Source organism: Streptomyces sp. NPDC002564 (assembly GCF_042889645.1).
Classification (GTDB): domain Bacteria; phylum Actinomycetota; class Actinomycetes; order Streptomycetales; family Streptomycetaceae; genus Streptomyces.
In genome coordinates, this window is the sequence record NZ_JBIARE010000007.1 from 508,569 (window position 1) to 565,374 (window position 56,806).

The window sequence follows — 56,806 nt, forward strand, 5'->3', positions numbered from 1 at the left end:
CTGGGTAGCCGCGAGGGGGCCGCCCGGCTCGGGTACGGCGAGGGCGCCGCGCCGCTCCTGGGACGCGGGAGTGTCCGCCGGCTCGGGCGGGTCGAGGTGGAGCCGATAGGTGACGGCACGCCCGTCGCCGACCGGGAAGCCGTCCTCGTCCTCCCCCTCCGCCCCGCCTTCCGCACCCTCGACCCGCTGCGCCCCGGGATCGCCTTCCGGGACCGTCTCCCCCACCGGCACCGGCCGGATGACCTGCTCGTACGCGAACTCGCCGATCATCTTGGCCAGCAGGCGACGCCCCGCCTCCCGCCATCTTTCCCGGTTCAGCTCGGGCGGGTCGTACAGCTCGGTCGAGGGGCGGGGAAGCTGGCCGGCGGACGGATTCGGCACGGGGACTCCTCGGGGAGGGAACCGGATCGGGTCGAGCGGTGTACTAGAAGTGATCGGGTCAGAGGACGGCGCGCAGGGCCCGGTCACGGACCATGAGGGCCGCGCGTTTGTCGGGCAGCTCCAGTTCGGCGGAGAACCGGAAGCCGGCGCTCAGGAAGGCGGAGACGGAGGGGGTGTTGCGCAGGTCGGGTTCCGCCACGACACGTGCGCAGGAGGGGCGGTGGTGGAGCACCAGGTCGGCGACATCTCTCAGCAACGACGTGCCGAGGCCGCGCCCGCGGTCGACCACGCCGCCGATCAGGAGGTGAATGCCGGTGTCGTGCGGGCGCGAGGGGTAGTGGCGGGCCAGGGGGTCCAGGTCCGCCCGGTAGATCTCCCAGTAGCTCATCGGCATGCCGTCCAGCACGCCCAGGCAGGGGACGCTGCGCCCGTCTCCGTCGAGCTGGGTGCGCAGGTGGGCCGCGGTGACGTCCTCGGGCCCCGCCAGTTCCCAGAAGGCGGCCACGGCCGGGTCGTTCATCCATCGACTGATCATCGGGAGGTCCCGTGCGAGGCGTACGGGTACGAGCTGGAAGACACCGGCGGAGGTGGTGACGGGGCCCCAGCCTCCGACGCCGTCCAGGAGGTCGTCGTCCGCCGTGTCCGCCCGCCCGTCGCTGTCGGCCAGCAGAGCGATGAGCTCGTCGGGCAGGCGCAGGTCGAGGGTGTCCGCACAGTCGGCGCCGGATGCGGCGGATTCGGTTCCGGCGTCGGTGCTCGCATCGGTGGGAGGCACGGCGTCGCTCCTGTCAGAAGAGGTGGGGCTGTTCCTCAGGAATGAAGGGGGTTGGTGATGGTGACGTAGACGGACTGGGTGTCGACCGGGCCGACGAGCTCGTCGAGGCCGTGCAGCCGGGTCAGCAGGTTGGCCTTGCACCGCAGTACCGGTGAGTCGAGCAGGGAGGAAGGCAGCGAGGTGCGCAACCGATCGGGTCCCGCCGCAACATCAGCGAGGAAACGGCGGAATGCGGCGAGCAACAGCCGCTCGTCCGCGAGCCGTTCGGCGCCGAGCGCACCGATGAGGCCGAGGACGTTGTTGATGCCGAGGTAGTAGGCGAACCGCTCGTCCGTGACCTCGTCGGAGACGAACGTGTCGCTTTCCCGGCCGATTCCGGGGAGTCGGCGCTCCAGTTCCGCGCGACGTGACTCGCGGAAGTAGTAGCCCTGGTTGTCGCGGTAGCGGCCGCCGACGGGCCAGCCGTCGGGGTCGAGCAGGAGGAGCGTGTTCTGCTGGTGCGCCTCCAGAGCGACGCCCGCCTCGCTGTCCAGCCAGAGCACGGGGCGGACGACGGACTCGAGGTAGCGCAGGAACCACTCGGTGGCCACGGCGCCTCGCGGGCGTCCCGTCCGTCCGGCGAGCCGTGTGATGGTCTCGCCGAGCCGGGACCGCATCACCGGTCTGTCCTGACAGGCGGGAAGGGGCGACGGGCGTGGTGAGACGAGGCCGGCGAGGCAGGTGGCGTCGTCGCCGGGGACGAAGGGGTTGTGCCGGATCATCACGTCGAGGCCGGCGACGGGCGTGCCGTCCGATCCGGTGACGGCGAGCCAGGCGGGGTCGCGGACCACGTCGAAGCAGGGGTGGGCGGCCTGCCACTGCTCGCCGAGTCCGCTGCGCAGCAGCCGGTGGACCTCGACGCCGCGGTGGAGTTCCTTGCGCAGGTTCTCCCGGCGGGAGTTGGTGATGCGCAGGCCGAGCGACAGCTTCAGCATGGCGGCGGCACCCGAGCGGTAGAGGGTGCGGACGGAGGAGGTGGGAGACCAGGAGGTGCCGTGCGGGCCGAGGTCCTGGAGCAGTCCGGCGTCGAGCAGTTCGGCGGCGGCGGGCCGGTGCCGGAGCTCGCGGATCTGCCAGGGGTGCACGGGCAGGGCGACGCAGTTGTCCGGGAGCGGCAGGTCGGGGCCGGCGAGGCGGGCGGTGAGCCGGTCGGCGGCGACCGTGCGGCCCCGCTCGGTCCAGGCGGAGTCGGCGGCGAGCACGGAGCGGTCGACGGCGAGCCAGTGCAGCGGGAAGGCGCCGCGCAACTCCGGTGAATAGAGGCGGGATTCGGTGTCGGACAGGCCCTCGCGGCTCTTGGGGGTCGGGTGAAGGGGGTGCCCGAGGAGCAGCGACTGCTCGGCAGCGAGGAAGAGGTCCGACGCGTCGTCGGGTCGGTTGCGCCGGTCGGCGATGAACTCGGCCGTGCGCCGGACGGAGTCGGCGACCCGGCCGACCAGGTCGGCGCCGTCCACGGTGTCGCCTGCGGCGCCCCGGGCGGGGGCGGTGCTCGGGGCGGGGGCGGCAGCTGGGGCGGGTGCGGCACCTGGGGCGGGTGCGGCACTCTCGGCGGGCCCGGCGCTCTGGGCCGCTGCCTCGCCCTTGGCCGGACTGGCCTGGCCGACCGGACTGACCGGACTGGCCGGACCGACCGGACTGGCCTGGTCGACCGCACCGCCTTGGCCGACCGCACCGGCCTGACCGACCACACCGGCCTGACCGACCGCACCGGCCTGGCCGATCGCACCGGCGGGGGCGGCGGGTCCGGCCGTCGCGGGTTCCGTGGTGCGGCGGGCGGTCTCGCGGCCGAGCAGGGCGGCGACGGTGACGGCGTCCACGGGCGGCGCGCTGGCCGGTCCGTCCTCCAGGTAGGGGAGGCTGAAGCGGTGCCAGCCGGTGGCGGACCAGTAGTGCACGGGGACGAGCAGTGCCGTGGCGCTGGCCTGGAGGGGGATGCGCAGGACGCCCCGGTCCGGGGCCGGCAGGTTGTTCTCCCTGACCCAGCAACGCAGGAGGTTCTCGACGGCCGCGGCCTGGGCCGCGGTGTGCGCGTCGGGGTGCTCCAGCAGGTCGGTGGACGCGCCGCGCAGGCGCTCGGCCTCTTGGCCGCCACCGTTCTGCCGAGGGACCGTACCGGACTCCGCCACCAGTGAGGTGTGTGCTCCGCACGCGTCTGGGGCGTGGGGCTGGGGGCGGCCTTCGGATGCGGGGGTGGCGTTCAAGAGGGCTTCCTTGTGACGTTGTTCGGGGCTCCGTGTGGCGACGGAGCCGGTGCGCGCCCGGCGTGGTGTGCCCGCCGGAAGCGGCTCGGGTCCGTCTTGGCTATCCGTGGTGGGTGCGCGCCGCGGTGGCCAGCGCGTCGGCGAGACGGTCGAGGACCGCCGCGGCCTGTTCGTCGGTGATGGTCAGCGGAGGGAGGAGCCGTACGACGCTGGAATAGCGGCCTCCCAGTTCGACGATGAGACCACGGCTCAGGCACTCGCGCTGCACGGACGCGGCAAGTTCGGGTGCCGGGGGCCGGGGGCGGGCGGGAGCCGGGAGGTGTTCCAGAGATGCGCCGAGCGGGACCGACACGGTGTCCGTGGGGCTGATGGCCGCCGGGTCCTGCGGGTGCTCGCCCCGCCCGGTGACGGCGGCCGTGGCGGGGGACATGACCGAGCCCGGGGCGGAGCCGGTGCCCGACCGGCCCCCGTCCCGCGTCCGCCCCGGCGCCCCGGCCGCTTCCACGCCACTCGACTCCCCCTCCGGATTGACCAGTTCTACCCCGATCATCAGTCCCCTACCGCGGACTTCGCCGATGCACGGGTGGTCCGCGGCCAGGGAGCGGAGCTCGTCGAGCATCCAGGCGCCGAGGGTGGCGGCACGTTCGGCGAGGCCGTTCTCGCGGACGAAGGAGAGGGTCGCCGCGCCTGCGGCCATGGCGAGTTGGTTGCCGCGGAAGGTGCCGGCGTGGGCACCGGGCGGCCAGACGTCGAGGTCGTCGCGGTAGACGACGACGGCCAGCGGAAGGCTGCCGCCGATCGCCTTGGAGAGCACCAGCACGTCCGGGACGATGCCGCTGTGTTCGACGGCCCAGAAGGCGCCGGTACGCCCCACTCCCGTCTGCACCTCGTCCGCGATGAGCGGGATCCCGCGCGTGGCGGTGATCTCGCGCATCCGGCGCAGCCAGTCGTCGGGCGCCGGGAAGACCCCGCCCTCGCCCTGGACGGGTTCGAGGATCATGCCGGCCGGTGTCCGCACGCCCGACTTGGCGTCGTCGAGGAGGTTCTCCGTCCACCGTGCGGACAGCTCGGCACCGCGGGCGCCGCCGATGCCGAACGGGCAGCGGTAGTCCTGCGGGTAGGGCAGGCGCGCGACCCGTACGTCCAGCGCCCCGCCGGAGACCGCGAGCGCTCCGGCCGTCATCCCGTGATAGGCGCCCGTGAAGGCGAGCATGCCGTCGCGGCCGGTGGCCGCGCGGACCAGTTTCAGGGCCGCCTCCACCGCGTCCGTCCCCGCGGGGCCGCAGAACTGGATGCGGGCGCGGTCCGCCAGGGCGCGCGGCAGGGTCTGGAACAGCTCGGTGGTGAAGGCGTCCTTGACGGGGGTGGCCAGGTCGAGGACGTGCAGCGGTGCCCCGGAGTCGAGGACGTTCCTGATCGCTTCGAGCACCACGGGGTGGTTGTGGCCGAGGGCCAGGGTCCCTGCACCCGAGAGACAGTCGAGGTAGCGGCGGCCGTCGGCGCCCTCGATGGTCATGCCGCGCGCCCGGACCGGCACGATCGGCAGGGCCCGCGCATAGGTGCGTGCCGCCGATTCGCGGGCCGACTGGCGCCGCAGGATGCCTTCCTGGGCCGTGGCGGGAGGCGCGGGGTGCGTCCCGGTGTCCGCCGCGGGGTGCGCGGCCGCGTGCGTCGCGGTCTCCGCCGTGGGCGCCGGCGCACCCTGCGGAGCGGACCGGGTGGGCTGGGGGGCGATCTGCGATGCGGACTGCGTCACGGAATCATCTGCGGACACCGCCGCGGGCGCAGGGTCTGTCACGGCCACGACTGCTGGTCCTCCGGCTGGACGAGCGCGCCGTCCGAGGCGGCTCCGGAGAGCTCCATGTGGGCGTACGCGCGGGCGAGTTGGCAGGGAGGATGAACGCAGGGCGCGACTCCCCCGTACGTACCAACGACGCGAGCCCCGCGGGATCACGGGTCGCCGGAAGATCCTTGCCGTGACGGAACCGTTGCCCTTCCGTCGGCCGTCCCCAACGGCACCGGCATAGTGTGGGGGCCGTTCATCGGCGACCGGTGCACCGCTTCCCCGAGCAAACCCGAGCAAATCCAGCGAAGGGGGCGCCGCACGGGTGGCGACGGGTGTTCCACACCCCGATGTCCAGCACTTTGGAACGATTTCGAGGCCCAGGGGGATTTTCACGATGCGACTCATACGTCCGCTCTTCACCGTTCGCAGTGGGAGGAGCGTGCGCGGCAGGACATCCCCCGTCGCTGCCGTGGCGCTCGGTGCGGCGCTCGTCCTGACCGCCACGGCCTGCGGTCCCAGCGAGGACAACGCCGGCGGCGACTCGTCCTCTTCGCAGCCCGGCGGCAGCGACGGCGACGACAAGATCAGGATCCCGGACGCCTGGAAGAACAAGCTCAAGGAGAACGGGATCGATCTGGACGAGTGGAAGAACGGCGCCTGGAAGAACTGGAACAAGGACGACTGGCTGCGCGAGGCCAACGACTTCGTCAACCCGATCATCAAGGACCTGTGGGACCCGGAGCGGATGCGGGACGCCGACAAGAACCCGGACCGGGGCGTCGACGACAGCGACATCTCCGGTGACCAGGGTGTCACCGACCCGACCCCCAAGCCCGTGGCGGCGGCAGCCGTGAAGACGCCGTACCACGACCAGGTCGCCGAGTCCGGCAAGCTCTTCTTCGACAGCCCCGAGGGCTCGATGGTCTGCTCCGCGACCGTCGTGAAGGACCCGGCCCACCCGGGCAAGTCGAACATGGTGTGGACCGCGGGCCACTGCGTGCACGCGGGCGCCAAGGGCGGCTGGTACCGCAACATGATCTTCGTCCCGTCCTACAACGACAGCGGCAAGTCGGCCCAGGAACTGCAGAACGCCCCCAAGGAAGAGGTCGCCCCCTACGGCGTCTGGTGGGGCGACTGGGCGCAGACGTCCGACCAGTGGATCGAGCAGGGCGGGCCGACCGGCGGCAAGGGCGCGCCGTACGACTTCGCCGTGATCCACGTGAAGCCCGAGAAGGGCAGCGACGGCAAGTCCCTCGAGGAGACGGTCGGCTCCGCGCTTCCGGTGGACTTCAACGCCCCGGCGGTGCCCAGCATCGGCACGATGACGGCGACCGGTTACCCGGCGGCGCCGCCGTTCGACGGCCAGAAGCTGTTCCAGTGCGCCGACAAGCCGGGTCGGCTGTCTCTGACCAGGACCGACCCGACGATGTACCGCGTCGGCTGCACCATGACCGGTGGTTCGTCCGGCGGCGGCTGGGTCGCCGAGGGCCAGGACGGCAAGCCCGCCCTGGTGTCGAACACCTCCATCGGGCCGGTGACCGCGGGCTGGCTCGCCGGTCCGCGCCTCGGCAAGGAGGCCAAGGGCATCTACAGCGCGGTCAGCAAGAAGTTCGCCGACCGCTAGCCCGATGGCCCGGTAGCCGGATGGCCCGGAAGTCCGGTAGCCCAACGGACCAGCAGACCGGCGGACCGGCGGACCGGCGGACCGGCGGACCGGCGGACCGGCCGACGGAGGGCCAGTAGCGCGGGGCAACACACCCGGCGGGCAACCGCAGGGCGGCGGCGGGGCGGCGGAAACCTTCACGACCCCGCCGCCGTTCGTCCTCCACCTCACCGGCATAGTGGGGTGTCGTGTCAACAGGCCCACGCGGCCTGCCGCTTCGGCTCATGACACGTACATGGCAAGCAAGCGTTTCTTCTACACGTTCCAACGGGGGTAACAGCAGCATGCGTTCCACTCGTACGCCGTTCGCGCGCAGCCGCGGACGACGGGCCGCTCTCGCGGCCACCGGGCTCGCGGCGACCCTGGCGCTCACCGCCACGGCCTGTGGCCCGAGCGACGACAAGGCGAGCGACAAGCCCGAAAGCACCACGTCCCAGGGAGCCGACGGCTCCGCATCGGGTTCCGAGTCCAAGCTGCCCGGCGGTCTCGCCGACAAGCTCAAGGAGCGGGGCATCGACCTGGACGACTGGAAGCACGGCGCCTGGAAGGACTGGGACAAGGACGACTGGCTGCGCGAGGCCAAGGACTTCGCCAACCCGGTCATCGCGGGGCTCTGGAAGCCCGAGCGGATGCAGAAGGCGAAGGACCCGAAGAAGACGATCGCCGCGAAGGACGCGACCGCCGAGCAGGGCGCGACCGATCCCGAGCCGACGCCCGTCCGGGCCAAGCCCGAGAAGACGCCGTACCACGAGAACGCGGCGCCCGTCGGCAAGATCTTCTTCGACTCCCCCGAGGGCTCGATGGTCTGCTCCGGCACCGTCGTGAAGGACCCGCGCAACCCGGGCAGGTCCAACCTCGTGTGGACCGCAGGCCACTGCGTGCACGCCGGCAAGAACGGCGGCTGGTACCGCAACATCACGTTCGTGCCCTCGTACAACGACCTGGGCAAGTCCGAGGCCGACCTGCGCAACGCGGCCCCGCAGGAGATCGCCCCCTACGGCCAGTACTGGGCCGACTGGATCTCGACGTCCAACGAGTGGATCAACGGCGGCGGCCCGACGGGCGGCGACGGCGCGACGTACGACTACGCGGTTCTGCACGTGAAGCCGGAGCAGGGCGGCAAGTCCCTGGAGGAGACCGTCGGCAACGCGCTCGACGTCGACTTCTCCGCGCCCGCCGCGCAGAGCGTGAGCTCGATGGGAGCCTGGGGCTACCCGGCCGCGCCGCCGTACAACGGCCTGCTCATGCACAAGTGCGTCGACAAGCCCGGCCGCCTCTCGCTGTCCCCGGCGCTGCCGACGATGTACCGGATCGGCTGCACGATGACCGGCGGCTCGTCCGGCGGCGGCTGGTTCCGCGTCGAGGGCGGCAAGACGAAGCTCGTGTCGAACACCTCGATCGGCCCCGCCGAGAGCACCTGGCTCGCCGGACCGCAGCTGGGCCGCGGCGCCCAGCAGATCTACGACATGATGAGCAAGAAGTACGGCTCGCAGTAGCCCGTACCGCGCACAGCCCGTCGGGGGACGGACGCGCGGGTCCACGGATACGACGAAGGCCCGCCCCGGTGAAAAGGGGCGGGCCTTCGCCTCGTGCGGGTGCCGGCGGTCAGTGCGCGGCCGGCACGTACGGGATCAGTGCGCGGCCGGCACGTACGGAGCGAGCTCCGCGGCGAGCTCCTCGTGCACCTGCGCCTTGAGCAGGGTGCCGTCGGCGGTGTGCTCCTCGGAGAGCACCTCGCCCTCGGCGTGCGCACGCGAGACGAGCTGGCCGTGGGTGTACGGCACGAGCGCCTCGATCTCGACCTCGGGGCGCGGCAGTTCGGAGTCGATGAGCCCGAGGAGCTCCTCGATGCCCGCACCGGTCCGCGCGGAGACCGCGATCGCGTGCTTCTCGTTGCGCAGCATGCGCTGGAGGACCAGCGGGTCCGCCGCGTCCGCCTTGTTGATCACCACGATCTCGGGCACGTCGGTGGCGCCCACGTCCCGGATGACCTCGCGCACGGCGGCGAGCTGCTCCTCCGGCACCGGGTGCGAACCGTCCACCACGTGCAGGATCAGGTCGGAGTCGCCGACCTCCTCCATCGTGGAGCGGAACGCCTCGACGAGGTGGTGCGGCAGGTGCCGCACGAACCCGACGGTGTCGGCCAGGGTGTAGACCCGGCCGCTCGGTGTCTCGGCCCTGCGGACGGTGGGGTCCAGGGTGGCGAACAGTGCGTTCTCCACCAGGACGCCCGCGCCCGTGAGGCGGTTGAGCAGGGAGGACTTGCCCGCGTTCGTATAGCCGGCGATCGCGACCGAGGGCACCTTGTTGCGCCGGCGTTCCTGGCGCTTGATGTCGCGGCCCGTCTTCATCTCCGCGATCTCACGGCGCATCTTCGCCATCTTCTCGCGGATCCGTCGCCGGTCCGTCTCGATCTTGGTCTCACCGGGACCACGGGTGGCCATGCCGCCACCGCCGCCGCCACCCATCTGACGGGAGAGCGACTGGCCCCAGCCGCGGAGCCTCGGCAGCATGTACTGCATCTGCGCGAGGGCGACCTGCGCCTTGCCCTCTCGGGACTTGGCGTGCTGGGCGAAGATGTCGAGGATCAGGGCGGTCCGGTCGACCACCTTGACCTTGACGACGTCTTCGAGGTGGATCAGCTGGCCGGGGCTCAGCTCACCGTCGCAGACGACGGTGTCGGCGCCGGTCTCGAGGACGATGTCCCGCAGCTCCAGGGCCTTGCCGGAGCCGATGTACGTCGCCGGGTCGGGCTTGTCGCGGCGCTGGACGACGCCGTCGAGCACCATCGCGCCCGCCGTCTCGGCGAGGGCGGCCAGCTCGGCGAGGGAGTTCTCCGCATCCTGGACCGTCCCCGAGGTCCAGACACCGACGAGCACCACACGCTCCAGGCGGAGCTGCCGGTACTCGACCTCGGTGACGTCCTCGAGCTCGGTGGAGAGGCCCGCGACACGGCGCAGCGCCGCCCGCTCGGAGCGGTCGAGCTGATCGCCGTCCCGCGCTCCGTCGATCTCGTGGCTCCAGGCGACGTCCTCTTCCATCAGGGCATCGGCCCGAAGACCTTCGGGGTAGTTCTGCGCGAAGCTCTGTGCGTCCTGGGAAGGGGAAGAAGAGGAGGTCATTGGATCCTTACGTCGATACGTCGGTGGGAAGGCGACGGATGCGGGATCCGTCACAGTCGACAACGCCCGGAGTGGTCCGGAGATTCCCGGAACGACCGGATCGGGCCCCGAGATCTCCCCGAGGGGACATCCCGGACGGGCCGCGCCGTCGACCTGACGATGGTTGCACGGCACGCCCCGTCTCGTCACCCGGGTTATTTCCCGGAATTCCAGTCCGGATGCCCCGGCATCGGCGGCGTCTTCTCCCCGTACAGCCAGCCCTCGAAGAATCCGCCCAGGTCACGCCCCGCGGCCTCGGAGGCGGCCCGCACGAAGTCGGCGGTCTCCGCGTTGCCGTCGTGGTGGGTGCGGACCCAGTCCCGCTCCAGGCGTTCGAAGGCCGGCCGGCCGATCTCCTGGCGCAGGGCGTAGAGCACCAGGGCGCTGCCGTCGTACACCACGGGCCGGAAGATGCTGATCTTCTGCCCGGGGGCCGGCGGCTTCGGCCTGGCCGGGGGGCCGCCGGCCGCGCGCCAGTCGTCGGACTGCTGGTAGGCGTTGCGCATGCGCTGCGTGAGGGAGTGCTGGGAGCGCTCGTCGGCGAAGAGGGCCTCGTACCAGGTGGCGTGCCCTTCGTTGAGCCAGAGGTCGGACCAGGAGCGCGGGCTGACGCTGTCGCCGAACCACTGGTGCGCCAGCTCGTGCACCATGATCGAGTCGACGTACCACTCCGGGTACTCGGGGCGCGTGAAGAGCTCTCTCTCGAAGAGAGAGAGCGTCTGGGTCTCCAGCTCGAAGCCGGTCTGCGCGTGGGCGATGAGGACCCCGTAGACCTCGAAGGGGTAGCGGCCGACCTTCCGCTCCATCCACGTGATCTGGCCGGGCGTCTTCTTCAGCCAGCGCTCCAGGACCTTGCGGTCCTTGGTGGGCACCACGTCACGGACGGGCAGGCCGTGCGGTCCCTTGCGGTGCAGCACGCTGGAGCGGCCGATCGAGACCTGGGCCAGCTCGGTGGCCATGGGGTGGTGGGTGCGGTACGCCCACGTGGTGGTGGCGCCGTGCCGGGTGGTGCCGACGGGAAGCCCGTTGGCGACCGCGGTGAGCCCCTTGGGGGCGGTGATCCGGAAGGTGAACTCCGCCTTGTCCGCGGGGTGGTCGTTGCACGGGAAGACGCGGTGGGCGGCGTCGGCCTGGTTGGCCATGGCGAGTCCGTCGCCGGTGCGCAGCCAGCCGCCCTCGGCGCCCTTGGGCGCCACGGGATCGCTGGTGTGCCGGACGGTGATCTCCAGCCGTTCGCCCGGCCCGACCGGCGTGGCCGGGGTGAGGACCAGGTCCTCGCCGCTGCTCTCGAAGTCGGCGGGCGCGCCGTTCACCTCGGCGGAGCGCACCGTGCCGTGCGTGAAGTCGAGGTTCACGCGGTCCAGGGCCTCGGTCGCGTGGGCGTCGATCCTGGTGACGGCGTCCAGCGGCTTGCGGTTGTCGCCGCGGTAGGTGAAGGCGATGTCGTACGACGCCACGTCGTACCCGGGGTTGCCCAGGTGCGGGAAGAGGGGGTCGCCGATGCCGAGCGAGGTGGCCGGTGCGGGGGCGCTCGCCGCGACGAGGGCGGCGGACGCGGTCGCCGCGAGCAGGGCGGCGGCGATGCGGGGCGTGCGGAGGGCCTTCGGCCGGGGGGCCGCGGTCCGTGAGGTGAGCAGCATGAACTACCGCTATCAGCGCGCGTCTTCCCGTAGGTGACGGCGCGCGCCGGGCCACTCGAACGAGTCGCCGCCGGGACGCGGCCCGGCGGTGTCAGTGCGCGGCGGCGGCCGGGTGCTGGGCGCGGCTCACGTCGTACACCCCGGGGACCGCGCGCATCGCCCGCATGAGTCCGGGGAGGTCGGCCGCGTCGGGGAGTTGGAGCGTGTAGGTGTGGCGCACGCGCTGCTGGGTGGGCGGTTCCACGGTCGCCGAGATGATCGCCACGCCTTCGAGGGCGATGGCTTCGGTGAGGTCGGCGAGCAGGTGGGCGCGGCCGAACGATTCGGCGGTCAGGGTGACCCGGCACTCTGCGGAGTCTCCCCAGCGCACGCCGATCTCCGGGCGCCCCACTTCCTTCATGCGCTTCACCGCGGGGCAGCCGACCCGGTGGACGGTCACGACGCCCCCGCGCACGGCGAAGCCGGTGACGTCGTCCGGCGGCACCGGCGTACAACATCCGGCCAGGCGCGCGCTGGCGCCCTCGCGGTCCACGACGGCGTTGGCGGCGGCGGACCGCGGGGCGGCGTCGTCCGGGCCGGTCAGGGCCGTCGGCGCCTGCTGGACCGGCCGCTGCGCGGACGGTGCCGGCGCGGGCGCCGCGGGGGCGGGGTGGGTGGTGAGCCAGCGCCGGATGGCGATCCGCGCGGCCGGGGTCCTGGCGTGGTCGAGCCACTCGCGCGAGGGCCCGGAGGCGGCGTCCTGGCCCATCAGCAGCTGGACCGTGTCGCCGTCCCGCAGGACGGTGCTGAGGGTGGCGAGGCGGCCGTTGACGCGCGCCCCGATGCAGGCGTGCGCGTCCTCGCCGTACTGGGCGTACGCGGCGTCCACGCAGCTGGCGCCCGCGGGCAGGCCCAGGGTGCCGCCGTCGGGCCGGAAGACGGCGATCTCGCGGTCCTGGGCGAGGTCCTCGCGCAGCGTCGACCAGAACGTGTCCGGGTCGGGCGCGGCCTGCTGCCAGTCGAGGAGCCGGGAGAGCCAGCCGGGCCGCGTCGGGTCCACGCGCTCGTCCTCGGCGCCCGCGACGGGCTCCTCCGAAGGAGGAGCGTAGGGGTTGCGCAGCGCGACGACGCCGGCCTCGGCGACCTGATGCATCTGGTGGGTGCGGATGAGTACCTCGGCGACCTCGCCGTCGGAGCGGGTCACGGCCGTGTGCAGCGACTGGTAGAGGTTGAACTTCGGTACGGCGATGAAGTCCTTGAACTCCGAGACGACCGGCGTGAAGCAGGTGTGCAGCTCGCCGAGGACCCCGTAGCAGTCGGCGTCCTCGGTGACGAGGACGAGCAGGCGGCCGAAGTCGGCGGCCCGCAGGTCGCCGCGCTTGCGGTGCACGCGGTGCACGGAGACGGAGTGCCGGGGCCGGATCAGGACCTCGGCCGTGATGCCGGCGTCGCGCAGCACGGCGCGGACCTGGTCGGCGATGTCCCCGAGGGAGTCGCCCTCGGCGGCGGCGTTGGCGGCGATGAGCGCCTGGACCTCGGCGTGCTCCTCCGGGTGGAGGATCGAGAAGACGAGGTCCTCCAGCTCGGTCTTGAGCGCCTGCACCCCGAGGCGCTCGGCGAGCGGGATGAGCACGTCCCGGGTGACCTTGGCGATGCGGGCCTGTTTCTCGGGGCGCATGACGCCGAGCGTGCGCATGTTGTGCAGGCGGTCGGCGAGTTTGATCGACATGACGCGTACGTCGTTGCCGGTGGCCACGAGCATCTTGCGGAAGGTCTCGGGCTCGGCGGCCGCTCCGTAGTCGACCTTCTCCAGCTTCGTGACGCCGTCGACCAGATAGCAGACGTCGTCGCCGAACTCGGTGCGGACCTGGTCGAGCGTGACGTCCGTGTCCTCGACGGTGTCGTGGAGCAGGGAGGCGGTCAAGGTCGTGATCTCCGCGCCGAGTTGGGCGAGGATCAGGGTGACCGCGAGCGGGTGGGTGATGTACGGCTCGCCGCTCTTGCGCATCTGGCCGCGGTGGGAGGACTCGGCGAGCACGTACGCGCGGCGCAGCGGCTCCAGGTCCGCGTCCGGGTAGTGGGCCCGATGGGCCTCCGCCACATGGCCGATCGCGTCGGGAAGACGGTCCCGGGTGCCGGACCCGAGCAGGGCCGCACGGCCGAGCCTGCGCAGGTCGAGACGGGCGCGCCCGCGCCTGCGCTGGGCCCCGGACGTCACGGGGCCGGGCGTGGCAGGGTTCGTAGCCTCCGCACTCATGAGCACCTCCGGCTGCTTCGACCGGCGGTGAGCGGACGGTGGCGTACTCCGTCCGGGCCGGTGCTTGATGCTACCGAGCCCATCACGCGGCGCTGACCGCCTCTCGCCGAGCGTGAAACGGATCACCCATTCGAGCGACAGTTCATGCGAGTACCGTTTCGAGCCATTCGGACGCGATCTCGCCCTCGGCGACGATCACCGCGCCGCCCGTCATCTCGATCTCGCCGTCGGGCCGCTCGGTGATGACCAGGCGGCCGCCGGGGAGGTCGACGGTGTACGTGACCGGGGCTCCGGTCCTGGCCGGGTCCACGCCGTCCCTGCGGGCCGCCGCGACGGCCACGGCGCACGCGCCCGTGCCGCAGGAGCGGGTCTCGCCGGCGCCGCGCTCGTGCACGCGCAGGGCGACGTGCCGGGGGCCGCAGGGGACGACGAACTCGACGTTGACCCCGTCCGGGTAGGCGGAGGCGGGGCTGAAGGGCGGCGGCTCGTACAGGTGGCCCGCCTCGGCGAGGTCGTCCACGAAGGCGACGGCGTGCGGGTTGCCCATGTTGACGTTGCGCGCGGGCCAGCTGCGGTCGCCGACCGAGACGGTGACGTCGCCCTCGGGGAGGCGCGCCTTGCCCATGCCGACGGTGATGTCGCCGCCGGACTCCGCCTTGGCGATGTGCACGGTCTTCACGCCGCCGCGGGTGGCGACCGCGAGGTCTCCCTCGCCGACGTGTCCCGCGCGCTGCAGGTAGCGGGCGAAGACCCGGACTCCGTTCCCGCACATCTCGGCGATCGAGCCGTCGCCGTTGCGGTAGTCCATGAACCATTCGGCACGGTCCGCGAGGTGGCGTGCCTCGGGGTGGGCGGCGGAGCGCACGACGTGCAGCAGGCCGTCGCCGCCGATGCCCGCGCGGCGGTCGCACAGGGCGGCCACGGCGGCCGGGGGCAGCTCGACGGTGTTGTCGGGGTCGGGGACGATCACGAAGTCGTTCTCGGTCCCGTGCCCCTTGAGGAAGGCGATCCGCGTGCTCATTCCTCGATCGTACGGGGTGGCGCCGACAGCGGACCCACACGGTCTCGCCGGGCGGTCGCCCCGCGGTGAGGGCGGGCCTCCCGGGGGCTCAGCGGAGCCGCGCGACCCGCCACACGGCCAGCACCACGGCGCCGAGCAGGAGCAGGGCGTACGCGGAGACGACCCGCCAGTCCGGCCGGCACCCGGAGCCGCGCTCGGGCAGACCGGGCCAGGTGTGCCCGACGCGGCGGGCGGCCATCATGCCCCAGCCCGCGGCGCAGCAGCTGATCAGCAGGCCCAGCATGGCGACGACGGCACCGCCGTCACCGAACTCGAAGGCGAGCGGGAAGGCGAACATCAGGGAGCCGACCGCGGCCAGGATCACGATGGGCGCGAGCTGCCAGACGCGCAGCCGGGGCTGCGGCCGCAGCTCGACCTCGACCTCGACGTCCGCCGACATCTCGTCCGCGCCGGGACCGTCGTCCGTCACGCCGCCCGGGGTCTCGTCGGGACCGTCGGGACTCAGCTGCTCGCCGCCTTCATGTGCGGTGTCACGAGGGCCGGCCTCCATCGCCACGCGCCCTCCCACTTCGGACTCCAACGGTCGATCGATGGTCGATGATGGCACGGTGTCAGGTGCCGGGATGACCGCCGGAGCGTCCCGATGCCATCACGTGATCAGGCTGTGACCGGTCGTTCGAGCAACGCCAGTGCGCGTGCCGGGAGTTCCTCGCGGTCGGCGACGGCCCCGCTGAGCCAGTGCACCCGTGGATCGCGGCGGAACCACGAGTCCTGACGGCGGGCGAAGCGCTTGGTGGCGCGCACGGTCTCCGCGCGGGCCTCGTCGTCCGTGCAGTCGCCCGCGAGCGCCGCGAGCACCTGCTGGTAGCCGAGCGCGCGGGACGCCGTCCGGCCCTCGCGCAGCCCCTGTTCCTCCAGGGCGCGCACCTCGTCGACCAGGCCCCGCTCCCACATGCGGTCCACGCGCGTGGCGATGCGTTCGTCGAGCTCGGGGCGTGCCACGTCGACGCCGATCTGGACGGTGTCGTACACCGAGTCGTGGCCGGGGAGGTTGGCGGTGAAGGGCTTGCCCGTGATCTCGATGACCTCCAGGGCGCGGACGATGCGACGGCCGTTGCTGGGCAGGATCGCCCGGGCGGCGGCGGGGTCGGCGGCGGCCAGGCGCGCGTGCAGGGCCCCGGAGCCGCGCAGCGTGAGCTCCTCCTCCAGGCGGGCCCGCACGGCGGGGTCGGTGCCGGGGAACTCCAGGTGGTCCACGGCCCCCCGCACGTAGAGGCCGGAGCCGCCGACCAGGATCGGCCAGCGCCCCTCGGCCAGGAGGCGGTCGATCTCGGCGCGCGCCAGCCTCTGGTACTCGGCGACGCTGGCCGCCTCGGTGACGTCCCAGATGTCGAGGAGGTGGTGGGGCACACCGTCGCGTTCCTCGGGCGTCAGCTTGGCGGTGCCGATGTCCATCCCTCGGTAGAGCTGCATGGAGTCGGCGTTGACGATGTCGCCGCCGAGGCGTTGGGCGAGGAAAACGCCCAGATCGGACTTTCCGGCCGCGGTCGGTCCGACGACGGCGATGACCCGGGGGGTGGGGGCTGCGCTACTCACCGCCCCAGTCTCGCAAACCGCACGTGCTGTTCTCGAACGAGCGACGTGACGGCACGGCTCCGAGGTCGTTGCCTGTTGCGAGGTTCCGGCCGCCGGTTTCGAGGACCGAAGACCCGGGCGCCGCAATGGGACGCACCGGGCGGGGCGGGATTTCGCCCACACGAGTAACGTATGGAGTAGATATGGGCGTTTTTGCACTGTTTCGCCGGAAGGCCAAGGCCGACGAAGAGGCGTCAACGACCGAGGCAGCCGCCGCCACACTGACGGCCGAGCCGGCGGAGGCCGAGGGTTCGCCTGCGGCCGACGCCGACACGAAGCCCGCTGCCGAGGCCGACAAGGGCGCCGAGGAGGCCGAGGAAGCTGCCGAGGGGGCGTCCGCCGACACCGCCGAGGCGGTCGCCGAGGGCGTGGACATCCCGAAGCAGCAGTCGGCGAAGGCGGCGGCCGACAGCGAGGCCGGTGAGAGCGTCCGCAAGTAGCGCCCCAGCGAGGGAAGGTGAACCCATGGGCTTCCTGGACCAACTGAAAGCCAAGCTCGCCCCTGCCAAGGACAAGGTCGCGGACCTCGCGCAGCAGCACGGGGACAAGATCGACCAAGGCCTGGAAAAGGCCGCGAAGGTGGTCGACGAGAAGACCAAGGGCAAGTACAGCGACAAGATCCAGGCAGGCACGGGCAAGGCGAAGGACGCCGTCGACCGCCTCGGCGGGACGGACAAGGGCAAGGAGGCGGGCGAGAGCACCGCTCCTCCGTCGTCGCCGCCTCCCCCGCCGGCTTCCTGAAGCGCAGCGGCGGACGGCCGCGGGGCACACCGCTCCGCGGCCGCCTCCCTGTGCCCGGATGCAGGCCGGGTATGGGACCCCGCCAGGGAGGACGGCTCCCGTCAGGGAAGACGGCTCGCGCTAGGGAAGACGGCTCCCGCGAGGTCGGCTACGACCAGGCGGCCACCACGTACCCCACGCCGTACGGCGCGTCCTCGTAGAGCAGCTCGCCGCTCAGTCCGGCGCCCTCCGCGGCCCCGGCGAGCACCTGCCACGGGGCACGCCCCGCGGCCTTGAGTTCGTACGCGAGACCGGCGTCCAGCGCCTTGAGCGCCGCCACGTCGGCCGTGCCGAGGGCCCGTCCGGCCGCCGCGTCGAAGCCGGCCGCCCGCTCGTCCAGATACCCCGGCGCCTTCAGCGTGCGGCACGCGCTGGCGTCGCCCATCACCAGCAGCGCCACCCGGTCGGCCCGTGCCCCGATGTCCCCTCCGACATGGATACACCGCTCGGCGGCCAGAGGTTCCCCCACGCCGAGCCCTTCCACCGGGGCGGCCGACCACCGCGTGCGTCCGAGCAGCCAGGCGGCCACGGCGAGCGAGGGCGGGAGCTCCCGCTGCACGGTGGTGTCGGCGTCCGGGACGTCGCCCCGTCCGCCCTCCTGCGGCGGCACGGGGCCCAGGCGTACGTCGAGGTCCACCCCGAACCCGCGGAAGGACCCCCGGGCGCCCTGCGGATGCGGACCGCGCCCGCTCTGCTCGGCGGGGCCGACGACGACGAGGCGGTCGGGCCGGGCGGCGGCGAGGACCCCGATGGCGTCCGCGCACGCCGCGCGCGCGGCGTCCAGTTCAGGAGCGGCGCCCGCGGCGACCTCGGGGACGAGCAGCGGCGGTGAGGGGCAGACGGCTGCGGCGACAAGCATGATCCGCAGGGTAACGCGCCCCCGCGAAGGGCGGTCGGCGCGTCCCCCGGCGGGCTCGGGTCAGTCGCAGCCGCAGCCGCTGCCCGAGGCCACCGGGAGCGGCGCGGGCGCGCCGATCTTCGGCAGACCCAGCATGACCCCGGCGGGCTTCGCGGCCGCCTCGGCGTTCCGCTTCTCCCAGGCGTCGCCCGCGCGCGTGGGGCGCACGTCCAGGACGGCCCCCTCGGCGAGCAGGTGGTGCGGGGCGGCGTACGTGATCTCGACCGTCACCACGTCGCCGGGGCGCACCGCGGTGTCGGGCTTGGTGAAGTGGACCAGGCGGTTGTCGGGGGCGCGCCCGGAGAGGCGGTGCGTGGCGCCGTCCTTACGGCCCTCGCCCTCGGCGACCATCAGCTCCAGGGTGCGGCCGACCTGCTTCTTGTTCTCCGCCCAGGAGATCTCCTCCTGGAGGGCCACCAGGCGCTCGTAGCGCGACTGGACGACCTCCTTGGGGATCTGCCCCTCCATGGTGGCCGCGGGGGTGCCGGGGCGCTTGGAGTACTGGAAGGTGAAGGCGCTGGCGAAGCGGGCCTCGCGGACCACGTGCATGGTCTGCTCGAAGTCCTCCTCCGTCTCACCGGGGAAGCCCACGATGATGTCGGTGGAGATCGCCGCGTCCGGCATCGCGGCACGGACCTTCTCGATGATCCCCAGGAAACGATCCTGCCGGTAGGAGCGGCGCATCGCCTTGAGGATCGGGTCCGAGCCGGACTGCAGCGGCATGTGGAGCTGCGGCATCACGTTGGGCGTCTCGGCCATGGCGGCGATCACGTCGTCGGTGAAGTCGCGCGGGTGCGGGGAGGTGAAGCGCACGCGCTCCAGGCCCTCGATGGCACCGCAGGCGCGCAGCAGCTTGCTGAAGGCCTCGCGGTCGCCGATGTCCGAGCCGTACGCGTTCACGTTCTGCCCGAGGAGGGTGATCTCGCTGACGCCCTCGCCGACGAGTGCCTCGATCTCGGCGAGGATGTCGCCGGTCCTGCGGTCCTTCTCCTTGCCGCGCAGCGCGGGCACGATGCAGAAGGTGCAGGTGTTGTTGCAGCCGACGGAGATGGAGACCCACGCCGCGTACGCGCTCTCGCGGCGGGTCGGCAGCGTCGACGGGAAGGCCTCCAGCGACTCGGCGATCTCGACCTGTGCCTCTTCCTGGACGCGGGCGCGCTCCAGGAGGACCGGCAGCTTGCCGATGTTGTGCGTGCCGAAGACGACGTCGACCCAGGGCGCCTTCTTGACGATGGTGTCGCGGTCCTTCTGGGCCAGGCAGCCGCCGACGGCGATCTGCATCCCCGGACGCTTGGTCTTCATCGGCGCCAGGCGGCCGAGATTGCCGTACAGACGGTTGTCGGCGTTCTCGCGCACGGCGCACGTGTTGAAGACGACGACGTCGGCGTCCCCGTCCGCCCCTTGGGGCGCACGTACGTAACCGGCGTCCTCCAGCAGGCCGGAGAGCCGCTCGGAGTCATGGACGTTCATCTGGCACCCGTAGGTGCGCACCTCGTAAGTCTTCGCGCTCATCTCGCCCCCCAGGGTACGGGGTCGCCACGCGCGCGTGTCGGCGGATTGCGGCCGCACGGCCGGTGAGGGCGGCCGTGGCGGTGCGCAGTGTGATCCCACCCCTGGTCAGCACGGTGAGTGGGCTGGCAGGATCGCGCGCATGCTCCAGGCACTCCCCCCCATCGGCAGGCGTCGCGCGCTGCAGGGTTCGGCCGCCGCGCTCGTGGTGTTCGGGCTGCTGCTGTGGTGGCTGCTGCCCATGGGCGAGGACTCCCCCAGCGGGCGGCTCACCTTCAGCACGGGCGTGCAGAAGGGCGTCTACGAGCGCTACGGCAAGCTCCTGGAGACGGCGATCTCCCAGGACATGCCCGATGTCGACGTCGAGCTCCGCAACAGCGAGGGGTCGCAGGAGAACGTCGCCCGGGTGGCCACCGGGAAGTCCGACTTCACCATCGCGGCCGCCGACGCCGTGGAGACGTACCGCCTGAGCGGAGCGCCGGGCTGGTACCGGCTGCGGGGCTGCACGCGCCTGTACGACGACTACATCCAGCTCGTGGTGCCGCGCTCCTCGAAGATCGACACCGTCGAGGACCTGCGGCACAAGCGGGTCGCGGTGGGACAGGAGCACTCCGGCGTGCGGCTGGTGGCGGACCGGGTGCTCGAAGCGGCGGGCCTGGACCCGGTCGGGGACGTCGAGCCGGTGGCCGCGGGCATCGACACCATGCCCGCCCTCCTGAAGAAGGGCTCCATCGACGCCTTCTTCTGGTCGGGCGGTCTGCCGACCACGTCCGTGCGCGACCTCTCCAAGGACATGGACGTCAAGCTCGTCAAGCTCGGCTATCTCGTCGACGCACTGCACAAGCAGGGCGGCGGCTCGCGGTACTACCGGGCCGCGACGATGCCGGCCGACGCGTATCCCGCCGCGCAGCGCGGCCGTGCCGTGCCGACGCTGGCCGTCGCGAACCTCCTGGTGACCACGGACCGCGCCGACTCCGAGCTGACCGAGCAGCTGACCCGCACGGTCATCGACAGCCGCGACCACATAGGGGACCAGGTGCACGCGGCGCAGCTGGTGGACCTGCGCACCGCCCTGTTCACGGACCCGCTCCCGCTGCACGAGGGCGCCCGCCGCTACTACCGCTCGGTCAAGCCCTGAGCGCCTTCAGCCCGCCGCCGGGGGCCCGCTGCGCGGGACGCTGACGGTCACCTTCAGTCCGTGCGGTTCGTGCGCCGCGTAGGTCAGGGAGCCGCCGCCCGCCGCGAGCAGGGCCCGCGAGATGGACAGGCCGAGCCCGGAGCCCCGCACGTTCTGGTGGCGGTTGCTGCGCCAGAAGCGGTCGCCGACCCGGCCGAGCTCGTCCTCGGTGAGGCCGGGGCCGCCGTCGGTGACCACGACGGTCGTCGTCGCGTCGCAGGAGGCGACCGTCACGTGGACCGGGCCGCCCTCCGGCGTGAACTTCAGGGCGTTGTCGATCACCGCGTCCAGGGCGCTGGAGAGGGCGATGGGGTCGGCCCAGCCGGTGGTGGCCGGGCACGTGCCCGTCAGGCGGACGCCCCGCTCGTCGGCGAGCGGGCGCCAGGAGGCGACGCGCTCGGCCGCCAGATCGCCGATGTCGGTGAGGGTGAGGTCGGCCTCGGCGTGCTCGGCGAGCGCCAGGTCGAGCAGGTCGTCGAGGACCTGGGCCAGACGCTTGCCTTCGGTGCGGACCGAGGCGATCTCCTCGTTGCCCTCGGGCAGTTCCAGGGCGAGGAGTTCGATGCGGAGCAGGAGGGCGGAGAGCGGGTTGCGCAGTTGGTGGGAGGCGTCGGCGACGAAGGCGCGCTGCTGTTCCAGGACGTCCTGGACGTTGTCGGCCATCTCGTTGAACGACCGGGCCAGGCGGCGCAGTTCCGGCGGCCCGCCCGCCGCCGCCACCCGGGACTTGAGGCGTCCGGTCGCTATGTCGTGGGTGGTGGCGTCCAGGACGCGCACCGGCCGCAGTACCCAGCCGGTGAGCCGCAGGGCCGCGCCGACGGCGAGGAGCATGGCCGCCGACTCCCCGGCGGCGATCAGGAGCCAGCCGTGCAGCGTCTGGGAGCGCATGCGTCCCGTCGGCGAGTCCGTGACGACCACGGCGATCACGTCGCCGTCCTTGATCACCGGGGAGGCGACGGCCAGCCGCCCGCGCTGCCACGGCCAGACCTGTTCGGGGTCGTGGCTGCCGCGGGAGCGCAGCGCCTCGTCGAAGGCGTCGCGCACGGCTCCGTCGCCGGGCAGGAACCAGTCGTGCGGGGAGTTGGCCATGGGGCCGTCGTCCCGGTAGAAGACGCCCGCGCGGATGTCGTAGACGTCGAAGTAGTCGTCGAGTTCGTTCTGCAGCGTGTCGCGCCGCTCGTCCTGATTGCCGCCGTCCAGCGGCCCCGTGGGACGTTTGGTGACGAACTGGGCGAGCGAGGCGAAGCGGGCCGTGTCGTCGATCCGGTCGACGACGACCTTCTGCTGCTGGGCCGCCGCGACGCTCACGGCGAGCGGGAAGCCGAGCGCGAGCAGGACGCCCGCCATGAGGACGATCAGCAGCGGGAGGAGCCGCGAGCGCACCTGTTCCCCGCTCCTTGCTAGGCGGCCGGGGCGACGAGGCGGTAGCCCACGCCGCGCACGGTCTCGATCAGGGCGGGCATGTGCAGCTTGGACCGCAGGGACGCGACGTGCACCTCGAGGGTGCGACCCGTCCCCTCCCAACTGGTGCGCCACACCTCGCTGATGATCTGCTCCCGGCGGAACACGACGCCGGGGCGCTGCGCGAGGAGGGCGAGCAGGTCGAACTCCTTGCGGGTCAGCTGGACGACCGAACCGTCCACGCTGACCTGCCGGGTGGGCAGTTCGATGTGCACGGAACCGAGCCGCAGTTCGCTCTCGTCCGGTGCCGCCGCGCCGGGCGGGGTGGGCCGCCGGATGACCGCGTGGATACGGGCGATGAGCTCCCCGGTGTCGTAGGGCTTCACCACGTAGTCGTCGGCCCCGAGGTTCAGGCCGTGGATGCGGGAGCGGACGTCCGAGCGGGCCGTCACCATGATCACCGGGATCGAGCCGCGCTTGCGGATCTTGCCGCAGACCTCGTAGCCGTCCTGGTCGGGCAGACCGAGGTCGAGGAGCACCACTCCGAAGGGCGGCGCCTGGGCGGGCAGCAGGGCCTGCAGCGCCTCCTCGCCGCTGCGCGCATGCACGACGTCGAAGCCGTGCCGGGCCAGGACCGCGGACAGGGCGGCGGCCACGTGGTCGTCGTCCTCGACGAGAAGCAGTCTCATGTGGGCCCCCTCCAGTTCATCCGTCGTTCCGTCGCGGCCGGTACTCCCGGAATTCACCGCCGGGTCCCGCGCGAGCACACCAAGGCATCCACGCCGATGGATAAGGACCGCGTCAAGAGGGTTCGGGGCGTGAGCACGTTCCGTTACCCACCCGGTACGCACACCGTGGACCCTCTTCACACGGAGTGTCCGGTTGCAGCCGGATCGTTATGCTCAATTTCCCCTCAGATGTAATGACGCTGGTCGCACTGGGTTATTACTGTCCTCCCAACCGAGGAGGATGGAGCAACAAGCCGTGACCGAAGCATCGGTGACCAAGGACGCCATACCGTCTGGGGCCGACGACCTGGTCGTGCTGAAGAACGTCAACAAGCACTTCGGCGCTCTGCACGTCCTCCAGGACATCGACCTGACCATCGCCCGGGGCGAGGTCGTCGTCGTGATCGGCCCCTCCGGGTCCGGCAAGTCGACCCTGTGCCGTGCCGTCAACCGCCTGGAGACGATCGATTCGGGAAGCATCTCGATCGACGGCAAGCCGCTGCCCCAGGAGGGCAAGGAGCTCGCCCGCCTCCGCGCGGACGTGGGCATGGTCTTCCAGTCGTTCAACCTCTTCGCGCACAAGACCGTGCTGGAGAACGTGACGCTGGGCCAGACCAAGGTGCGCAAGATCGGCAAGGCGGAGGCGGAGACGAAGGCACGCGCCCTGCTGGACCGCGTGGGCGTCGCCTCCCAGGCCGACAAGTACCCCGCCCAGCTCTCCGGCGGTCAGCAGCAACGCGTCGCCATCGCGCGTGCGTTGGCGATGGACCCCAAGGTGATGCTCTTCGACGAGCCCACGTCGGCGCTCGACCCGGAGATGATCAACGAGGTCCTCGAGGTCATGCAGCAGCTCGCGAGGGACGGCATGACGATGGTCGTCGTCACCCACGAGATGGGCTTCGCCCGCTCCGCGGCCAACCGCGTCGTCTTCATGGCGGACGGCCGGATCGTCGAGGAAGCCGTGCCGGACCAGTTCTTCAACAACCCGCGCAGCGACCGGGCCAAGGACTTCCTGTCGAAGATCCTTAAGCACTGAGGCTCCCACGCCGTCTCCACACCAGTCGAACCAAAGGATGTTCACCATGAAGCTCCGCAAGTCCGCAGCCGCCGCGGCGGTCGTCGCCGCCCTCGCCCTGACCGCCACCGCCTGCGGCGGCGAGGAGGGCACGGCCGGCGACAAGCCGAAGGACCCGACCGGCGGCAAGAACGCGCCCAAGCTGCCCACGTACGACGTGAAGTCGGACGTCAAGATCGACTCGACGGTCCTGAAGAAGGCCCAGAAGGCCGGCAAGATCGTCATCGGCGCCAAGGACGACCAGCCGTACCTGGGCTTCAAGGACAGCGCGGGCAAGCGCTCCGGCTTCGACATCGAGATCGCCAAGATGGTCGCCGCCGACCTCGGCTTCAAGCCCGACCAGATCGAGTTCAAGACGATCGACTCCGGTGTGCGCGAGACCACCATCTCCAAGGGTGACGTCGACCTGTACGTCGGCACGTACACGATCAACGACGAGCGCAAGAAGCAGGTCGGCTTCGCCGGTCCCTACTTCCTGGCCGGCGCCGACCTCCTCGTCCGACAGGATGACAAGAGCATCACCGGGCCCGACTCGGTGAAGGGCAAGAAGGTCTGCTCGATCGTGGGCTCGACCCCGCTCCAGGAGATCAAGAAGTCGAAGTACGGCGCCAAGACCGTCGAGCTCGCCAAGTACTCGGAGTGCGTGCAGCAGCTCATCAACAAGGAGGTCGACGCCGTCACCACCGACGACGCCATCCTCAAGGGCTACGCGGCGCAGCAGCCGAAGGCCCTGCGGGTCGTCGGCAAGCCGTTCACCGAGGAGCCGTACGGCATCGGCATGGACAAGAGCGACAAGGCGCTGCGCGACGCGGTCGCGGACGCCATCGAGGCGCACCAGAAGAACGGCGACTACAAGAAGGCGTACGACGCCACGCTCGGCCTCTCCAAGTCGAAGTTCACCGAGCCGCCGGCCCTCGAGCGCTACTGACCGCGACGCTCGTCCGTCCCCACCCCCCGGCAGTGAGCTGACCGGCACCCCGTACCCGCCCCGGCGGCGGGTACGGGGCCCGGCTCCCCCTGCCCGTCCACTGCCGCCCACGAGGACATCCCCGTGAATGTACTGCTCGACCATATGGCGGAATTCCGCGAGGGATTCATAGGCACCGTCTGGCTGACCGTCGCCAGCGGCCTGCTCGCGCTACTCCTCGGTATCGTGCTCGCCGGCTTCCGGGTCTCGCCGGTCCCGCCGCTGCGGTTCTTCGGCGCGGCCTGGGTCACCCTGTTCCGGAACACGCCCCTGACGCTGCTCTTCCTCACCATCTGGTTCGCGGTGCCGCAGGTCTTCGACTTCGGCTTCGACCCGTGGACCAAGGCGCTGATCGTGCTCAGCGTCTACACCTCGTCGTTCGTCTGCGAGGCCGTCAGGTCCGGCATCAACACCGTGCCGCTCGGGCAGGCGGAGGCCGCCCGGTCGCTCGGCATGACGTTCTTCCAGACCCTCGGCATGATCATCCTGCCCCAGGCGGTGCGCACCGTGCTGCCGCCGCTGAGCAGCATCTTCATCGCGCTGACGAAGAACTCCGCCATCGCGGGCGCGTTCAGCGTCACGGAACTCTTCGGCTGGCAGAAGTTCCTCAGTGACCAGGGCTTCGCCATCGCGTGGCTCTTCCTGTGGGTGGCGCTCGGCTACCTCGTGATCACGTTCACCATCAGCGGGCTGTTCCGGCTGCTCGAGCGGAGCATGGAGGTCGCGCGATGAGCGCCAGCGTTCTGTACGACGCTCCGGGCCCCAAGGCCCGGATGCGCAACCGCATCTACTCCGTGGTCGGCACGGCCGCCATCATCGGCCTGATCGTCTTCGTGATCATGCGCCTCGCGGACCGCGGACACTTCGCGTCCGAGGTCTGGAACACCTTCAACTACTCCAACGTGCGCACGACGATCCGCGACGGCATCGTCACCACGCTGAAGGTCTTCGCGCTCGCCGGCGTGCTGTCCCTGGTGCTCGGCGCGGTCCTCGCGGTCGCCCGCGCCTCGGACCACCGCCCGGTCCGCTGGGTGGCCACCGGCTTCATCGAGCTGTTCCGCGCGATCCCGCTGCTGATCACGATCTACGCCCTGTGGGTCCTGTTCCTGACCTACAAGAGCGACCTCGGCACCATCGGGGCGAACAACGGCTTCTGGGCCCTGGTCATCGGCCTGGCCGTCTACAACGGCGCGGTGCAGGCGGAGGTGCTGCGCGCGGGCTTCAACGCCGTGCCCCGCGGACAGGTGGAGGCGGCGTACGCACTGGGACTGCGCAAGTCCCAGGTGATGACCATGCTGCTGCTGCCCCAGGCGGTCAGGTCCATGCTGCCGACGATCATCAGCCAGCTGGTGGTCACCCTCAAGGACACCTCGCTCGGCTACATCATCACGTACGCGGAGCTCCTGTACGCGGCCCGGCAGCTGGCCAACACCACGCTGGTCAACGGCCAGTACATCTACGTACCGGTGATCATGGTCGTCGGCACGATCTACGTGGCGATGTGCATGGCCCTCTCCGGGCTCGCCACCTGGGTCGAGAAGCGCGGGCGCCGGGCCAAGACGGGCATCGTGGTGGCGGCCGCCGCGGAGCCCGCCGAGGCCCCCGGAGTGCTCGACCCGTCGGAGCCGGTCGGCCCGACGACGGATGCGGCCGCGCAGGCCGACGGCGTCCCGACCGGCCCGAAGACGACCGACTCGAAGTCGACCGACACCACGGCGACCGACACCACTGTGGCCGACCCGAAGAGCGCTCCGACGGACCGCGAAGGGCCTGACGGGCCCGACGGGCCGACCGGCAAGGTGAACTGAGCGCGCATCAGGAAACGGACGTGCGGGTCCGGGGGAGGCAGCGGCCACAAGGTCGCTGCCTCCCCTGTTTCACGCCCCCGCACGGGCCCCGTTCCCGGCGGGCTTCGCTGGGCCGTTCGAGTGTCCCCGGTGCCCGGCAGGCCGCCCGGCAGGTGAGCGGACGATCGGACATCCCGGTGAAAGCCACGGTCGCGCCACTGCCGTCGTCGCTTGACGCAGGCACAAGCAATGGGTTGCATACGTTCTGTGATCGTGCACCGGGCTCCAACTGCCAGTTCCTGTACGTACGTCCAGCGCTTCCGGGCAGTCCGGACCCTCGGAGCCCGCCGGGCCGAAGGGCGTGCGCCGTGGACCCGGTGATCGTCGTCGGCGCGGGCCCCGTCGGACTCGCCCTCGCCCTGGCCCTGGCCCGTCACTCGGTGCCCACCGTCGTCCTCGACGAGGGGCCCGGCAAGGACGAGCAGCGCCCCGCACGGACCGTCGTGCTCAGGGAGGACACCGCCGCGTTCGTGGAGCGGCTCGCGGGTCACTCCTTCGGTGACGCGGCATCAGGCGCGCGGTGGACCAGCTGGCGCTCGGTGCGGCGCAAGCAGCTGATGCGGGAGCTCGACTTCGGGGCGGAGACCCCCGCCCCGCTGCACCTGCCGCAGCACGTGCTCACCGGCGCCCTGCGCGACGCCATCGCCGGCGAGCGACTCGTCAAGGTCGCGGTGGACAGCAAGCTCGACTCCCTGGAGCAGGACGCCGCCGGCCTGACCGCCCACACGCGCGGGCCCAAGGGCACCTGGTGGCGCGGCAGCTATCTGGTGGGCTGCGACGGCCCCCGCTCCACGGTCCGCAAGCTCCTCGACGTCCGCTTTCCGGGACGTACCGCCGTCGAGCGACACGCCGTGGCCGCCCTGCGCACGGAACTTCCCTGGCCCGGTCAGGCGTTGTTGCACCGGATGCCGCCGTGGCGCAGCGGGGGCGCCGAAGTGACGGGCCGTCCGCTGTCCGGCGGGGTGTGGCGGCTCGACTGGCTGCTGCCGCCGCGCGGCGAGCTGGTGACGCCCGACGCCCTCGTCGTCCGCATCCGGGAGACCCTCGCGGGCTGGTGCGAGGGCTCCACACCGCCGTACGAACTGCTCGACACCGGCGTGCACACCGTCCACCACCGGCTGGCGCGGCGGTGGCGGGTCGGCCGCGCCTTCCTCGCCGGGGACGCCGCCCACCTGCTCGGCGCGCTCGGCACCCAGGGGCTCGACGAGGGGCTGCGGGACGCCGACAACCTCGCCTGGAAGCTGGCGCTCGCCTGGCACCACGGCGCGCACGAGGCGCTGCTCGACAGCTACCAGGTCGAGCGGCGGGCCGGCGTGGCCGCGCGGCTGCGGGCCGCCGACCAGTCGCTGCCCGTGCTGCGCGGCGGCAAGGGCCTGCGCGCGTACGTGCCGGGGACCGCGCGCGGACACGACGCGCTGCTCACGGACGGTCACGTGGGACGCGGTGTGCTCGGCGCGCCCTCGTCGTACGCCGAGTCGCCGCTGGCACCGGCTGCCACCGATTCCGTCGCCGCGGTGGGCACCGAGCCCGGTGCGCCGGTCGCCGATGTGCGGGTGACGGCGCCCGACGGTACCTTCGTCCAGCTGCGGGACCGGCTCGGGCTCGGACAGTTGATCGTCGTCCTGGTCGCGCCGGGCACCGGGGTGTGGGAGCGGCGGCACTGGGTGTCGGCGGGGATCATGCCGCGGCTCGCCGCGGCGGTCACGGCACTGCCGCACCCCGCCGAGCTGCTCGTCGCGGAGAGCTACCCCGGGGCTGCCGCTCACGCGGTCCTGCTGATCCGGCCCGACGGCCATCTGGTCACCGCCCTGTCCGGGGTGCGCCCGGCCGAGATGTACGCGGCCGCAGAGGCGGCACTGGGCAGCGCGGCGGCCACGGGACGCGAGGGCGACGCGGCGGGGCCGCCGGGGCAGCGGGACGGCGCGGGAGGGCCAGCGGAGACGGAGCGGGCCGCAGGGGCCGCGGAGGCGACGGGGGCGGCGGGCACGGCGGGGGGCCCGGGGAAGACGGGGGCCACAGGGGCCACGGAGAAGACGGGGGCTGGAGGGGCCACGGGGAAGACGGGGGCTGGAGGGGCCACGGGGAAGACGGGGGCTGGAGGGGCCACGGGGGCGGCGGCTCGGCCTCGGAGGTAGTCGTTCTCCGGAGCGGCCGTTGCGAGCTCCGGAGCGGCCGTTGCGAGGCTCACGAAGTGACCGTTCCGAGATTCACGAAGTGGCCGTCGCGAGGCTCACGAACTCACGGATTCCGTACTCAAGAGCCCACGGATTCCCGCTCGAGAGCCCGCGGAATCCGGGCCCGCGGATTCCCGGGCGCACGGGCTCATGCCCTCCCAGGAGTAGCCCCCTACAAGGGGCGGCGGAAGCAGAGGTTCAAGGGGCGCCCCGGCGCTTGCCGGGGCTTTCACCTGCCCGCACGCGCCTGCCGCCCACGCCTTGAGCGCGCCCGACCGCATGCTGGGCCGAGGTTGACCGCCAAGCACCCCCGTGGTCTACTCCGGATCGTGACCGACACCGATGTGCGCCTGTGGCGGAGGGTCCACATGGACCTCGTCCGCTACGCAGGCTGCGTGTGTCACCCGTCCTGCTGACTTCGCACTTCTCCCTGCGCGCCGAGCCCCGTTCCCGGGTTGTCTCGCGCGCCCTTCCGCGAACCCCCAGGACGGTACCCGTGTCTGTTGCCCCCTCCTCCCCCGCGCCCTCGTCCGCGCGCTCCGCGGCGCCCACCTCCGCCGAACTCCTCGCCTTCGTACGCCGTACCGCGGCCGACGCCGACCTCATCGCCTCCCTGCCGCTGGACCCCGAGGGCCGCACCTGGGTGCGCCTGCAGGGCCCCGGCGGCAGCGAGGCCTGGCTGATCGGCTGGCCGCCCGGCACCGGCACCGGCTGGCACGACCACGCGGAGTCGGTCGGTGCCTTCCTCACGGCGGCGGGCACCCTCAAGGAGAACTCACTCGCGGCCCGGCTGCCGACCGACGGCTGGAAGACGCTGGAGCTCTCCGAAGACGTCGACCGGGAACGGACGTTGGCCGCCGGGGACGGCCGCGCCTTCGGCCGCAACCACGTGCACGAGGTGCTGAACGAGTCCACGACCGAGCACGCCGTCTCGGTGCACGCCTACTACCCGCCGCTGCCGCAGATCCGCCGCTACAGCCGCACCGGCGACATCCTCCGCCTGGAGTCGGTGGAACGCCCGGAGGACTGGCAGTGAGCGCCCGGGAGCGTACCAAGAGGACGGCCGGCGAGCGAGCGGTTGGGTCGGGCGAGCCGGGCGAGTCCGGCGAGTCGGGCGGCGAACGGCCCGTCGGGATCGACGAGTTGCTGGAACGCGTCCGGCTCGGCCTCGACCGGCTCTCCCCGAAGGCGGCGTATGCGGCCGCCGAGGCCGGTGGCCTCCTGGTCGACATCCGGTATGCGGCGCTGCGCGAGCGGGACGGGCTGATCCCCGGCGCGCTGGTCGTCGAACGCAACGAGCTGGAGTGGCGCCTCGACCCGCAGGGCAGCCACCGCGCCGCCGAGGCCACCGGACACGACCTGCGCGTCGTCGTGGTCTGCAACGAGGGGTACGCGTCCAGCCTCGCGGCCGTCTCCCTGCGGCAGTTGGGGCTGCGGCACGCCACCGACCTCGACGGCGGCTTCCAGGCGTGGCGGGCCGCGGGTCTGCCGGTGGAGGCCGCCGCACGGTGAGCACGCGCGCGTGGGCGCCCTTTTCGTGAGGGGCGCCCACTGCCCCCGTCCTCGCATGCTCCCGGGGGAAGCGCGCCGCGCGAACCGCCCGAGGGCCGTCCTACTCCTTGGCCGTCGCCACCGTGACGGGAAGCGGTCGCAGAGCGGCACGGCCCGGCAGCGCCGTCGCGACCAGCGCGAGCAGCCCGGCGACGGCGACCACCGAGACGTACACCAGGGGAACGACCGTCGGTGCCGCGCTGCCCGTCATGCCCAGGCTGAAGGCGGTCAGGACGGCCAGCGCCACGCCGCTGCCGAGTGCCGTGCCGATGAGCACGACCGACAGGGCCTCGGTGCGCAGCATCCGCAGGATCTGGCGGCGTGTGGCACCGGCGAGGCGCAGCATCGCGAACTCGCGCACGCGCTCGGAGACGGACATCGCGAGGGTGTTGACGACGGCGATGGCGGTGAAGGCGAGGACGAGGCCCATCGCGAGGAGGTTCACCTCGGCGTCGGCCTGCGCGTGCTCGGCCCGGAGGCTGTCGGCGGCCGTCGGGGACAGGACGCGGACTCCCGGGAACTTCCGCACGTCTGCCGCGAGTTGTTCCTGCGTACGGTCGCTCCTGACGAGGACCGTGGCGGCGAGTGGGTTGTCGACGTGCCGGGCGACCAGATCGTGCGCCATGGTCAGATCGCCGAACCCGAGCCCGCGCGCGTAGACGGCGCGGACCGTGAGCGCGGCCTTCGTGCCGTCGCCGAGGGTGAGGTCGAGCGTGCTGCCCGGCTTCAGCCCCAGCCGGTCGGCCGCGAGCTCGCTGACGGCGACGCCTCCCGCGCCGAAGCCCTTGAGCGATCCGGCGGTGACGTCGGGGTCCCAGGTCCGGGCGAGGCCTTCGGGGGTGACGCCCTGCGCCGGGTACTTGTCGAGCCCGACGCGCACCGTGGTGCGGACGATCTCGGTGGCGGCCTCGACGCCTTCGGTCGTACGCAGCGTGCGTGCGGCCTCCGCCGGGATGCCGGGGCCCTGCGCGGCGAGCACCCAGTCCGCGCGCAGGCCCGCGCGGACCTCGGCGCGGGCCGCGTCGCCGAGGGTGGGCTGGACGAAGAGGACGGTGCAGGTCATGCCGGTGAGGAGGGCGAGCGGGGTGACGACGGCGGCCATGCGGGCCGCGTTGCCGCGCAGGTTGGCGTGGGCGAGCTTGCCGCCCGGGCCCGCGAGGCGGAGCGGGCCCCGCAGGAGTGCGGCCGCCGCGCGGACGACGAGCGGGCCGAGGAGCGCGATGGCGCAGGCGAAGACCACGACGGTCAGGAAGGTGACGGGAGTGGACGCCGCCTCGGTGCGCAGCACGCTCAGCACGGCGACCAGCACGGCACCCGCGACGAGCACCAGCAGACCGGCGACGACCCGGCTCCAGGCGGGCCTGCTCCGCTCGACCCGCGCCTCGGCGAGGGCCTGCGCGGGACGGATGCGGACCACCCTGCGTCCCGCGACGCGGGCGGCGGCCCAGGCGCCCAGCAGGGTGGCGGCGACGGCGGCCAGCGAAGGGAGGACGCCTGTGGTGTGTTCGAGGGTGGCCGGCACGGCACCCATCTCCACGAAGCGGGCATGCAGCAGGTCGCCCAGCGGAATTCCGGCGAGCGCCCCCACGACTCCGGCGGCGCCGCCGACGAGCAGCGCCTCGCGCCCGAGGAGCATGCGGATCTGCCGCGGGGTGGCCGCGACGGCGCGCAGCAGGGCGAGTTCACGGTGGCGTTGCTGGATGGAGAGGGCGAAGGTGCCGACCACCACGAGGACGGCGACGAGGAGGGAGGTGCCGCCCATGGCGCCCCCCATGCTGACGAGCTTCACGCGCGCCCCTGCGGCGTCGAGGAACTCCACGGGCCCGCGCTCCTTGCCCACACCGACCTGCGCCGTCGTGCCGTCGAGGGCCCGCGTGACCGCCTCTTCGAGGTCGCCGACGGTGGTGCCGCGGGCCGGTACGACGCCGAAGGCGGTGACCTTCCCGGGGTGCGCCGCGAGCCGCTCGGCCTCGCCGGAGGAGAAGAAGAGCGAGGTCTGATGGGCGAGGTCGCCGTGCTCCGGGGCGGCCACGCCGGTGATGCGGTACGCGCGGGGGCTCCGTGTCGACTGGACGGTCAGGCGGTCGCCGGGCCGGAGTCCCGCGCGGTCGGCCAGGGCCCGGTCGATGACCAGGTCGTGGGCCGCGCGCGGGGCCGTGCCGTCGACGAGACGGAAGGGGGTGAGGGCGGCGGACTCCCAGGCGTGCCCGTACGCGGGCCGGTCGGCGTCCTGTGCGGCGGAGGGCGTCAGCGGCTCCGCGAGGAAGGTGAGTTCGGGTACGACGGCGCCGGCACCCGGGACCCTGGCGAGTCTGTCCGCGGTGGCCCGGGCCGGCAGCCAGGCCCGTTCGGCGATCGGCTTCGCCTTGTGCTTGACCTTGGTCTTGCCCTTCTTGTGCTTGACCGTGGTCCGGTGGACGTTCTGGTCCGCGGAGACGATCACGGGTGCGGCGGCGTAGCGCTCGGTCCCGACCGTGCCGCGCAGGCCGGTCTCCAGGAGGGTGCCGCAGGCCGTGATGAGCGCCGCGGCACACATCAGCGCGAGGAAGGCGCCCAGGAATCCGCCCTTGCGGTCTCTGACCGTCTGCAGTGCGTAGCGCAGCATCATGCGGGATCCGTCTCTCTTCTGTTGTCGGAGGCGGCATCACCGGGCGCGTCGGAGGCGGGCGCGGGAGCCGCGGGCGCGGGGAAGGCCAGGAACCGCGTGAGGACGGTGCGGGCGCCCTCCGGGGTGTCGGCGCCGGACCGCCGGTAGCGGTTGAGCAGCGCGATGTACTCCTCGAAGAACTCGCGCAGTTCGGGCACGGTCAGCCGGATCGTGCCCCGCGAGAAGCGAAAGGCGTCGGCCCACTCGCCGGACGCGGCCCCGCCCTGCCGCCGCACCTGCTCGAAGAGCTCCAGGTCGGCGGCGTACGAGAGATGGTTGAGCTCGTCCATGACGCGTCGCATCTCGGGGCTCTGCCTGCTGCGCGGCGGGAAGCGCCGGTCGCCCGGGATGGCCCGCCACCAGCGCTCACGTCGGTGCCCGGAGCCGGGCGTCTCCTCGACGAAGCCGTAGCGGGCGAGTTCCCGCAGGTGGTAGCTGGTCGATCCGGTGTTGAGGCCGAGGGCTCTGGCGAGGGTCGCCGAGGTGGCGGGTCCGTGCACGGCGAGGTGCTGCAACATCTGCTGCCGCCGCGGCTGCGCCAGCGCCTTGAGCGCGCGGAGGTCGCTCAGCTCCTGCGGCGCCGGGACGGGCGCGTACGCCGCGCCGGCCGCGTCGGGTCCGTCGGGTTCGTCGGGGGCCTGTGCCATGCGTACACAGTCGCCTGTGCACACATGTCTGTGCACTGCGGTGGCCCGGCGTCTCCGCAGGGGGGTTAACCCCACCCTGCGGAGCGCGAGTTGGGATCCGTGAACCGTCCCGCCTGCCGCCCCACCCCCGTGGGGGCGGCCCGGTCAGAACGTCCCGTATCCCAAGTCCTCGGTGTCCTCGCCCTCTTCCTCCAGGGCCTGGCGCACCACCCGGAGGGCCATGCCCTCGGGGTAGCCCTTGCGGGCGAGCATGCCCGCGAGGCGGCGCAGGCGCTTGTCGCGCTCCAGGCCCCGCGTGGCGCGGAGCTTGCGGGCGACGAGCTCGCGCGCGGTCGCCTCCTCCTGCTCCGAGTCGAGCTGCCCCACGGCCTCGTCGATCAGCGTGGACTCCACGCCCTTGGTGCGCAGCTCCCGCGCGAGCGCACGGCGGGCCAGGCCACGGCCATGATGCCGGGACTCCACCCAGGCGTCCGCGAAGGCGCTGTCGTTGATCAGGCCGACCTCTTCGAAGCGGGAGAGCACTTCTTCCGCCACCTCGTCGGGGATCTCCCGCTTGCGCAATGCGTCCGCGAGCTGCTTGCGGGTGCGTGGGGTGCCGGTGAGCAGACGCAGGCAGATCGCCCGTGCCCGCTCCGCCGGATCCGTCGGCGGCTCCCCTTTCCCGGCCCTCGACGAGGAAGGGGAACCGCTGTCCTGAGGGCCGTCGGAACCGCCGCGTCGCCGACGGCGCCCACGGCCGCGACCGGGAAGGCCGTCGTCCCCGGCGCCGTCGCCGCCCTGGAATCCGTCGTCCCCGAAGCCGCCGCCTCCGAAGCCGTCGTCCCCCGGGCGGTCCTCCTGGAAGCCGCCGCTCCCGTCGCCGTCCCGGCCTGTGCCGTCCTGATCCACACCGCCCCCGTGGCCCCGCCCGGCGCGGCGGGTGCGGCCGGTGCGGCTTTCGGGGGCGGTGTGGTCCGCCCAGTCGGTTCGTCGCGTCACGGACTAGCTCTTGGCCGCCGCGGCCTTGGACTTGGCGACCTTCGCCGCCGGCGCGGGCACCGTCTTGGCGTCGTCGGCCGGGGGGACGACCGCCGCGTCCGCGACCGGCTCCTCGGCCGGGGCCTCGGGCTTGACGCCGACGCCCAGCTTCTCCTTGATCTTCCGCTCGATCTCGTTGGCGAGGTCGGGGTTGTCCTTGAGGAAGTTGCGCGCGTTCTCCTTGCCCTGGCCGAGCTGGTCGCCCTCGTACGTGTACCAGGCGCCGGCCTTGCGGACGAAGCCGTGCTCGACGCCCATGTCGATCAGGCCGCCCTCGCGGCTGATGCCCTGGCCGTAGAGGATGTCGAACTCGGCCTGCTTGAAGGGCGGCGCGACCTTGTTCTTGACGACCTTGACGCGGGTGCGGTTGCCCACCGCGTCCGTGCCGTCCTTGAGGGTCTCGATGCGGCGGATGTCCATGCGCACCGAGGCGTAGAACTTCAGCGCCCGGCCACCGGTCGTGGTCTCGGGGGAGCCGAACATCACGCCGATCTTCTCGCGGAGCTGGTTGATGAAGATCGCGGTGGTCTTGGACTGGTTGAGCGCGCTGGTGATCTTCCGGAGCGCCTGGCTCATCAGGCGGGCCTGGAGGCCCACGTGCGAGTCACCCATCTCGCCCTCGATCTCCGCGCGCGGCACCAGGGCGGCGACGGAGTCGATGACGATGAGGTCGAGGGCGCCGGAGCGGACCAGCATGTCGACGATCTCGAGGGCCTGCTCGCCGTTGTCCGGCTGGGACAGGATGAGGTTGTCGATGTCGACGCCGAGCTTCTTCGCGTACTCGGGGTCGAGGGCGTGCTCCGCGTCCACGAAGGCCACCGCGCCGCCCGCCCGCTGGGCGTTGGCCACGGCGTGCAGCGTGAGGGTCGTCTTACCGGAGGACTCCGGTCCGTACACCTCCACCACACGGCCGCGCGGGATGCCGCCGACGCCGAGCGCGACGTCGAGCGCGGTCGACCCGGTGGGGATGACCTCGATGGGCTCGTTCGGCCGCTCGCCCATGCGCATCACTGCGCCCTTGCCGAATTGCCGTTCAATCTGTGCGAGCGCGGCGTCCAGCGCCTTCTCGCGGTCGGTTCCTGCCATGGGTTCCACCCGATTTGCTTGAGTCGATCGCTTCACGTCAAAGACGCTAACGCCTGCCACTGACAATCCGCCCCGACGCCCGTCCAGCCTGTGGATAACTCGAGGCCATCCCCGGAAAATCGCCGCCGGACCACCCATGAGAATGGATGTTCGAATTTAGTGTCAAGCGCGGCACGCCGGGGGTCCGCGGGTCGCGGGGCAGCCCGTCAGCCGACCAGGCTCTCCGCGAGGAGGACCCCGCCGATGGCGATCATCATGGCGCCGGAGGTGCGGCTGACGATGCGGGCGGCAGCGGGCCGGGCCTTCAGCACGGTGCGGGCCAGCACGCCCACGGACAGGTAGACGACGGCGCACGCGGTCATGTGGAGCAGGCCGAGCAAGCCGGTCTGCGCGGCCACCGGCCAGCCCCGCGCGGAGTCGATGAACTGCGGGAAGAGCGCGAAGTACAGCAGCAGCGCCTTGGGGTTCAGGGCGCTCACCGCGGCCCCCTTGACCACGGCCTGGAAGCGGGACGACGCGGCGTCCCCCGTGGCCGCGGCCGGCGCGGCGGGCTTGCGCAGGACGCCCCAGCCCAGCCACACCAGGTATCCGGCCCCCAGCACCGTCAGCGCGGTCAGCAGGCCGGCCGAGCTCGCCACCAGCACCGCCAGACCGCCCACGGCGAGCACCGCGTACCCCGCGTGTCCGGCTATCAGCCCCGCGACCGCGGGGACGACCGACCGGTCCCGCAGCCCCGCGGAGATCGCATAGGCCCAGTCCGCGCCGGGGGTGAACACCAGCAACAGGTCCACCGCCAGGAAAGCCGCCCTGCCACCGCCGCCTGCGCGACCTGGAACGCGCGGGCGCGATCCGCGGCTACCACGCGGTGGTCGACCCGGCCGCCGTCGGACTGGACTTCGAGGCCCTGGTCTTCGCCACGCTGCGCTGGGAGGACTCCCACACCGTCGAAGCCTTCGAGGAAGCCGTGGCGGCGGTCCCCCACGTGACCCAGGCCCAGCGCCTGTTCGGCGAGCCCGACTACCTCCTGCGCGTGGCCACCGTCGATCTGAGCGCGTTCCAGGAGCTCTACGACCGGCAGCTGGCCAAGCTCCCCGGAGTGCAGCGGCTGACGTCGACCCTGGTCATGAAGAACGTCGTGCACGACAGACCGCTGCCCGAGTGACGGCCTCCTGCAACCGCCTCTCCTTGTCCGCGCTCGGACTTGCTCCTACTTAGCCGTGCCGTCTGCGCCATCCGCGTCGCCCGCGTCCGGCTTCGGCGACGGGCCGCCGGAGGTCGGCGGCGCCTCCGGCCGGTTCGGCCCCCGCAGGGCCCGCCGCATGCGCGCGAGGAGGGGCGCTCCGACGTGGCGCCGGTGCCCGTGCACCCGGGGGTCGTCCGTGACGTCGTACCGCTTCACGTACGCCCCCAGGAAGGCCTGCAGCGTCGCGACGGCGGGGATGGCGATCAGCGCGCCGACCGCACCGAGGAGCGCCGTGCCCGCGATGACCGAGCCGAACGCGACGGCGGGGTGGATGTCGACGCTCTTGGCGGTGAGCTTGGGCTGCAGCACGTAGTTCTCGAACTGCTGGTAGACGACCACGAAGATCAGCACCCACAGGGCGTACCAGGGGTCGACGGTGAAGGCGAGCAGCATCGGCAGGGCGCCCGCCAGATACGTGCCGATGGTGGGGATGAACTGGGAGACCAGGCCGACCCAGACTGCGAGCACGGGCGCGTAGGGGACGCCGAGCACCTGGAGCAGGATGTAGTGCGCGATGCCGGAGATCAGTGCCATCAGGCCGCGCGAGTAGAGGTACCCGCCGGTCTTGTCGACGGCGATCTCCCAGGCGCGCAGCACCTCGGCCTGCTTGGCGGGCGGCAGCACCGAGCACAGCGCGCGGCGCAGCCGGGGCCCGTCGGCCGCGAAGTAGAACGAGAACAGCAGGATCGTCAGGAGCTGGAAGAGCCCGCCGAGGACCTGCGCGGAGACGTCCAGGACGCCGCTGGCGCTGTTCTGCACGTACTTCTGGAGCCAGTCGGAGTGGACCAGGCTGTCCTGCACCTCGACGCGCGAGAGGTCCGTGTGGAAGGTCTGGTTGATCCAGCTGATGACGCTGTCGAGGTAGTCCGGGAAGTCCTCGACCATGTCCACGATCTGGCCCGCGAGCATCGAGCCCATCAGCGTGATGAAGCCCGCGCTGACGATCATGACGCTGAGGAAGACCAGGAACGTGGCGAAGCCCCTGCGCAGTCCGCGCGCCGACATCCAGCTGACCGCGGGCTCGACCGCGAGGGCGAGGAAGAACGCGATCAGAATGTTGATCAACAGCCCGGTGAGCTGGTGGAACGCCCAACTGCCCAGCTGGAAGCAGGCGATGAGGGCGAGGGCGAGCACCAACGCGCGGGGCAGCCAGCGCGGCATGCGGGCGCCGTGCCCTGCCTCGGCCCCGGCGGGGGGCTCCGCGGGCGGCGTCGTGCCGAGGGGAGCGGTGTCCTGGGTGACCTGCGCGGTCTCGTCTGTCGGTGCCACGGGGCAAGTCTCGCCCACGCGAGGGCCCCTCAGGTGCCACCGTCGCATCTTGGGACGGTGGCCACGCGCGCGTGGAGGCCCGCCCGCCGCCGGACGAGCCGTCCGCGGTCAGCGCTTTTCGGCCGGTACGTCCATCGCCGTGCACACCGCGCGCCAGACGTCCTTGGCGTCCCAGCCCGCGTCCAGCGCCTCGTGGACCGTGCGGCCGCCCAGCTCCGCCATCACGTGATCGCGCGCGAACGAGTCGGCGTACCCCGCACCGAAGTGGGCCGCCATCCGCTGCCAGAAGACCGTCAACCGCATGCCTCCAGTATCGCGCCCCTGAGAGTGCAGACCGGCACAGGGGGCTTGCCGAGAACGCTTTCCGCCCTAACGTCGGGGCATGGCCGAAACCGGAGCATTCCCCGCCGCAGTGCCCTCCCCCGCCGCGGCGCTCTCCCCCCTCGCCCGCGCCGAGCACTTCGTCTGGCTCACCGCCCGCGTCCTCGAGCAGCGACGGTTCGCGTACCACTTCCTTGACTGCGCCGCCGGCGACGGCGGTGCCGCGGCGGCGGACGCGGTCGAGGCCGCCCTGGCCTCGTACGCCACCGGGGACGGCGGGTACGGCTACGCGCTCGACCCCACTCTGCGCGGCCCCGTGAGCCAGCCCCTGCACACCGGGCACGCGCTGCTGGTGCTGGACTCGATCCGCCGCTGCGGCGGGCAGCGGGCGGAGCGGATCTGCCGGTATCTGAGCGCGGTGTCGACCGCCGAGGGCGCCCTGCCCGCGGTGCATCCCGGCCAACGCGGCTACCCCGCGGCACCGTTCGTGCCGATCGTGGACGACCCGCCGAGCGAGCTGCTCGCCACCGGCCCCGTCGTGGGCCTGCTGCACCGCAACGAGGTGTGGCACGCCTGGCTCTTCCGCGCGACGGACTTCTGCTGGGCGGCGATCGAGGCCCTGGAGAGGTCCCACCCGTACGAGATCCGCGCGGCCGTCGCCTTCCTGGACGGGGTGCCCGACCGCCCCCGCGCGCGGGCCGCCGCCGACCGCATCGGGCGCCTCGTGCGCGAGCAGCGCCTGGCGGTGCTGGACCCGCGGGACCTGGCCGGGCATCCGGTGCCGCCCGGCAGCGCCCCGGGAGAGCACCACTTCGCGCACGACTTCGCGGCCACTCCCGAGTCGCTCGCGCGCTCGTGGTTCACCGACGAGGAGATGACGCGCTCCCTGGACTTCCTGGCCCGGGAGCAGCAGGAGGACGGCGGCTGGCCCGGGCGCGGGCGGCCGTGGGCGCCCGGCACGGCCCTGGAGTCGCGCCCGATCGTCACCGTCGAGGCCCTGCGCACGCTGCGCGCGTACGGGCGCCCCATCGGCTGAGCCGACACGGGCGCGCCACGCCCCCTCACCCCGTCGGTCTCACCCCGTCAGCGCCCGCACTCCCGCCGTGACGACGACGGCCGAAGCGATGACGACGAGGAACGGCGCGCGCAGCACCAGCGCCACGGCCGCGGCGGCGAGCCCTGCCGCCTTGGCGTCCAGGACGAGCGCCCGGCCGTCGGCGAAGGCCTGCTGGGCCGTGAGGGCCGCGAGCAGGGCCACCGGGAGCAGGGCGGCCATGCGCCGGACCAGCGGCCGCTCCAGCGCGCCCGCGGGCACCAGCAGCCCCGCCAGCTTCACCAGGTAGCAGCCGGCGAAGGTCGCACCGATCGCGATCCAGACGTTCACCGGCCCTCCCTCCGCGCGCGGTCACGCGCTTGTCGGCCCTCTACGAAGAGGACCATCGGCACCGCGAGAGCGGCCACCAGGACGGGGACGCCCGCGGGCAGCACCGGCAGCAGGCCGAGCCCGAGGACGACGGCGACGCCCGCGACGGCACGCTCCCGCGCGGTACGCAGCATCGGCGCGAGCAGCGCAAGGAAGACGGCAGGTCCGGCCGCGTCCAGGCCCCAGGCGTCGGTGTCGCCGATCGCCTCGGCCCCCAGCGCGCCGAGCAGGGTGGTGAGGTTCCACAGGACGTAGAGGCTGACCCCGGTGACCGTGAAGCCGATCCGGGCGGCGCGCCGAGTGGGCTGGGCGAGCGCGACGACGGTGGTCTCGTCGATGACCCAGTGCGCGGCGAGCGGCCGTACCGCGCGCGGGAGGGCCAGCACCTGCGACAGGCGCAGCCCGTAGAAGGCGTTGCGCACCCCGAGGAAGAAGGCGCCCGCGGCGGCGGTGAACGGATTACCGCCCCCGGCGAGCGCGCCGACCAGCGCGAACTGCGAGGCCCCGGTGAACACCAGCAGGCTGAGCGCACAGCTCTGCAGCACGCTGAGTCCGCCGCCCGCCGAGGTCACCCCGAAGGCGAAGCCGGAGAGTCCGACGGCCACGCCGACGCCCAGGGCGTTACGGACGACGGCGGCGTCCGGTTTTTCCGCGGTGCGCTCCCCGGCCTGCTCCCCGACCCGCTTCCCGGCCCCCTCCGCGGCCTCTCCCTCGACGCCGTGCACGTACGGAGCGGCGCTGTTCGAGCACGGATCAGGGACGCTCCTCGCGCACCTGCCGTCCGGTTCCTCTATGCCCGCGGGGGCCTGCTGTTCTGCCACACCCCGGACGGTACGAGCGTGGCCGCGGCCACGTCTTGTACGTTCTTGCGCTCCCGCTGGTACGCCCCCGGGGGCACCCCCACGATGCGGGTGAAGTGCCGGTTCAGGTGCGGCTGGTCGGTGAAGCCCACCGCGGCGGCCGCGTCCGCGGGTGCGGTGCCTGCGTCGAGGAGGCGGCGGGCCCGGCGCACCCGTGCGTCGGTGAGCCAGGTGTGCGGAGGCATCCCGTAGGCGTCGCGGAAGGCGCGCAGCAGCGCGAAGGGGCTGACACCGAGGTCGGTGGCGAGCCCCTGCAGGCTCGGCGGGTCCGCCAGGCGCTCCGTGAGGACGTCACGCGCGCGTGCCGCGGTCCCGGCCCCTGCCGTGCGCACCCGGCGCTCCGGCAGCCGCCCGCCGTTGAGCCGCAGCAGCCGCGTCACCGTCACCCGCAGCAGCGTGTCGGCTGCGAGGGCGTTGCCCTCGTCCGCCGCGCGCAGCACCCGGTGCACGAGGGTCACCGCGTACGGGTCGTCGAGCACCGGACGGACGAAGCCCGGCGCGCCCCGCAGCGTCGTCGTCTCCGCCGCGATGGCGGCGACCACCTCGGGTGCCGGGTAGATCGCCCCGTACCGCCAGCCCTCGGCGTCGCCGGCCCGCCCGGTGTGCGTGGTGTCGGGGTTGATCAGGCCGAGGGAGCCCGGCCCCGCGTGGCGGTCTGCACCCGTGTGGTGGAACACGTCCACCCCCTCGGCGATCGCCGCGATGACGAAGTGCTCGTGGGTGTGCCGTACGAACGTGCGACGGATGTAGTGGGCACGGAGCAGGTCGACACCGGGCAGCGCCGCGTACCGCCAGTGCCGTGCCCGCTCCGCCGAAGCTGCCATACGCCCATTCTGCGACGTGTCCGGCGCGGCCTCCGCATCGATTCCGCGACGGGGACCCACCCGCTTCCCCGCAGGTCGGCGCCGTTGTCAGTGGCGGGGTGCACGATGGGGGCATGGTCAGCTCTGCGTCCGGTGCCGACGGCGCCCCGCGCGCCCGGCGCGCTCTCGAAGGGTTCTCCCCCGCGACCCGCGGCTGGTTCACGGGGGCGTTCTCGGCGCCCACGTCCGCCCAGGCCGGGGCCTGGCAGGCCATCTCCGAGGGGTCCGACGTGCTGGTCGTCGCGCCCACGGGCTCGGGAAAGACCCTGGCCGCGTTCCTCGCCGCGCTCGACCAGCTGGCCTCGACACCGCCGCCCGCCGACCCGAAGAAGCGCTGCCGGGTCCTATACGTCTCGCCCCTGAAGGCCCTCGCGGTCGACGTGGAGCGCAATCTGCGCAGCCCGCTGACCGGCATCCGCCAGGAGTCGGTGCGCCTCGGCATGCCGGAGCCCGAGGTGCGGGTCGGCATCCGCTCGGGCGACACCCCGGCCGCCGAGCGCCGGGCGCTTGCGACCCGCCCGCCGGACATCCTGATCACCACCCCCGAATCGCTCTTCCTGATGCTGACCTCCGCCACGCGCGAGGCGCTCACCGGCATCGAGACAGTGATCCTCGACGAGGTGCACGCGGTCGCGGGCACGAAGCGCGGCGCCCACCTCGCGCTGTCCCTGGAGCGGCTCGACGAGCTGCTGCCGAAGCCCGCGCGCCGCATCGGCCTGTCGGCGACGGTACGGCCGGTGGACGAGGTGGCGCGCTATCTCTCCCCCAAGCGCAAGGTCGAGATCGTCCAGCCGCCCTCCGGCAAGGAGTTCGACCTGTCGGTCGTCGTCCCGGTGGAGGACCTCGGCGAGCTGGGCGGCTCCCCGGCGAGCGACGCCGCGGACGGCCCGGGCGGCGAGGCGGAGCGCCCCTCGATCTGGCCGCACGTCGAGGAGCGCATCACCGACCTCGTCCAGGCACACCGCTCGACGATCGTGTTCGCCAACTCCCGCCGCCTGGCCGAGCGCCTGTGCAACCGCCTGAACGAGATCGCGTACGAGCGGGCGACCGGCGAGGCGCTCCCCGAGGACCACTCGCCGGCGGAGCTGATGGCCGAGTCGGGCGCCGCCAAGGGCGCCCCGCCGGTGCTGGCCCGCGCCCACCACGGGTCGGTCTCCAAGGAGCAGCGCGCCCAGGTCGAGGAGGACCTCAAGGCGGGCCGGCTGCCTGCCGTCGTCGCCACGTCCAGCCTGGAGCTGGGCATCGACATGGGCGCCGTGGACCTGGTCGTGCAGGTCGAGTCGCCGCCGTCCGTGGCCTCCGGGCTGCAGCGGGTGGGCCGGGCGGGCCACCAGGTGGGGGCGGTCTCCACCGGAGTCGTCTTCCCGAAGTACCGGGGAGACCTGGTCCAGGCCGCCGTCGTCACCGAGCGGATGCGGACCGGGTCCATCGAGTCCCTGCGCGTCCCCGCCAACCCCCTGGACGTGCTGGCCCAGCAGCTGGTGGCGATGGTCGCCCTCGACACCTGGCAGGTCGACGACCTGCTGGCGGTGGTCCGCCGGGCGGCCTCCTTCGCCTCGCTCCCGGAGTCCGCGTTCACGGCCGTCCTGGACATGCTCGCGGGGCGCTACCCCTCGGACGCGTTCGCCGAGCTGCGCCCGCGCGTGGTCTGGGACCGCGTCGCGGGCACGGTCACCGGTCGGCCGGGGGCACAGCGCCTGGCCGTCACGTCCGGGGGCACGATCCCCGACCGCGGCCTCTTCGGAGTCTTCCTCGCCGGAGCCGACCCCAAGAAGGGCGGCGGCCGCGTCGGTGAGCTCGACGAGGAGATGGTCTACGAGTCCCGGGTGGGCGACGTCTTCACGCTCGGCACGAGCTCGTGGCGCATCGAGGACATCACGCGCGACCGCGTTCTGGTCTCCCCGGCGCCCGGAGTGCCGGGGCGCCTGCCCTTCTGGAAGGGCGATCAGCTGGGCCGCCCGCTCGAACTGGGCCGTGCGCTGGGCGCGTTCCTCCGTGAGGTCGGCGCGCTCTCCGCCGAGGAGGCGCGCGCCCGGCTGCTGAACACCGGGCTCGACCCCTGGGCCGCCGACAACGTCCTGGCCTACCTCGCCGAGCAGCGCGACGCCTGCGGGCACATCCCCGACGACCGCACGATCGTGGTCGAGCGCTTCCGCGACGAGCTGGGCGACTGGCGGATCGTCGTGCACTCGCCCTTCGGGGCGCAGGTGCACGCTCCGTGGGCCCTCGCCCTGGGCGCCCGCCTCACCGAGCGGTACGGCATGGACGCCCAGGTGATGCACGCCGACGACGGCCTCGTACTGCGGCTGCCCGACGCCGACCTGATGAGCCTGGACCTGCTCGACCAGGACCCCGGCGCACCCTCCACGGAGTACGACGCCGAGAAGGCCCCGGTGGGCGCGGGTGACGTGACCTTCGAGAAGGGCGAGGTCAACCAGATCGTCACCGACCAGGTGGGCGGCTCGGCGCTGTTCGCCTCGCGCTTTCGCGAGTGCGCCGCCCGCGCGCTGCTGCTGCCGCGCCGCAGCCCCGGCAAGCGCACCCCGCTGTGGCAGCAGCGCCAGCGCGCCGCGCAACTGCTTGAGGTAGCCAGCGAGTTCGGTTCGTTCCCGATCGTCCTTGAAGCGGTCAGGGAGTGCCTCCAGGACGTCTTCGACGTGCCGGGCCTCACCGAGCTGATGGGCGACATCGAGTCCCGCCGCGTCCGCCTCGTCGAGGTCACCACACCGGAGCCCTCCCCCTTCGCCCGCTCCCTCCTGTTCGGATACGTCGCCCAGTTCCTGTACGAGGGCGACTCACCCCTCGCCGAGCGGCGCGCGGCGGCCCTCTCGCTGGACTCCCGGCTCCTCGCCGAGCTCCTCGGCCAGGCGGAGCTGCGCGAGCTGCTCGACGCGGAGGTCCTCACCGAGCTGGAGCAGGAGCTCCAGTGGCGCACCGAGGACCGCCGCGTCAAGGACGCCGAAGGCATCGCCGACCTGCTGCGGCTCCTGGGGCCGCTGACCGCGGCGGAGCTGGCCGAGCGGGGTGCCGAGCCCGAGTGGGCCGAGGAGCTCGCCGCCGCCCGCCGCGTGATCCGGGTCCGGATCGCGGGCGCGGAGCACTGGGCGGCGATCGAGGACGCGGGACGGCTGCGCGACGCCCTCGGCACGGCCCTGCCCGTGGGCGTCCCCGAAGCGTTCACCGAGCCCGTCAAGGACCCGCTGGGCGACCTCCTGGCGCGCTTCGCGCGGACGCACGGCCCGTTCACCTCCGCCACCGCCGCCGCCCGCTTCGGTCTCGGCGCGGCGGTCACCGAGGGCGCGCTGCAGCGCCTCGCGGCGAACGGCCGCGTGGTGCAGGGCGAGTTCCACCCGGCGGGCATCGGCCAGGAGTGGTGCGACACCGCGGTACTGCGCCGCCTGCGCCGACGCTCCCTGGCGGCGCTGCGGCACGAGCTGGAGCCGGTGCCGCCCGCCGCCCTCGCCCAGTTCCTGCCCCAGTGGCAGCACCTGAGCGGGCACGGCCTGCGGGGCATCGACGGCCTGGTCCGCGCGATCGAGCAGCTGCAGGGCGCCACCGTCCCCGCATCGGCGCTCGAGAAGCTGGTCCTGCCCTCGCGCGTGGCGGGCTACGCCCCGGCGATGCTCGACGAACTGACCGCGGCGGGCGAGGTGGTGTGGGCCGGCGCAGGATCCCTCCCCGGGAAGGACGGCTGGGTCTCGCTCTATCTGGCCGACGCCGCGCCCCTGCTCCTGCCGCCCCCGCACCCCCTGGAGCTCACCGCCCTGCACCAGTCGGTCCTGGACACCCTCTCCGGGGGATACGGCCTCTTCTTCCGCCAGATCGCCGACCAGGTCCGCGCCACCACCCACCCGGAAGCCGGCGATCCGCAACTGGCCGACGCCCTCTGGGAGCTGGCCTGGTCCGGCCGCCTGACCAACGACACCCTGTCCCCGATGCGCTCGCTCCTGGGCTCCGGCCGCACCGCGGGAGCCACCGCGCACCGCGCCAAGCGCAGCATCCCGCGCGGGCGCTACGGCAGCCTGACCGCGGCCGCCCGCGCCACCTCGCGTACCGGCCCGCCGACGGTCGCGGGCCGCTGGTCACTGCTCCCCGAGCGCGAGCCCGACCCGACCCTGCGCGCCCACGCGCTGGCTCGCACCCTCCTGGACCGGCACGGCGTGGTCACCCGCGGCGCGGTGGCGGCCGAAGGGGTCGAGGGCGGCTTCTCGGCGACGTACCGGGTCCTGTCGGCCTTCGAGGACAGCGGCCAGGCGCGCCGGGGCTACGTGGTCGAAGGGCTCGGCGCGGCCCAGTTCGCGATGGACGGCGCGGTGGACCGGCTGCGCGCGACCGCGAACGCCCGCGAGCGCACGGACGGCGCCCGCCCCGCCGACGCCCAGGCGGCCGTGGTCCTAGCCGCCGCCGACCCCGCCAACGCGTACGGGGCCGCCCTGCCCTGGCCCGAGCCGCCTCCGGTCGCCCAGCCGCGTCCGTCCACCGGGCCGGACACCACCGACGCGCCCGCGAGCCGCAAGGGTGGCGTGGTGAGCCACAAGCCCGGCCGCAAGGCGGGCTCCCTCGTCGTCCTGGTCGACGGCGAGCTGACGCTCTACATGGAGCGCGGCGGCAAGACGCTCCTGGCGTGGCCCGCCGCTCCGGAGGAGGCGGCGACCGAGGACCCTCGCCTGCAGGTCGCTGCCGAAGCCCTGGCCAAGGCCGCCAAGGCGGGCTCCTTGGGAACGGTCACGGTGGAGCGGGTCAACGGAACCGCCGCGCTGACCTCGTCCTTCGCCCCACTCCTGGAAGGAGCCGGTTTCCACGCCACTCCGCGCGGCCTGCGCCTGCGCGCGTGAGCGACACGCTCTCCTCACGCCCCACCACGCCCCCCATGCCCCCCATGCCCCCCGTGCGCCTTGTGCCCCTTGTGCGCCTCGTGCGCCTCGTGCCCCCTTGGATCCACGACACAGCCGACCTCACCGGGCGCACTGTCCCGGACTCACCCGCGCGGCAATCACCTCGATGCCGCGTACCACCGCAGGCAACCTCAAGACTCCACCCCAGCACACCAGTTGACGACCCGTCAGATCCAGTCGTACCGTCCCGTCATGCCCGTCAAGGCGTACGACCTCACCGGACGCACCGCATTCGTCACCGGCGCCGCCAGCGGCATCGGCCGCGCGACGGCCCTGCTCCTCGCGGAGGCGGGCGCCACCGTGCACTGCGCCGACCGCGACGAGCAGGGCCTCCACGAGACCGCCACCCTCATCAAGGCCGCGGGCGGCACCGCCCACACGCACACCCTGGACGTGTCCGACCGGGCACAGGTGGACCGCGCCGTGAGCGCAGCCGCGGCGCCACCCTCCCCCGCCGCCACCCCCACGCCCCGCCTCGACATCCTCGCCGCCATCGCGGGCGTCATGCACAGCAGCCCGGTCCTGGAGACCCGCGACGAGGATCTCGACCGGGTGCTGGACATCAACTTCAAGGGCGTCCTGTACGCATGCCAGGCCGCGGCCCGCATCATGGTCGACGCGGGCTCGGGCGGCAGCATCGTCACCATGGCGTCGGGCGCCGTCGACACGGGCGGCCCCGGCCTCCTCTGCTACGGCGCGGCCAAGGCGGCCGTCGTCCAGCTCACCAAGACCCTGGCCACGGAAGTCGGCCCGCACGGCATCCGCGTCAACGCGGTCGCCCCGGGCTGGATCCGCACCCCCATGACCACCCGGCACGACACGCAGGCCCAGGCGCACACGGAGAAGGTCATGGTGCGGATGTCACCGCTCGGCCGCGTCGGCGAGGCCGACGACATCGCTCACGCCGTACTGCACCTGGCATCCGACGCCGCGTCCTTCACGACGGGCCAGATCCTCCGCCCGAACGGCGGCGTCGCCATGCCCTGGTGATCCGTCCCCCGAACGCCTTCCCCCGCACCCGCCCCAGCACGGCACCCGCGCGCGCCCACCACGCCACCGCCGTCCGCTCCCCCGGCCACCGCAGCGCCCCGTCGGGCCGACGGGCGTGACGCCTCGGCCCCTGCTTGCCGGCGCCCGCCACCCCCGCGGCCCGCGCCTTGGACACGCTGTGCACGGGGAGCACGCTCAGCCCCCAGCCGCCGGCCGCGACAGCGCCCTCCAGGACGCCCGCGTCGGGGGCGAAGGCCAGCCGCAGCACGCCCCACCACCACAGCGCCCCGAAGACCAGGGCCGGCGCCCAGCGCAGGACGCGCCACGGCACGCCCGTACCGCTCACGGCTGCCACAGAGGTCACCTCCCGCCCAACGCGAGGTCGACGCTAAACGCCCGGGTTCACCCCCTGGGAGGGCGCACCTCCGGCACCGGAAGCAACACGGCGCACGGACGGTGGCCCCGCTCCGCGAGGAGCGCCCGCACAGGGCGCCCCCCGCACCACGCCTCGGCCGCCTCCGGCCGGGGCGCTCACGGTCCCGCAGGCGTCAGCTGTTCTCCGCCTGGAACATCCAGTGGTGCTTCTCCAGATCGGCGGTGATGCCGATGAAGATGTCCTGGCTGACCGGGTCCGCCTCGCCGGTCGCCTCGACCCGCTCACGCATCCGCGTGATCACCGCGCCGAGCGCCTCGACGAGCGTCCCCACCGCGTCCACGTCCTTGACCCAGCCGTCGGCGACCTTGCCTATGCCGCTGCTCTGCGCCACGGTCACCGCACGCCCGTCGGGCGAGACACCGAGGGTGGAGGCGCGCTCGGCCACGGTGTCGGAGTGCTGCCTGGCCGTGTCCACGACCTCGTCGAGCTGCAGGTGCACGGAGCGGAAGCGCGGGCCGACCACATTCCAGTGGATCTGCTTGGCCACCAGCGACAGGTCGACCAGGTCCACGAGGGCACCCTGCAGGGCGTCCGAGACCGTCTTCAGATCCGCATCGGACAGCGGGCTCTTCACGACGTACATCTGTCTCCTCCAACACACGAGCGATTGACGTAAATCCTCCCCAACCATTACACAAAAGCAGTAAATAGGTCGATTCGCGGACGCAGCGTCACGCAAGCCCCCTCAGACCCCGCCGCAGACCCACCCCGGACGCACAGAAGCCCCTGCCGGCACCCGGCAGGGGCTTCCACACACGTCTCGGAGCTGCTCGCAGGCAGCCCGGTGTCACGCCGCGACGACGTCCACCGCTTCCGCGGGCGCCTTGATCGTGACCCGTTCCGGTGGCACGCCGGCCACGGAGACGGAATTGAGCATCGAACGAACCGGCGCACGCACCGGTTCGGGGACCGCTGCTGCAGACTCAGCCAGCTCGGCGAGCGACAGTTCGTCGCTCACTTCACGCATGAGCTCGGACATCCGTACGTCAAGCGCGTCGCAGATCGCGGAAAGCAGCTCGGAGGAAGCCTCCTTCTGCCCCCGCTCCACCTCGGAGAGATAGCCGAGCGAGACTCGGGCGGACGAGGAGACTTCGCGCAGAGTACGGCCCTGGCGCTGGCGCTGCCGACGCAGCACGTCACCCAGCAGGCGACGGAGCAGAATCATCGGTGGCTCCCTCCTCGGACCGCGTAGCCGCATCCTTCACGCCCCACCGTACCGCCTCGCGCGGCGGCCGTGCGGGGAGCGATGTCGTGTTCACTCAGGGCTGCAAACATCAATTCCCCCCGTTCTGTTCCGTATCCTGTGCCCGCCCATTCTCGGCACGTTCTCCGGAGAGCTGCTCGAGAAGCAAGGTGAGCACGCTCCGTACACTCTCTGTACGGATTTCCGAACGGTCACCGTTCAACCGCAGGGCGGCCACTTTCCCACGGGCTCCGCCGTCGGCGTAACCGGGCATCCTTTCGACCGACGATCCCGCGTCCGGCGTTTTCGGCCCCGTCACCGCGGTATCCGGCCCCGTCACCGCGGTATCCGGCCCCGAAATCGCCACGTACACGGTCCCGACGGGCTGCCCGTCCTGCGGATCGGGTCCCGCGACCCCGGTGGTCGCGATGCCCCAGTCCGCCCGCAGCACCGTGCGGACGCCGTCCGCCATCTGCCGGGCGACCTCGGGATCCACCGCCCCGCGCTCGTCCAGCAGAGTGCCGTCGACCCCCAGCACGTCCCGCTTCAGCTCCGTGGCGTAGGCCGTCACGGAGCCCCGGAAGACCTTGGAGGCCCCCGGCACGGCCGTGATCTCGGCGGCCACCAGGCCCCCGGTCAGCGACTCGGCGACGGCGAGCGTCTCGCCGCGCGCGGCCATGAGCCGCAGCAGCCTGCTCGCCGACACCGCGGCGCCCGAGAGCCCGGGGGACGTCACTGCGCGGCCTCCCGGGCGGCCTCGGCGGCCGCCAGCCGTGCCTCGGCCATGCCCTGCCTGCGCAGCACCACGGCCTGTTTCACGTAGTCGAGCCCGGTCACCACGGTCAGCACCACGGCGACCGCCATCACCCAGAACCGGAACGTCGCGAGCGGCCCGGTCAGGGCAAGAACGTACATCCCGACCGCCGTGCCCTGCGCGAGCGTCTTCATCTTGCCGCCGCGGCTGGCCGGAATGACGCCGTAGCGGATCACCCAGAAGCGCAGCAGCGTGATCCCGAGCTCACGCCCCAGGATCACCCCGGTCACCCACCAGGGGAGGTCGCCGAGCCAGGACAGACAGATCAGCGCGGCGCCCATGATCGCCTTGTCGGCGATCGGGTCGGCGATCTTCCCGAAGTCCGTGACCAGGTTGTACGTGCGGGCCAGGTGCCCGTCGAAGAGGTCGGTGATCATGGCGACGGCGAAGGCGGCCCAGGCGAACGAGCGCCAGGCCGGGTCGTACCCGCCGTTGCCCAGGAGGAGCATCACGAAGCCGGGCACGAGCAGCAGCCGGATCATGGTCAGCAGATTCGCGACGTTCCACAGGCTGGCCTGATTGACCGCCGCGGCGCCCAGCTTCCCGCCACGCACCGGCGTGGCGCTCGCAGCGCCCTGCGCGCCGGAGCCGCCCGCGGGTGCCGGGACTTGTGTCATCTGCCGGCCTCCTCTAGACACTCAGCCACCAAGTCCACGCCCTCCGTGCCGACGACCTTTGCCACGACCATACGGCCGACCTGCGGGGCGCCCCCACCGGTGGCACCCGTCAAGCGGATCTGGCCGTCCGTCTCGGGGGCCTGGTGCGCGGCTCTGCCGAGCGGGCCCTCCTCCTCGTCGAGGGACTCGACCAGGACCTCGACGGTCTCACCGAGCCGCTCATCGGCGCGCTGCGAGGTGAGCTCCTCGGCCAGGCGCGCGATGTGCGCGAGGCGCTCGTCGACGACGTCCTGGTCGAGCTTCTCGTCGTAGGTGGCCGCTTCGGTGCCCTCCTCGTCGGAGTAGCCGAAGACGCCGATGGCGTCGAGCCGGGCGCCCGTCAGGAACCGCTCCAGCTCGGCGAGGTCCGACTCGCTCTCGCCGGGGAAGCCCACGATGAAGTTGGAGCGCACACCGGCCTGCGGGGCCTTGGACCGAATGGTGTCCAGGAGCTCCAGGAAGCGGTCGGTGTCGCCGAACCGGCGCATGGCGCGCAGCACGCCGGGCGCGGAGTGCTGGAAGGACAGGTCGAAGTAGGGGGCGACCTTCTCCGTCGACGTGAGGACGTCGATCAGGCCGGGCCGCATCTCGGCGGGCTGCAGATAGCTGACGCGGACCCGCTCGATCCCGTCGACGGCGGCCAGCTCGGGCAGCAGCGTCTCCAGGAGGCGGATGTCGCCGAGGTCCTTGCCGTACGAGGTGTTGTTCTCGGAGACGAGCATGACCTCCTTGACGCCCTGCTCGGCGAGCCAGCGGGTCTCGCCGAGGACGTCGGAGGGCCTGCGGGAGATGAAGGAGCCGCGGAAGGACGGAATGGCGCAGAAGGAGCAGCGCCGGTCGCAGCCGGAGGCCAGCTTCACGGAGGCGACGGGGTTGGTGCCCAGGCGCCGGCGCAGCGGGGCGCGCGGCCCGGACGCGGGGGCGACGCCCTCGGGCAGGTCCTGCGGGACGGGCGCGGGCTCCACGGGCGCGTGGCCCGGCAGGGCGACGTCCGACTGGGCGCTCTGCCGCTCCGCGGGGCTGATCGGCAGCAGCTTGCGCCGGTCGCGCGGGGTGTGGGCCTCGACGCTGCCGCCGCTGAGGATGGTCTGCAGGCGGCCGGAGATGTCGGCGTAGTCGTCGAAGCCGAGTACGCCGTCGGCCTCGGGCAGTGCGTCGGCGAGCTCCTTGCCGTATCGCTCGGCCATGCAGCCGACCGCGACGACGGCCTGGGTCCTGCCGTGGCCCTTGAGGTCGTTGGCTTCGAGGAGGGCGTCGACGGAGTCCTTCTTGGCGGCTTCGACGAAGCCGCAGGTGTTGACGACGGCGACGTCCGCGTCCTCGGCGTCCTCGACGAGCTGCCAGCCGTCCGCCTCCAAGCGGCCTGCGAGCTCCTCCGAGTCCACCTCGTTACGGGCGCAGCCAAGGGTGACAAGGGCGACAGTGCGGCGTTCGGGCATGGTCTCAAGACTACTTCGTCCCCGTCGCGGCCCCGGCCGCCAGGGTTACCCGCCGGTCGGCCCCGGGTCGGCGGCCGGTCACCCGGCCGTCACCGCCTCCCGCGCGGCATCGCTGGTCAGCCGCCCGGGAGGGGGCGGTCAGCCGGCCTCCGGGTCGCCCTTCGTGTAGGTCAGGCGCTCCACCTGGCCGGGCTCGAATTCGTTCTCGACCTGCTTGCCGTTCACGTACAGCTCGATCGCGCCGGCGTCGCCGAGGATGAGGGCGATCTTCTGCTTGTCCTGGAAGGTCTTGGCCTGGCCCTGCTCCAGGACGCCGTCGAAGAGCGTGCGTCCGCTGTGGTCCTTGGCGGAGATCCAGCTGCGGCCGTCCGCGGCGTCGACCTTGACCGTGACCTTGTCGCGCGGGACGCCCGCGATGGCGCTGTCCGACGGGTCGGGCTTCGGATCGGCGGGCTTGTGGGGCTTGGGCTTCTGCGGGGGCTTGCTGCTGGCCGGGGTGGAGCCCTCGGCGAGCGACTTGGAGCTGTCCTTGTCGTCGCCGCCGCCGAACGCGGTGAAACCGACGAAGCCGATCACCGCGACGATCGCGGCGACCATGGCCGCGGTCCAGTTCGGCCTGCGGGGTTCGGAGCGGATGCGCTCGGCCTCGAAGAGGGGCGCCGCCGGCGTGGGGGCGGGCGGGCGACCGCCGTGCCCCTCGTCGTACTGCGCGACGAGCGGCGCCGGATCGAGTCCGACGGCGCGCGCGAGGGTCCTGATGTGGCCGCGGGCGTACACGTCGCCGCCGCACCGGGAGAAGTCGTCCTGTTCGATCGCGTGCACGATGGGGATGCGCACCCGGGTGGACGAGCTGATTTCGTCGACGGTCAGGCCGCTGTCGATACGGGCCTGCCGCAGGGCGCGGCCGATCGAGGGCCGGTCGTCGGCCGGGCGGTCGCCCGCGGGGCCGCCGTCCGCCGGGTTCTCGTCGGCGACGTGGTCGGGTCGGTCGAGGCGGTCGTCTGAAGGTCGGTCGTCTTCAGGGGAGTTGCCGATGGACACGGGGGCGCCTTTCGAGCGTGTAGCCACCTGCCGGAGGTTCATTTTATGGGGGTCTTGAAAGGGTGGGGCAACCGGGCGGACGGACTTTGTACGCCATCAGAATGGCCGGACATCCTGATGGTGGGACATCGTGCTCCTGTCTCCCTCAACTTGACGTACGCCGAAGGGAAACGGTTGCTCGCCCATCCCTTACGGGTGAGGACCGCTGCCCGCCCTTATGGGTGAGCCTCCCCGCGGATCACGGAGAGCACGCCGTCCAGCTCGTCAGGTTTCACAAGAACGTCACGTGCTTTTGAGCCTTCGCTGGGCCCGACGATGGAGCGGGACTCCATCAGGTCCATCAGCCGACCGGCCTTGGCGAACCCGACGCGCAGCTTGCGCTGGAGCATGGACGTGGACCCGAACTGGGTGGAAACCACCAGCTCAGCGGCCTGGCACAGCAGATCCAGGTCGTCGCCGATGTCCTCGTCGATCTCCTTCTTCTGCTTGGTGCCGACGGTGACGTCGTCCCGGAAGACGGGCGCCATCTGGTCCTTGCAGTGCTGGACGACCGCGTGGATCTCGTCCTCGGTGACGAAGGCGCCCTGCATACGGGTGGGCTTGTTCGCGCCCATCGGCAGGAACAGACCGTCACCCTTTCCGATGAGCTTCTCCGCGCCGGGCTGGTCGAGGATGACGCGGCTGTCGGCGAGCGAAGAGGTGGCGAACGCGAGCCGGGACGGCACGTTCGCCTTGATCAGGCCGGTCACGACGTCCACGGAGGGCCGCTGGGTGGCGAGCACCAGGTGGATGCCCGCCGCGCGCGCGAGCTGGGTGATGCGCACGATCGAGTCCTCGACGTCGCGCGGGGCGACCATCATCAGGTCGGCGAGCTCGTCGACGATGACCAGCAGGTACGGGTAGGCCTGCAGCTCGCGCTCACTGCCCTCGGGCGTCTTGAGCTTGCCCTCGCGCACGGCCTGGTTGAAGTCGTCGATGTGCCGGTAGCCGAAGGCCGCGAGGTCGTCGTAGCGCAGGTCCATCTCCCGCACGACCCACTGGAGGGCCTCGGCGGCCTTCTTCGGGTTGGTGATGATCGGCGTGATCAGGTGCGGGATGCCCTCGTAGGCGGTGAGCTCGACGCGCTTGGGGTCCACGAGGACCATCCGGACGTCCTCGGGCGTCGCTCTTATCATGATCGAAGTGATCAGGCAGTTGATGCAGGACGACTTGCCGGAGCCGGTGGCACCGGCCACCAGGATGTGCGGCATCTTGGCCATGTTGGCCATCACGTAGCCGCCCTCGACGTCCTTGCCGAGCGCGACGAGCATGGGGTGGTCGTCCTCGGCCGCGTCGGCCAGGCGCAGTACGTCGCCCACGTTGACCATCTCGCGGTCGGTGTTCGGGATCTCGATGCCGACCGCGGACTTGCCGGGGATGGGCGAGATGATCCGGACGTCCGGGGAGGCCACCGCGTACGCGATGTTCTTGGCCAGTGCCGTGATCTTCTCGACCTTCACGGCGGGGCCGAGCTCGATCTCGTAGCGCGTGACCGTCGGGCCGCGCGTGAAGCCGGTGACGGCGGCGTCGACCTTGAACTCGGTGAAGACGTTCGACAGCGAGTCGACCACGGCGTCGTTGGCGGCGCTGCGCGACTTGCCGGGGCCGCCGCGCTCCAGGAGGTCGAGCGAGGGCAGCGAGTAGGTGATGTCGCCGGACAGCTGCAGCTGCTCGGCGCGCGGCGGCAGCTCGCGCGGGGCGTCGGGCGCGGACTTGGTGAGGTCCGGCACGACGCTCTCAGCGGGCTCCTGCGGCTTCTTCCTGAGCTTGCCGGGCACGGGCGCGTCCGTGGCGCGCGCGGTCGGCACAGGAGCCGCCTGCTCGCGCTCCTCGCGCTGTTCGCGCTCCCCCCGCTCCCCCGACACGCCCTGCGTCAGATCGGCGACCAGCGCCGAGGGCGGCATGCCGTGCATGACGGCCCCGTCCAGGGCGGCAGCCGCGGCGGCCGCCACGTCCACGGCGTCCATCGGCCGGTCCATGTCCGGCTGTACGGGGGTGCGGCGCGGCCTGCGCCGCCGGGAGAGCGCGTCCTCCTCGGCCAGGTCGGGCGCGTACCCGTCCGGGGCGGGGGTGCGCCGGCGCGCGGAGCGCGCGGGCAGCGCCTCGCGCCACTGGTCGTCGTAGCGCTCGTCGTCGTCCGTGAAGGCGTCGTCCTCCTCGGGCGCCGCCTGGACGACGCCCAGGCGGGTGCCCAGCAGGCGCAGCCGCTGCGGGATGGCGTTGACGGGCGTCGCCGTGACGACGAGCAGCCCGAAGACGGTGAGGAGCACCAGGAGCGGCACCGCGAGGATCTCGCCCATGGTGAAGATCAGCGGGGTGGAGGTGGCCCAGCCGATCAGGCCGCCCGCGTCCCTTATCGCCTGCATGCCGTCGCTGCGGGCGGGCGAGCCGCAGGCGACGTGGACCTGGCCGAGCACGCCGACGACCAGCGCGGACAGGCCGATCACGATGCGGCCGTTCGCCTCGGGCTTCTCCGGGTGCCGGATGAGCCGGACGGCGACCGCGCCGAGCAGCAGCGGCACCAGCAGGTCGAGGCGGCCGAAGGCGCCGGTGACCAGGACCTCGACGAGGTCCCCGACCGGGCCGCGCAGATTCGACCAGGTGCCGGCGGCGACGATCAGCGCGATGCCGAGGAGGAGGAGCGCGAGGCCGTCCTTGCGGTGGGCCGGGTCCAGGCCCTTGGCGCCGCGCCCTATGCCGCGGAACATGGCGCCGACGCCGTGCGCGAGGCCCAGCCAGACGGCGCGCACGAGTCGGTACACGCCCCCGGTGGGACTGGGCGCCGGCTTGGGCGCGGGCTTCTTGGCGGCCGCCTTCTTGGCCGGCGCCTTCTTCGCGGGCGCCCGCTTGGCCGCGGCTTTCTTCGCGGGCGGTCCGGCAGCGGCCTTCTTCGCCGGAGCCTTGGTCGGCGCGGCCGCCTTCTTCGCGGGCGTCTTCTTGGCTGCGGACTGACGTGAGGCCATGGGTGTGAGGTTACCGGTGCGGACCACTGCTCACACGTGTGCCCAGTGCTTCACCCGTCTGTGTCGCCCTTGCCGTGGCGGAGAACTGACGGTGATTCACCGGGCCCGCGTGGCACGAAACCTCCGCAGAGGCTCCGCGTCACGTCAGTTCTGCGAGGGGACCGAGGGGGCACCGCTGCCGGTGCCCGGCTCCAGGGCGTCAAGAGCCCGCCGCAGGCCGGTGAGTTTGCGTTCGAGATGGGCGGCGGTGGCGACCGCCGCCGCGTCCGCCGACTCGTCGTCCAGCTGTTTGGACAGCGCCTCGGCCTGCTCCTCGACCGCCGCGAGCC

Annotated in this window: 49 protein-coding genes and 1 pseudogene (2 of these 50 only partly in view); 17 read left to right on the forward strand and 33 right to left on the reverse strand. The window is 72.6% G+C overall.

Going from position 1 to position 56,806, the window contains the following annotated elements; translation table 11 throughout:
- The 4 genes from ACFYXE_RS26295 to ACFYXE_RS26310 all read right to left on the reverse strand — a co-directional run.
- On the reverse strand, positions 1–381 hold the start of the coding sequence (locus ACFYXE_RS26295; RefSeq protein WP_389316195.1) for an IucA/IucC family protein. The gene continues 1,776 nt to the left of window position 1, outside the view; 381 of the gene's 2,157 nt are visible here — the first part of the coding sequence; its start codon is at positions 379–381; the stop codon falls past the left edge of the window.
- 58 nt (positions 382–439) lie between these two features.
- Complete coding sequence (locus ACFYXE_RS26300; protein ID WP_389316197.1) at positions 440–1,156, reverse strand: GNAT family N-acetyltransferase; 717 nt, start codon at positions 1,154–1,156, stop codon at positions 440–442.
- A gap of 35 nt (positions 1,157–1,191) precedes the next feature.
- Positions 1,192–3,396, reverse strand: a complete 2,205-nt coding sequence (locus ACFYXE_RS26305; RefSeq protein ID WP_389316199.1) for an IucA/IucC family protein — start codon at positions 3,394–3,396, stop codon at positions 1,192–1,194.
- Positions 3,397–3,496: 100 nt separating this feature from the next.
- Positions 3,497–4,996 carry a diaminobutyrate--2-oxoglutarate transaminase family protein gene (locus tag ACFYXE_RS26310; RefSeq protein WP_389316293.1) on the reverse strand — a complete coding sequence of 500 codons (1,500 nt, stop codon included), beginning with the start codon at positions 4,994–4,996 and terminating at the stop codon, positions 3,497–3,499.
- 580 nt (positions 4,997–5,576) lie between these two features.
- Between ACFYXE_RS26310 and ACFYXE_RS26315 the strand changes: the two genes are divergently transcribed.
- Complete coding sequence (locus ACFYXE_RS26315; RefSeq protein WP_389316201.1) at positions 5,577–6,806, forward strand: trypsin-like serine peptidase; 1,230 nt, start codon at positions 5,577–5,579, stop codon at positions 6,804–6,806.
- 323 nt (positions 6,807–7,129) lie between these two features.
- On the forward strand, positions 7,130–8,341 hold the full coding sequence (locus ACFYXE_RS26320) for a hypothetical protein (RefSeq protein WP_361165942.1): 1,212 nt from the start codon (positions 7,130–7,132) through the stop codon (positions 8,339–8,341).
- 135 nt (positions 8,342–8,476) lie between these two features.
- Here ACFYXE_RS26320 and hflX read toward each other — a convergent pair whose 3' ends face one another.
- The 6 genes from hflX to miaA form a co-directional block, all read right to left on the reverse strand.
- On the reverse strand, positions 8,477–9,967 hold the full coding sequence (gene hflX, locus ACFYXE_RS26325; RefSeq protein WP_361165944.1) for a GTPase HflX: 1,491 nt from the start codon (positions 9,965–9,967) through the stop codon (positions 8,477–8,479).
- Between the two features lie 194 nt (positions 9,968–10,161).
- The gene (locus ACFYXE_RS26330) at positions 10,162–11,646 is read right to left on the reverse strand and encodes a M1 family metallopeptidase (RefSeq protein ID WP_389316204.1); all 1,485 of its coding nucleotides are present in this window, start codon (positions 11,644–11,646) and stop codon (positions 10,162–10,164) included.
- 91 nt (positions 11,647–11,737) lie between these two features.
- Positions 11,738–13,882: a RelA/SpoT family protein gene (locus ACFYXE_RS26335; protein ID WP_389316206.1), complete on the reverse strand. Its 2,145-nt coding sequence runs from the start codon at positions 13,880–13,882 to the stop codon at positions 11,738–11,740.
- A gap of 142 nt (positions 13,883–14,024) precedes the next feature.
- Positions 14,025–14,903 (reverse strand): diaminopimelate epimerase, encoded by an 879-nt coding sequence (gene dapF / locus ACFYXE_RS26340; RefSeq protein ID WP_389316208.1) that lies wholly within the window; start codon positions 14,901–14,903, stop codon positions 14,025–14,027.
- Positions 14,904–14,991: 88 nt separating this feature from the next.
- Complete coding sequence (locus tag ACFYXE_RS26345; protein WP_361166055.1) at positions 14,992–15,453, reverse strand: hypothetical protein; 462 nt, start codon at positions 15,451–15,453, stop codon at positions 14,992–14,994.
- 107 nt (positions 15,454–15,560) lie between these two features.
- Positions 15,561–16,499 (reverse strand): tRNA (adenosine(37)-N6)-dimethylallyltransferase MiaA, encoded by a 939-nt coding sequence (gene miaA, locus ACFYXE_RS26350; RefSeq protein WP_389316210.1) that lies wholly within the window; start codon positions 16,497–16,499, stop codon positions 15,561–15,563.
- Positions 16,500–16,681: 182 nt separating this feature from the next.
- Here miaA and ACFYXE_RS26355 point away from each other — a divergent pair, with 182 nt between their 5' ends.
- Entirely contained in the window at positions 16,682–16,978 is a 297-nt protein-coding gene (locus ACFYXE_RS26355) for a hypothetical protein (RefSeq protein ID WP_389316212.1), read from the forward strand.
- A gap of 25 nt (positions 16,979–17,003) precedes the next feature.
- The gene (locus ACFYXE_RS26360; protein WP_389316214.1) at positions 17,004–17,279 is read left to right on the forward strand and encodes an antitoxin; all 276 of its coding nucleotides are present in this window, start codon (positions 17,004–17,006) and stop codon (positions 17,277–17,279) included.
- Positions 17,280–17,427: 148 nt separating this feature from the next.
- Here ACFYXE_RS26360 and ACFYXE_RS26365 read toward each other — a convergent pair whose 3' ends face one another.
- Together ACFYXE_RS26365 and miaB are read right to left on the reverse strand one after the other, a co-directional pair.
- Positions 17,428–18,177, reverse strand: a complete 750-nt coding sequence (locus ACFYXE_RS26365; RefSeq protein WP_389316216.1) for a class III extradiol dioxygenase subunit B-like domain-containing protein — start codon at positions 18,175–18,177, stop codon at positions 17,428–17,430.
- Positions 18,178–18,237: 60 nt separating this feature from the next.
- Positions 18,238–19,728: a tRNA (N6-isopentenyl adenosine(37)-C2)-methylthiotransferase MiaB gene (miaB, locus tag ACFYXE_RS26370; protein WP_361165966.1), complete on the reverse strand. Its 1,491-nt coding sequence runs from the start codon at positions 19,726–19,728 to the stop codon at positions 18,238–18,240.
- Positions 19,729–19,867: 139 nt separating this feature from the next.
- Between miaB and ACFYXE_RS26375 the strand changes: the two genes are divergently transcribed.
- Positions 19,868–20,863 (forward strand): TAXI family TRAP transporter solute-binding subunit, encoded by a 996-nt coding sequence (locus ACFYXE_RS26375; protein WP_389316218.1) that lies wholly within the window; start codon positions 19,868–19,870, stop codon positions 20,861–20,863.
- A gap of 6 nt (positions 20,864–20,869) precedes the next feature.
- Here the strand turns inward: ACFYXE_RS26375 and ACFYXE_RS26380 are convergent, their stop codons facing one another.
- Positions 20,870–22,285, reverse strand: a complete 1,416-nt coding sequence (locus ACFYXE_RS26380) for a HAMP domain-containing sensor histidine kinase (RefSeq protein WP_361165972.1) — start codon at positions 22,283–22,285, stop codon at positions 20,870–20,872.
- A gap of 17 nt (positions 22,286–22,302) precedes the next feature.
- On the reverse strand, positions 22,303–22,992 hold the full coding sequence (locus tag ACFYXE_RS26385) for a response regulator transcription factor (protein WP_361165975.1): 690 nt from the start codon (positions 22,990–22,992) through the stop codon (positions 22,303–22,305).
- Between the two features lie 295 nt (positions 22,993–23,287).
- Here ACFYXE_RS26385 and ACFYXE_RS26390 point away from each other — a divergent pair, with 295 nt between their 5' ends.
- The 8 genes from ACFYXE_RS26390 to ACFYXE_RS26425 all read left to right on the forward strand — a co-directional run bounded on the left by ACFYXE_RS26390 (position 23,288) and on the right by ACFYXE_RS26425 (position 30,606).
- Entirely contained in the window at positions 23,288–24,067 is a 780-nt protein-coding gene (locus tag ACFYXE_RS26390) for an amino acid ABC transporter ATP-binding protein (protein WP_361165978.1), read from the forward strand.
- A 46-nt stretch (positions 24,068–24,113) separates the two neighbouring features.
- Positions 24,114–25,034 carry a glutamate ABC transporter substrate-binding protein gene (locus ACFYXE_RS26395; protein WP_361165981.1) on the forward strand — a complete coding sequence of 307 codons (921 nt, stop codon included), beginning with the start codon at positions 24,114–24,116 and terminating at the stop codon, positions 25,032–25,034.
- A 123-nt stretch (positions 25,035–25,157) separates the two neighbouring features.
- Positions 25,158–25,805 (forward strand): amino acid ABC transporter permease, encoded by a 648-nt coding sequence (locus ACFYXE_RS26400; RefSeq protein WP_361165984.1) that lies wholly within the window; start codon positions 25,158–25,160, stop codon positions 25,803–25,805.
- Positions 25,802–26,881, forward strand: coding sequence for an amino acid ABC transporter permease (locus tag ACFYXE_RS26405; protein WP_389316222.1), 1,080 nt, complete (start codon positions 25,802–25,804; stop codon positions 26,879–26,881). Before ACFYXE_RS26400 ends, ACFYXE_RS26405 begins: the two co-directional genes overlap by 4 nt.
- A 347-nt stretch (positions 26,882–27,228) precedes the next feature.
- Positions 27,229–29,055 (forward strand): FAD-dependent monooxygenase, encoded by a 1,827-nt coding sequence (locus tag ACFYXE_RS26410; RefSeq protein WP_389316224.1) that lies wholly within the window; start codon positions 27,229–27,231, stop codon positions 29,053–29,055.
- Positions 29,056–29,462: 407 nt separating this feature from the next.
- A complete protein-coding gene (locus ACFYXE_RS26415; protein ID WP_317987190.1) occupies positions 29,463–29,510 on the forward strand; it encodes a hypothetical protein in 48 nt (15 codons plus the stop codon).
- Between the two features lie 80 nt (positions 29,511–29,590).
- On the forward strand, positions 29,591–30,130 hold the full coding sequence (locus ACFYXE_RS26420; RefSeq protein WP_389316226.1) for a cysteine dioxygenase: 540 nt from the start codon (positions 29,591–29,593) through the stop codon (positions 30,128–30,130).
- A 98-nt stretch (positions 30,131–30,228) separates the two neighbouring features.
- On the forward strand, positions 30,229–30,606 hold the full coding sequence (locus ACFYXE_RS26425; RefSeq protein WP_389316296.1) for a rhodanese-like domain-containing protein: 378 nt from the start codon (positions 30,229–30,231) through the stop codon (positions 30,604–30,606).
- Positions 30,607–30,706: 100 nt separating this feature from the next.
- On the opposite strand, the gene ACFYXE_RS26430 is transcribed toward ACFYXE_RS26425, so the two are convergent.
- From ACFYXE_RS26430 to ACFYXE_RS26450, 5 genes are all read right to left on the reverse strand, one after another.
- Complete coding sequence (locus tag ACFYXE_RS26430; RefSeq protein WP_389316228.1) at positions 30,707–33,253, reverse strand: FtsX-like permease family protein; 2,547 nt, start codon at positions 33,251–33,253, stop codon at positions 30,707–30,709.
- The gene (locus tag ACFYXE_RS26435; RefSeq protein WP_389316230.1) at positions 33,250–33,939 is read right to left on the reverse strand and encodes an ArsR/SmtB family transcription factor; all 690 of its coding nucleotides are present in this window, start codon (positions 33,937–33,939) and stop codon (positions 33,250–33,252) included. Before ACFYXE_RS26435 ends, ACFYXE_RS26430 begins: the two co-directional genes overlap by 4 nt.
- A gap of 144 nt (positions 33,940–34,083) precedes the next feature.
- Positions 34,084–34,917: a recombination regulator RecX gene (recX, locus tag ACFYXE_RS26440; RefSeq protein WP_389316232.1), complete on the reverse strand. Its 834-nt coding sequence runs from the start codon at positions 34,915–34,917 to the stop codon at positions 34,084–34,086.
- 3 nt (positions 34,918–34,920) lie between these two features.
- A complete protein-coding gene (gene recA / locus ACFYXE_RS26445; RefSeq protein ID WP_361166002.1) occupies positions 34,921–36,042 on the reverse strand; it encodes a recombinase RecA in 1,122 nt (373 codons plus the stop codon).
- A gap of 206 nt (positions 36,043–36,248) precedes the next feature.
- Positions 36,249–36,833 (reverse strand): LysE family translocator, encoded by a 585-nt coding sequence (locus ACFYXE_RS26450; RefSeq protein WP_389316235.1) that lies wholly within the window; start codon positions 36,831–36,833, stop codon positions 36,249–36,251.
- Between the two features lie 14 nt (positions 36,834–36,847).
- Between ACFYXE_RS26450 and ACFYXE_RS26455 the strand changes: the two are divergent.
- Positions 36,848–37,204, forward strand: a pseudogene (locus tag ACFYXE_RS26455) (Lrp/AsnC family transcriptional regulator); the annotation flags it as partial.
- 45 nt (positions 37,205–37,249) lie between these two features.
- Here ACFYXE_RS26455 and ACFYXE_RS26460 read toward each other — a convergent pair.
- Entirely contained in the window at positions 37,250–38,554 is a 1,305-nt protein-coding gene (locus ACFYXE_RS26460; protein ID WP_389316237.1) for an AI-2E family transporter, read from the reverse strand.
- A 108-nt stretch (positions 38,555–38,662) separates the two neighbouring features.
- Entirely contained in the window at positions 38,663–38,857 is a 195-nt protein-coding gene (locus tag ACFYXE_RS26465; RefSeq protein ID WP_361166013.1) for a DUF3046 domain-containing protein, read from the reverse strand.
- A 79-nt stretch (positions 38,858–38,936) separates the two neighbouring features.
- On the opposite strand from ACFYXE_RS26465, the gene ACFYXE_RS26470 reads away from it, so the two are divergent.
- Complete coding sequence (locus ACFYXE_RS26470) at positions 38,937–39,911, forward strand: hypothetical protein (protein ID WP_389316239.1); 975 nt, start codon at positions 38,937–38,939, stop codon at positions 39,909–39,911.
- Between the two features lie 39 nt (positions 39,912–39,950).
- Here the strand turns inward: ACFYXE_RS26470 and ACFYXE_RS26475 are convergent, their stop codons facing one another.
- The 3 genes from ACFYXE_RS26475 to ACFYXE_RS26485 form a co-directional block, all read right to left on the reverse strand.
- A complete protein-coding gene (locus tag ACFYXE_RS26475; protein ID WP_389316241.1) occupies positions 39,951–40,259 on the reverse strand; it encodes an AzlD domain-containing protein in 309 nt (102 codons plus the stop codon).
- Complete coding sequence (locus ACFYXE_RS26480) at positions 40,256–40,915, reverse strand: AzlC family ABC transporter permease (protein ID WP_389316298.1); 660 nt, start codon at positions 40,913–40,915, stop codon at positions 40,256–40,258. The genes ACFYXE_RS26475 and ACFYXE_RS26480 overlap by 4 nt, the downstream gene beginning before the upstream one ends.
- A gap of 173 nt (positions 40,916–41,088) precedes the next feature.
- Positions 41,089–41,982, reverse strand: coding sequence for an AraC family transcriptional regulator (locus ACFYXE_RS26485; RefSeq protein ID WP_389316243.1), 894 nt, complete (start codon positions 41,980–41,982; stop codon positions 41,089–41,091).
- A 113-nt stretch (positions 41,983–42,095) separates the two neighbouring features.
- Between ACFYXE_RS26485 and ACFYXE_RS26490 the strand changes: the two genes are divergently transcribed.
- Positions 42,096–46,856, forward strand: coding sequence for an ATP-dependent helicase (locus ACFYXE_RS26490; protein ID WP_389316245.1), 4,761 nt, complete (start codon positions 42,096–42,098; stop codon positions 46,854–46,856).
- A gap of 252 nt (positions 46,857–47,108) precedes the next feature.
- A complete protein-coding gene (locus tag ACFYXE_RS26495; RefSeq protein ID WP_361166026.1) occupies positions 47,109–47,906 on the forward strand; it encodes an SDR family NAD(P)-dependent oxidoreductase in 798 nt (265 codons plus the stop codon).
- Here ACFYXE_RS26495 and ACFYXE_RS26500 read toward each other — a convergent pair.
- The 9 genes from ACFYXE_RS26500 to ACFYXE_RS26540 form a co-directional block, all read right to left on the reverse strand.
- Positions 47,854–48,261, reverse strand: coding sequence for a hypothetical protein (locus ACFYXE_RS26500; protein WP_389316248.1), 408 nt, complete (start codon positions 48,259–48,261; stop codon positions 47,854–47,856). The two genes, ACFYXE_RS26495 and ACFYXE_RS26500, sit on opposite strands and share 53 nt — an antisense overlap.
- A 193-nt stretch (positions 48,262–48,454) precedes the next feature.
- Positions 48,455–48,925 (reverse strand): DNA starvation/stationary phase protection protein, encoded by a 471-nt coding sequence (locus ACFYXE_RS26505; protein ID WP_361166028.1) that lies wholly within the window; start codon positions 48,923–48,925, stop codon positions 48,455–48,457.
- A 204-nt stretch (positions 48,926–49,129) separates the two neighbouring features.
- On the reverse strand, positions 49,130–49,507 hold the full coding sequence (locus ACFYXE_RS26510; RefSeq protein ID WP_361166030.1) for a helix-turn-helix transcriptional regulator: 378 nt from the start codon (positions 49,505–49,507) through the stop codon (positions 49,130–49,132).
- 109 nt (positions 49,508–49,616) lie between these two features.
- A complete protein-coding gene (locus tag ACFYXE_RS26515) occupies positions 49,617–50,204 on the reverse strand; it encodes a CinA family protein (RefSeq protein WP_389316300.1) in 588 nt (195 codons plus the stop codon).
- A gap of 53 nt (positions 50,205–50,257) precedes the next feature.
- Positions 50,258–50,956, reverse strand: coding sequence for a CDP-diacylglycerol--glycerol-3-phosphate 3-phosphatidyltransferase (gene pgsA / locus ACFYXE_RS26520; protein ID WP_361166035.1), 699 nt, complete (start codon positions 50,954–50,956; stop codon positions 50,258–50,260).
- Complete coding sequence (gene rimO, locus ACFYXE_RS26525; RefSeq protein WP_361166038.1) at positions 50,953–52,434, reverse strand: 30S ribosomal protein S12 methylthiotransferase RimO; 1,482 nt, start codon at positions 52,432–52,434, stop codon at positions 50,953–50,955. Before rimO ends, pgsA begins: the two co-directional genes overlap by 4 nt.
- 138 nt (positions 52,435–52,572) lie before the next feature.
- Positions 52,573–53,475: a helix-turn-helix domain-containing protein gene (locus ACFYXE_RS26530; RefSeq protein WP_361166040.1), complete on the reverse strand. Its 903-nt coding sequence runs from the start codon at positions 53,473–53,475 to the stop codon at positions 52,573–52,575.
- A 215-nt stretch (positions 53,476–53,690) separates the two neighbouring features.
- Positions 53,691–56,477: a DNA translocase FtsK gene (locus tag ACFYXE_RS26535; protein ID WP_389316252.1), complete on the reverse strand. Its 2,787-nt coding sequence runs from the start codon at positions 56,475–56,477 to the stop codon at positions 53,691–53,693.
- A 144-nt stretch (positions 56,478–56,621) separates the two neighbouring features.
- Positions 56,622–56,806, reverse strand: the 3' portion of a protein-coding gene (locus ACFYXE_RS26540) for a response regulator (protein WP_361166046.1). The gene runs 499 nt beyond the window's last position; 185 of the gene's 684 nt are visible here — the last part of the coding sequence; its start codon lies beyond the right edge, outside the window — the gene reads right to left on this strand; it ends in the stop codon at positions 56,622–56,624.

Bases quoted from the DNA above. Each gene is read 5' to 3' on its own strand.
- ACFYXE_RS26315 (WP_389316201.1), top strand. From the start codon at position 5,577: ATGCGACTCATACGTCCGCTCTTCACCGTTCGCAGTGGGAGGAGCGTG.
- ACFYXE_RS26320 (WP_361165942.1), top strand. From the start codon at position 7,130: ATGCGTTCCACTCGTACGCCGTTCGCGCGCAGCCGCGGACGACGGGCC.
- hflX (WP_361165944.1), bottom strand. From the start codon at position 9,967: ATGACCTCCTCTTCTTCCCCTTCCCAGGACGCACAGAGCTTCGCGCAG.
- ACFYXE_RS26330 (WP_389316204.1), bottom strand. From the start codon at position 11,646: ATGCTGCTCACCTCACGGACCGCGGCCCCCCGGCCGAAGGCCCTCCGC.
- ACFYXE_RS26335 (WP_389316206.1), bottom strand. From the start codon at position 13,882: ATGAGTGCGGAGGCTACGAACCCTGCCACGCCCGGCCCCGTGACGTCC.
- dapF (WP_389316208.1), bottom strand. From the start codon at position 14,903: ATGAGCACGCGGATCGCCTTCCTCAAGGGGCACGGGACCGAGAACGAC.
- ACFYXE_RS26345 (WP_361166055.1), bottom strand. From the start codon at position 15,453: ATGGAGGCCGGCCCTCGTGACACCGCACATGAAGGCGGCGAGCAGCTG.
- ACFYXE_RS26355 (WP_389316212.1), top strand. From the start codon at position 16,682: ATGGGCGTTTTTGCACTGTTTCGCCGGAAGGCCAAGGCCGACGAAGAG.
- ACFYXE_RS26360 (WP_389316214.1), top strand. From the start codon at position 17,004: ATGGGCTTCCTGGACCAACTGAAAGCCAAGCTCGCCCCTGCCAAGGAC.
- ACFYXE_RS26365 (WP_389316216.1), bottom strand. From the start codon at position 18,177: ATGCTTGTCGCCGCAGCCGTCTGCCCCTCACCGCCGCTGCTCGTCCCC.
- miaB (WP_361165966.1), bottom strand. From the start codon at position 19,728: ATGAGCGCGAAGACTTACGAGGTGCGCACCTACGGGTGCCAGATGAAC.
- ACFYXE_RS26375 (WP_389316218.1), top strand. From the start codon at position 19,868: ATGCTCCAGGCACTCCCCCCCATCGGCAGGCGTCGCGCGCTGCAGGGT.
- ACFYXE_RS26385 (WP_361165975.1), bottom strand. From the start codon at position 22,992: ATGAGACTGCTTCTCGTCGAGGACGACGACCACGTGGCCGCCGCCCTG.
- ACFYXE_RS26395 (WP_361165981.1), top strand. From the start codon at position 24,114: ATGAAGCTCCGCAAGTCCGCAGCCGCCGCGGCGGTCGTCGCCGCCCTC.
- ACFYXE_RS26405 (WP_389316222.1), top strand. From the start codon at position 25,802: ATGAGCGCCAGCGTTCTGTACGACGCTCCGGGCCCCAAGGCCCGGATG.
- ACFYXE_RS26430 (WP_389316228.1), bottom strand. From the start codon at position 33,253: ATGATGCTGCGCTACGCACTGCAGACGGTCAGAGACCGCAAGGGCGGA.
- ACFYXE_RS26435 (WP_389316230.1), bottom strand. From the start codon at position 33,939: ATGGCACAGGCCCCCGACGAACCCGACGGACCCGACGCGGCCGGCGCG.
- recA (WP_361166002.1), bottom strand. From the start codon at position 36,042: ATGGCAGGAACCGACCGCGAGAAGGCGCTGGACGCCGCGCTCGCACAG.
- ACFYXE_RS26465 (WP_361166013.1), bottom strand. From the start codon at position 38,857: ATGCGGTTGACGGTCTTCTGGCAGCGGATGGCGGCCCACTTCGGTGCG.
- ACFYXE_RS26470 (WP_389316239.1), top strand. From the start codon at position 38,937: ATGGCCGAAACCGGAGCATTCCCCGCCGCAGTGCCCTCCCCCGCCGCG.
- ACFYXE_RS26485 (WP_389316243.1), bottom strand. From the start codon at position 41,982: ATGGCAGCTTCGGCGGAGCGGGCACGGCACTGGCGGTACGCGGCGCTG.
- ACFYXE_RS26490 (WP_389316245.1), top strand. From the start codon at position 42,096: ATGGTCAGCTCTGCGTCCGGTGCCGACGGCGCCCCGCGCGCCCGGCGC.
- ACFYXE_RS26495 (WP_361166026.1), top strand. From the start codon at position 47,109: ATGCCCGTCAAGGCGTACGACCTCACCGGACGCACCGCATTCGTCACC.
- ACFYXE_RS26505 (WP_361166028.1), bottom strand. From the start codon at position 48,925: ATGTACGTCGTGAAGAGCCCGCTGTCCGATGCGGATCTGAAGACGGTC.
- ACFYXE_RS26510 (WP_361166030.1), bottom strand. From the start codon at position 49,507: ATGATTCTGCTCCGTCGCCTGCTGGGTGACGTGCTGCGTCGGCAGCGC.
- ACFYXE_RS26515 (WP_389316300.1), bottom strand. From the start codon at position 50,204: ATGGCCGCGCGCGGCGAGACGCTCGCCGTCGCCGAGTCGCTGACCGGG.
- pgsA (WP_361166035.1), bottom strand. From the start codon at position 50,956: ATGACACAAGTCCCGGCACCCGCGGGCGGCTCCGGCGCGCAGGGCGCT.
- rimO (WP_361166038.1), bottom strand. From the start codon at position 52,434: ATGCCCGAACGCCGCACTGTCGCCCTTGTCACCCTTGGCTGCGCCCGT.
- ACFYXE_RS26535 (WP_389316252.1), bottom strand. From the start codon at position 56,477: ATGGCCTCACGTCAGTCCGCAGCCAAGAAGACGCCCGCGAAGAAGGCG.